Genomic DNA, 57,080 nt, shown 5'->3' with positions numbered 1-57,080 from the left:
GGCTACTTAATTCTTGGACTTCTCTCGCCCGGAAGCATCGGAATGGGCGATGTAAAGCTCGCCGCGCCCCTGGGACTGTACTTGGGGTACTTGGGTTGGCAGCAAGTACTCATCGGGGGGCTACTGGGATTCGTGGTGGGCGGGGTGCTGACGGTGCTGATGTTGCGCTTGCGACGCGCGGAAAAGCCTAAGGAAACAGCCCACGGACCGGCAATGATCATCGCGGCCATCAGCGTTGCCCTGATCATGAACTGACCTGACTGGGTACGCACTTATCTCCGGGCCTGCCACTCCCCGAATTAATAAGGCAGCTTTCGAAACCAAGTAGTTTCGACCCCTTTTTACTCCAGAACTGAGTACTGGCCACCTTCTTTGAGTGGCCGCGGGTAGCGAGCCCTGCTGCAAGTCGAGTACGGCTACGCATTGTCCCAGCAGCCGGCCAGGGTGAATTCTTATCTCATCGAATTCCGGACCGCTAAAGGCAACATGGGGGTAGTTCGGAAGTCGAAGCAAATTCCGATAATTTGCTGGACCTATAACCTGTTTCGCAAATCATTTTTCTGGGAAGGATTTTCCAATGTCTGCTTTTATGCTTTCTGTTACCTCGTACATTGCCGGCGTCAAGGCCCGCCTCACCTCCGAAGAGAAGGGCGCGACGATGGTTGAATACGGCATCATGGTCGCCTCCATTGCAGTCGTTGTGGCGGTTGCAGCCCTCGCACTCGGCGGGCGGGTTTCGACCCTGTTCGCCGGCATCATCCCATAGCTCTGGCCCTGTGATGCGGTTGGTCGAGGCTGTCGCTTGGCGACCCCGGCCAACCCGTCGCTTTTAAGAGCAAGTTTCTGTTGGAATCTGGGACCGGGAGACGGATGTGAAAACCAAAACGAATGAGCGTGGCGCCGCGGCCGTGGAACTGGCCATCATTCTGCCACTTTTGCTGCTAATCCTGTTCGGAATCATGGAGTTTGGGCGCGCCTACAATGTCCAGGTTTCCCTGACTCAGGCTGCACGGGAAGGAGCCCGTCATGCTGCGGTGCACTACCAGGACGGCAGTCTCGACGTCTCGGGCGCGGCTTTGGCCGCCGCGCCCGCGCTGGACGGACTGGGGGTCACTGTCGCAGACAATGCTTCCAGCTGTGCACCTGGAGCAAATGTGGAAGTCACCACCAGTGTTTCTCTGTCCTCGATGACTGGATTCCTGGACGCCGGCTTCTTCGGCGGGGCAGGCATCTTCCCCCTCAACCTGTCAGGAGTGGGGGTGATGAGATGCGGTGGTTAGTCAGAGCACCTCGGGACATTCGGTCACCTGAAGATGCGGTCGATTCCGAACGTGGCGCAAGCACCGTCATCGTCGCAGTCCTCATGGTCGTCCTCCTTGGATTCGCCGCCTTGGCCGTCGATGTCGGGGCTATCTACGCCGAGAAAGCTCAACTGCAGAATGGCGCTGATGCTGCAGCGCTGGCTATCGCCACCGACTGCGCCGGGGGCAATTGTGGGAGCAGCACATCTACGGGAAATCAGTTCGCCAATGCCAACGCCAATGACAACACCAGCGGCGCCGTCGTCACGTTTCCGGCTGCCACCACCGTGCGGGTGGCAACGAATGCACGGGACACAGCTGGGCAAAACAGCCTCTCGCTGTTTTTCGCACAAACCATGGGCTTCGACACCGCAAACGTTACTGCCTCGGCCGAAGCGTCGTGGGGAGCTCCTTCTTCTGCGACTACCCTTCCATGGACCGTGAGCGAGTGTGTTTTCAAGAAGTATCTTTCACCAGCCCAACTCGCTTCGCTGAACTCAACCGGAAGCTTCTCCGGCGACCCAATCCCCACACACCTTCTCCTGCGCTACGACACCAATGCGCCCACCGTTCCGGGCTGTGCCGCACAAAACGGTTATCAGCCTGGTGGCTTTGGTTGGCTGGTGACAACATCTGGATGTTCAACAAATATCGACATTGATATGGCTGTACAAGGCCAGCCGGGCAATAGCTTCCCTAATGGGTGCACTGCGGCCTTGTCCAAAATCATGGATGAACCAGTGCTCATCCCGCTATTCAAAACGGCTGCAGGCAACGGCAGCAATGCAAAGTACACCCTGGTCGGTTTCGCCGCATTCCAGGTAACCGGGTATAAGTTCAGCGGCTCTGGGGCCGTACTGGACTCACTTGCACCAAGCTGCACGGGAAACTGCCGCGGACTCCAGGGATTCTTCTCACGCTTTGTGTCCCTCGAAGAGGGCATGCAGGTTACCGGAGGTATCCCCAATTACGGGGCTTCGGTTGTCGTGCTCACCGAGTAGTCACTCATAGAGTCCCTGCTCTCGAACTCATGAAACTCAAAGGAGTAGAAAGTGAAAACACGCCTACTGGGAGGCATTGCAGCACTGCTTTTGGCAGTCATTGGCACCGTCTTGCTGGTCACCTATGTTCAGGGGGCCGACAAGCGGGCGCAGCAAGGGCTCGATCCCGTCACCGTACTTGTCGTCAAGGAACGCATTCCCGCCGGCACCAAGGCAGAGGAACTTCAATCCAAGGTCAAAACTGAAACTCTGCCTCAATCAGCGGTGGCGCCAGGGACCATTAACGCCTTGACTGATCAAAAGGGCAAGGTTACCTCCTCCGACCTGCAGCCAGGTGAACAACTTCTGGGAGTAAAGCTGGTCAGCCCCAAAGAACTGGTCCCGGGAACCGTCCCAGTTCCCGAGGGATTGCAGGAAGCAACGTTTGTTCTTGCCCCGGAGCGGATGCTGGGGGGCCGGGTTGAAGCCGGGGATACTGTCACTGTCTTCGCCTCCTTCAAACTCGACGAAGCTGTGCCATCGGGAGCCAATCTGCCGGCTGGATTGACTGGGTGGAAGGACTTCACTGAGCTCCTTTATCACGATGTTCTGGTCACCGCGGTCCAGCAAGCAGCCCCTGACGCCGAGAAGTCAGCTGGGTCGGAAAAGGCCGTCGCACTTCCCAATGGCTCGGCATATGTCACCGTTGCCCTTAGTGACGTCAATGCAGCCAAGATGGTCTACGGGGCAGAGTTCGGCACCTTGTGGCTCTCCAAACAGACAGACAAGACCGTCAAGGGCGACCCGCCAACAACCACGTTCGGAGGGCTGGTCCAATGAGCCGCTTCGTAGCCATCACCGCGGTCCGGGACTTTGAAGCCCGGATCCGACAGGCCATAACCGGAGCCCTGCACGGTGAGCTTCAAACCTTGTCGCCCGCCGTGCTCCAAGGCGGCACTGATGAGATCTTCAAGCAGCTGACAGGTGCCCCTCCCGAGGTCATGATCCTCGGCCCAGGCGTCAATCCCGACGATGCTTTCAAACTGGCCACAGTGATTGACCTTCAATATCCGGAAATCAGTTTGCTAATGGTAGCTGAGCCCTCTGCGGATGTCGTGTTGAAGGCCATGCATGCCGGAGTCAGGGATGTGGTGGCACCTGATGCCGAGATCAACGAGCTTCGCATCCTCCTGGAGCGCGCATGCTTGTCAGCCGCCAGCCGGCGACGTGGAATGCAGCCGGCTGCCGAGTCCGGGCAGGAGCGGGGCCGGGTCATTGCCGTCATGTCGCCCAAAGGTGGAGTTGGCAAGACAACCGTGGCAACCAACCTGGCTATAGGGTTGGGCGCAGTGGCACCCATGAGCGTAGTGATTGTGGACCTGGATTTGCAGTTCGGGGATGTTGCCTCAGGTCTCTTGCTGGAGCCGGAACATTCCATAACCGAGGCGGTTCACGGTGCTGCTGCCCAGGATTCCATGGTCCTCAAAGCTTTTCTCACGGTCCATCCCGCTGGCATTTACGCACTTTGCGCGCCACAGAAACCGTCCGATTCGGACTACATTACGGCCGACCACGTCACCCGGCTCCTCAATCAGCTGGCGACGGAGTTTAAGTACGTCGTGGTGGACACAGCACCAGGTTTGGGCGAACACTGCCTGGCGACCTTGGAGTTGGCCACTGACGGGGTCTGGGTCTGTGGGATGGATGTCCCCAGTATCAGGGGTCTCCGGAAATGCTTCAGCGTGCTGAAGGAGCTGCAGCTTCTACCTCAAGGCCGTCACACTGTCTTGAACTTCGCGGACAGGAAGAGCGGTCTTTCCGTACAGGATGTCGAGGCCACCATTGGGGTTCCCGTTGACACAGTGATCCCTCGTTCCAAGACCCTTCCTTATTCCACGAATCGTGGTGTTCCCGTGCTGCAAGGAACCGCCCGGGATGCATCGATCAAGGGGCTGCGAAGGCTCGTTCAACGATTCGATCCTCGGTTGGAATCAACGCCCCAGAACAAATTGCACCGGAGGGTGGTGGTGTCGTGAAGCTGTCAGAGAGATTGACCAAAAACAACCCTCTTCACCCAGGTGCTTCCACAGATCCGGAGGCGGGAAACTTCGTTGCGGCCGAGGAGAACAATGGATTGTCCTCGGTGTCACCGCCGATCCTAGGTGGTTTACCTACCGCTCCGGCGGTGGATGCACTGGCTGGTCTCAAGCAACGAGCAGCATCTTCTCTTTTTGCACGCATAGGAAACCGCATGGGGGATACCTCCTCGTCCGAGGAGGACCTTCGGTCCTTCGCAGTGGAGGAACTCTCAGCCGTTATCGACGAAGAACAGGTACCCCTATCACCAGAGGAAAGGCGCCGGCTGATCCGCGAGATTTCCGATGAAGTCATGGGCTACGGTCCGTTGCAGCGATTGCTGGAAGACCCGTCGGTGACAGAAGTCATGGTGAATCGATTCGACCAGATCTACGTGGAGCGTCACGGTCACCTGGCATTAACGGAGCTGCAGTTCAGCTCGGATGACCACCTTCGGAAGGTCATCGAACGGATCGTGTCCAAGGTGGGACGTCGCATCGACGAATCGTCTCCGTTGGTGGACGCACGACTGGAAGACGGCTCCCGCGTCAACGCAATCATCCCGCCCCTGGCTGTCAACGGCCCATCCCTGACCATCAGGAAATTCAGCCACGTTCCCCTCACGGTGAGGAACCTCATCGAATGGGGTTCCATGAGCCAGGAGATGGCCGAGCTGCTGAGTGCGTGCGTCCGGGCGCGGTTGAATGTGATCGTCTCCGGCGGTACGGGTACAGGAAAGACGACGTTGCTCAACGTCCTTTCGTCCTTCATTCCTGAGTCCGACCGCATCGTCACCATCGAAGACGCCGTTGAACTGCAGCTGCAGCAGCGCCACGTGGTCCGTTTGGAGAGCAGGCCACCCAATATCGAAGGCAAGGGTGAAATCACCATCCGGGACCTCGTGCGGAACTCTCTCCGTATGCGTCCCGACCGCATCATAGTGGGAGAGGTTCGTGGAGGTGAGTCTTTGGACATGCTCCAGGCGATGAACACGGGGCACGACGGCTCACTATCAACTGTCCATGCCAACTCTCCCCGCGACGCAATTGCGCGCTTGGAGACGCTGGTACTCATGGCCGGAATGGACCTTCCGCTGCGGGCCATCCGGGAGCAAGTGTCATCTGCCGTCGACCTCATTGTTCAGGTCACCCGCCTACGTGATGGTAGCCGGCGGGTAACCCACGTTACCGAGGTGCAAGGCATGGAAGGAGATGTTGTCACCCTCCAGGACGCGTTTCTTTTCGATTACTCGGCCGGGTTGGATGCCCAGGGCCGTTTCCTGGGCAAAGCCGTACCCACTGGTATTCGGCCCCGTTTCCTCGATCGTTTCGCGGAGCTCGGCATTCAGGTCTCCCCCGCGACCTTCGGTGCGCTTCCCGTTACAGTGGGGAGGCGATAACGATGGATTCTCCAGCATTCTTCGTCATCGCCGTCTCACTCTGCGTGGCCGCCCTCATTGTCGTAGTAGCCGTTGTCCTGAAACCTCAGAACGGCCCTATCCCTGTCGAGCGTCGCCGGGTAAACCTGCCTCAAGATAATTCTGCAGTGGGGCGTGTTTCGGAGTCCGCCGTTCGCTTCGTTGACGTCGCCCTTGGCAAGTCAGGCGGGCCTTTCAACCGCGAGGTTCTCTACAACGCCGGCGTCAAACAGGCGCCCGCCGACGTGACCGTCGTGGTTGTCATCGCAGCCGTACTTCTTGGCGGCTTCGGCTGGCTTCTGATCAACCCTTTCATTGGCATTCTGCTCGCTATTGCTGCTCCCTTTGGGGCGAAGCTGATCCTTGGTGTGAAGACAGGTAGACGCCGCGGGATGTTTGAGATGCAGCTAACGGACACCATCCAGATGTTGATCGGCGGCCTTCGCGTGGGGCACAGCATCATGAGGTCGTTGGATGCCGCGGCCCAGGAATCGCAAGCCCCGACGTCGGAAGAACTGGCCCGGATTGTCAATGAAGTGCGAATCGGCAAGGACCCACGGCAAGCGCTGGAAGATTGTGCCAGCCGCATGGACAGCGAAGACTTCCAGTGGATTGCGCAGGCAATCCAAATCAACCGCGAGGTGGGTGGGGATTTGGCCGAGGTCTTGGAGCAAGTGGCAGGAACAATCCGGGAGCGAAGCGAGATCAAGGGGCACGTACGCGCCCTGAGCGCTGAAGGCAAGATGTCTGCCATGGTCCTGATGATTCTTCCTGTAGCGGTGGGGCTTTTCATGTCCGCGTTGAACCCCAGCTATATGAGACTCTTCGCCGAACACCCCATTGGGATTGCCCTGATGGTGGTCAGCGCACTCCTGTTCGTTATCGGAGGCTTCTGGATGAGCCGCACTGTAAAGATCAAGTTTTAGGAGACAACGCTCATGACTCCCATTGCATGGCTCATTATTGGCATCATCGTCCTTCCGCTCGGCTACTTCGCTTGGTCACTGCTCAGCATTGACCGCAAGGGCGTTGTTGCCATTCAAAGCAATCTCGGCTCGGGCTTCGCTCAAGGTAGTGGGGTGAACCTTAGACGACCGCCCCTCCTGCTGGGCGTTGCCAGGAAACTAACCCCCGGCAGCTATGAAGCCAGATTGGATCATTGGCTCGCGCTTGCCGGCCGCCCTATGTCGATGCCGTTGTCTAGGCTCATCGCCTTGAAACCGGCACTCGCATTAGTGGGAACACTCGGCGGAGTATTCCTGTTTCTTCTCAGTCCCGGACCTGGAATGGTAGGACTGGGCCTCTTCCTGACTGTGTTTCTCTACTTCCTTCCAGATCTCCTGGTCTACAACACCGGGATCAAGCGGCAGGAAGCCATCAAACTCGAGTTTCCGAACACCCTTGATCAAATGCTGATTTCAGTCGAAGCCGGTCTTGGGTTCGAATCGGCGATGGAACGGGCATCGGCGCAGGGGTCTGGTCCCCTGCCCCATGAGCTGATGCGCACCCTGCAAGACATCCAGGTGGGACGTCCCCGGCAGGAGTCCTACGAAGCCTTGGCCGAACGGTGCGCTGTTCCAGACGTTCGTAGTTTCGTCCTCGCGGTCATACAAGCCGACAAGTATGGCATCGGCATCGCGAATGTCCTCCGGGCCCAAGCCAAGCAAGCACGCGTCAAACGGCGTCAAAGCGCCGAAGAGCGTGCCATGAAGTTGCCCGTCAAGGTGCTTTTTCCGCTCCTGTTCTGCATCTTCCCGGTGCTCTTCATAGTCCTTCTGGGTCCGGCAGTGATCAAGATCATGCAGGCCTTCAGCTGATCTTCCCCCGCTGGAAATAGACCGGCACTTCGCGGATCCCAGACCACGGAGTGCCACAACGGCCCCCTTCCGGTACCCAGAGCCGGGAGGGGGTCCTCCAATGCCCGGACCCCACCGGAAAGAACTACTGTCGTCGCGCCCGCGTCAGCTCAGCCCGGGCCAACAGCTCGGCGTCCGTTGGATAGGCAACTTCTTCCAGCACCAGCGGGTGGGGTGCGGCCAGAACGGACTTGGCATCCCGCTTGCGTTCCAGCAGCCGCGAGTGCAACCAGCCAGGGGACTCCAAGCCCTCCCCCACACGCAGCGCAGACCCCACCAAGGAGCGCACCATGTTGTGGCAGAAAGCATCAGCCTGAACGATGGCAACAATGACACCATCGCCGGCACGGTCAAAGGTGAACTTCTGCAGCTCACGAATAGTAGTGGCACCTTCCCGTGGCTTGCAGTAGGAACGGAAATCCTGAAGTCCAAGCAAAGCCGCAGCGCCTTGGTTCATCAGCGAAACATCCAGCCCAGTCTTGTGCCACAGGGTAATCCCCCGCAGGACAGGGTCCCACCGCTCCGGGCCATCGGCGATGCGGTAGCTGTACCTTCGCCACAAGGCAGAAAAGCGAGCGTCAAAGCCCTCGGGCGCCAGACCGGCGTCGTGCACTTCAACGGCCCCCGTAAGGTCACCGAGAATCCGGCTCAAGGCGCCACGGAGCCGCCGCAAGAGCGCGACGCCGGGATCGAGTTCGTGCCCGCGCGGCAGAGACAGCCACTCGGCTTCGGTCAGGTCCAGGTGAACCACCTGCCCGCGGGCGTGGACGCCGGCATCAGTTCTGCCGGCAACCGTCACACGGACCGGCCGTTGCAGCAAGAGAGCCAGTGCTTCTTCCAAAGAGCCCTGAACAGTCCGGAGACCTGGCTGCAATGCCCACCCGTTGAAAGGACCGCCGTCGTACGAAAGATCAAGCCGGACACGCAAAAACCCGCCGCCCCCCAAAACGGGGGCAGCGGGTTTTCGTTCGTTCATAGACTCAAGTCTACTGTGAAGAATTCAGTGAATTACTTCTTGTCCTCAGCGGCCGGAGCCTCTTCGGTTTCAGCAGCTTCAGCTTCAGCAACCTCTGCCTCAGCGGCCGGAGCCTCTTCGGTTTCAGCAGCTTCGGTCTCTACGACCTCTTCTTCAGCAGCCGGAGCTTCGGCAGCCGGAGCAGCCTTGGCAGCGGCAGCCGTTGCTTCAGCAACAACGGCCTGCTTCGGGGAAACCGGCTCGAGGACGAGCTCGATGACAGCCATGGGAGCGTTGTCGCCCTTGCGGTTGCCGATCTTGGTGATGCGGGTGTAGCCACCATCGCGGTTGGCAACGGCGCCGGCGATGTCGGTGAACAGCTCGTGGACAACGCCCTTGTCGCTGATCAGGCCGAGAACGCGGCGGCGGGAAGCGAGGTCGCCACGCTTGGCGAAGGTGACCAGACGCTCTGCGTACGGCTTAAGGCGCTTGGCCTTGGTGACCGTGGTGGTGATGCGCTTGTGCTCAAACAGAGCAGCTGCCAGGTTCGCGAGCATCAGGCGCTCGTGAGCCGGGCCGCCTCCGAGGCGCGGACCCTTAGTGGGGGTAGGCATAGTTATTTCTCCTGTTATGTAAGCCGGTCAGGTCCATCGCTGGACCCGGCGGCCAAGATCTGCTGTTTAGAGCTCGTCGTCGCTGAACGCGGCGTCGTCCTCTTCGATGGCTGCGGCGCGGGCTGCGAGATCGAAACCGGGAGGGGAGTCCTTGAGGGACAGACCCAGTTCGACGAGCTTTGCCTTGACCTCGTCAATGGACTTCGCACCGAAGTTACGAATGTCCATCAGGTCAGCCTCGGAGCGGGCAACGAGTTCACCCACGGTGTGGATGCCCTCACGCTTGAGGCAGTTGTAGGAACGGACGGTGAGGTCCAGATCCTCGATCGGCAGAGCCATGTCAGCTGCCAGGGCAGCGTCCGTCGGCGACGGGCCAATCTCGATACCTTCAGCTGCGGTGTTCAGCTCACGAGCCAGACCGAACAGTTCCACCAGGGTGGTGCCTGCGGAAGCAACAGCATCGCGCGGAGCGATTGCCTGCTTGGTCTCGACGTCGACAATGAGCTTGTCGAAGTCGGTGCGCTGCTCAACACGGGTAGCTTCCACGCGGAAAGTTACCTTCATGACCGGCGAGTAGATCGAGTCGACCGGAATACGGCCGATCTCGGAGTCGCCGGACTTGTTCTGAGCTGCCGAAACGTAGCCACGGCCGCGCTCGATGGTCAGTTCGAGTTCGAACTTGCCCTTCGAGTTCAGTGTGGCAATGTGCAGATCCGGGTTGTGGAATTCGACGCCGGCCGGCGGAGCGATGTCCGCGGCGGTGACGACTCCGGGGCCCTGCTTGCGCAGGTACGCAACAACCGGCTCATCGTGCTCGGAGGAAACCGAAAGGTTCTTGATGTTCAGGATGATCTCGGTGACATCTTCCTTGACACCCGGAACCGTGGTGAACTCGTGCAGCACGCCATCGATCCGGATGCTGGTTACAGCGGCACCGGGGATGGAGGAGAGCAGGGTACGGCGGAGGGAGTTTCCGAGGGTGTAGCCGAAGCCCGGCTCCAGCGGTTCAATGATGAAACGGGAGCGGTTCTCGGATACAACTTCTTCAGACAGGGTGGGGCGCTGTGCAATGAGCACTTAGGTTTCCTTTCGGCGAGCATCCGCTATATGACGCAACACAGGTGGTGGAAATCGGCTTCGGTTTCCAGCCTGACCAGCCGGGCCATGCTGATGGATGATCGAAACCATCCATAGCAGGCCCGGCCGGTCAGGCAGGGAAGACCTAATTAGACGCGGCGGCGCTTCGGCGGGCGGCAACCGTTGTGGGCGCTGGGGGTGACGTCCTGGATGGAGCCAACCTCGAGGCCAGCGGCCTGAAGTGAACGGATTGCGGTTTCGCGTCCGGAACCCGGGCCCTTGACGAATACGTCAACCTTGCGCAGACCGTGCTCCTGAGCGCGCTTTGCAGCAGCTTCGGCAGCCATCTGGGCAGCGAACGGGGTGGACTTACGGGAGCCCTTGAAGCCAACCTCACCGGCGGAAGCCCATGAGATGACAGCACCGTTCGGGTCCGTGATGGACACGATGGTGTTGTTAAAGGTGCTCTTGATGTGCGCCTGGCCAAGCGCAATATTCTTCTTATCCTTGCGACGCGGCTTACGAACCGCTCCACGAGTCTTCGGGGGCATTGTTTCTCCTACAGAAAGTTATCGGGGGAAAACCAGGTCAATCCCGAGGGATTAACGTCCGGCCTTCTTCTTGCCGGCGACGGTGCGCTTCGGACCCTTGCGGGTACGTGCGTTGGTCTTCGTACGCTGTCCGCGTACGGGCAGGCCCTTGCGGTGGCGCAGGCCTTCGTAGCTGCCGATCTCTACCTTGCGGCGGATGTCAGCGGCTACCTCGCGGCGAAGGTCACCCTCAACCTTGTAGTTGCCTTCAATGTAGTCACGCAGCTGGACCAGTTCGGCGTCAGTCAGGTCCTTGACGCGAACGTCAGCGCTGATGCCGGTGGCAGCCAGGGTTTCGTGTGCACGGGTCTTGCCCACGCCGTAGATGTAAGTAAGCGCAATTTCCAACCGCTTTTCGCGGGGAATGTCTACGCCAGCGAGACGAGCCATAGTGGCGGTACTCCTTGAATAAACCGGAGGTCGTAGGCAGTACACCCACACGTTCCGTGTGGCCCCAGCCTCCGACCGGGGGTTCGCTGACCAGGCTCTGAAATGCAGTCCTGGCACAGCTTGTGCTGCCTTTATTTACTTGCGTGGGCTAGCAACCCAGGTTTGCCCTTGCGGGCGCTGATTCCCGGAAGGGGAATTAGCCCTGGCGCTGCTTGTGGCGCGGGTTCTCGCAGATCACCATGACCCGGCCGTTACGGCGGATCACTTTGCACTTGTCGCAGATCTGCTTGACGCTCGGCTTGACCTTCATGGCGTTCCTTTGCGTGTTTTGCAGTTGATCTGCTGGAGCGGCTTAGGCACTGTTGCCTGGCCGCCCAGCAATTTACTTGTAGCGGTAGACGATACGACCACGTGTGAGGTCGTATGGGCTCAGCTCAACCACTACCCGGTCCTCGGGGAGGATTCGAATGTAGTGCTGTCGCATCTTCCCAGAGATGTGTGCGAGAACGACGTGCTTATTGGTGAGCTCAACACGAAACATCGCATTGGGCAGCGCCTCAGTCACAACGCCCTCGATCTCAATGACCCCGTCCTTCTTGGCCATATCCTCCGCTAACTGTTGTTTGCCGCCGTCCTTCAGTAGGCACCGAAGATCCAGCGGACGTTTTTTGTTTGCTTGGCCACCTTGGAGCCACGACACCAAAAAGGGCGTGGCTGCACAGACAACCAACAAATAACTCTACGCCAATCACGCCGGAAAGTTAAATCCGTCCATGGTAGCGCAAGGGTCGGCCGCCGTCACTCCCCCGCAGGCCTGAAAGCCGGGAATTCGCCCGCCGCCGTCGAGACACTTTCCGCAGCCCGGACGCCGTCGAGTATCGCCAGCCTAACGGCTTCCGCCGCGGCGCTTTGGAGTGTTATCAGCGAAACCTGCCGCGCCTGTTCGGTACTGCGGTCAATCCCGACGGCGCCGGTCGCCAGGGCGAATACGGTGTCACCGTCCGCCAAAGTATGGGACGGGTCCAACGCCCGCGCCAGCCCCGCATGCCCGGCACTGGCAGTCCGCTTGCACTCAGCCGCGTCCAGCACGGCATTGGTAGCGATCACCACAAGCGTGGTGTTGAGTCCCTGCGGCGGGGCCGTCAATGGCGCTTCCCGCTGGCCCTCCGGGCCTGGAGCCCGGCGGCGCGCGTTTAAGGGAGGAACGACCGAGCGCGCAGAGGACTTCAGGTCCGGAGGGCCAAACAACGGCGAGCCGAGCGCGTTCACCACTGCAATAGCCCCAATGACCACTCCGCCATCAAGAGTGATCGACGACGTTCCAATCCCGCCCTTGTACTGGCCGCGCGCAACCACCGCCCCCGTCCCGGCACCCACGTTTCCACGTTCGACGGCGGCATGGTCACCTGAGGCGAACGCTGCGGCGGCCGCTTGGTAACCCATGTCCGCGTCGGGTCGCGCCTTCACGTCACCACCCCGACCGAGATCAAAGATGGCCGCGGCAGGCACAATCGGCACTACAGTCCCCGGAACAGCAAACCCCCTGCCCTGCTCCTCACACCACAACTGCGCCCCGCCAGCAGAGGCCAACCCAAAAGCACTGCCTCCGGTCAACACCACGGCATCCACAGTGGAAACCAGGGTGGTCGGATCCAGCGCGTCGGTCTCATGAGTCCCCGGACCCCCACCACGAACATCCACGGAGCCAACAGTCCCCACGGGAGGCAGCACCACGGTCACCCCTGACAACCACCCCTTCCCCACCCTCTGCACATGCCCAACCCGTATGCCCGCAACATCGGTGATCGAATTCATGGCTCCATTCTCCCCCTGCGGACCCAAACAAACTGCGGTAGGGCTGGCACCCGGCAGCGCGCGTCCAAGGTGGGCCCACGACGGCCGGGTTCCCTGGCCGAGCTTGCGAGGTTAGGGCGCCGTTGGGGAGGCACGACCGAGCGCGCCGAGGGGTTCGGCCCGACCGCAGGTTGGGCACAGGAGCAAAGTGGGAGCCCGGCCTCGAATACGAACCAGCGAGTAACGCCGGGTAAACGGGTTGGGAAGTGTAAGACAACTATCGCTACGGGGCACCAATTTGGCCCAAACCCCTGCTGTGCGTGTGGTGAGCTAAGCCTGTCTTCGCCGCCCCGGTCCGGGAGCTGGCGCCCCTGTTCGCCCGAAAACGTAAGTGACCCATGACTACCCGACAGATCCACAGCAGCACTGCGCCTGCCGGCAGGCCAGAGACAAAACCGCCGGCCCCGCCGCTTGAGGCGGCCAAGGACCTCCCGGCCAGGAGTCGCTGGTCAGGCCGCAGCCGGAAGGACTTCCTGGTCTTCCTTGCCATGGCTTTGCCGAACCTCGTGCTGATCGGCACCTTCACGTACTGGCCCCTGATCAACAACATCTATTACTCCACGCTGGATTGGACGCTGGGTTCTGCGTCAGCCACGGTGGTGGGGCTGCAGAACTATGTCACGTTCTTCACCAGCGAGGATGCAGGCAAGGTCCTTGGCACTACGGCGATTTTTACGTTGGTGACGGTCGGTGGCTCCATGGTGCTGGGCTTGCTGGTTGCCCTTGCCTTGAACTCCAGAGTCCGCGGAACCACCTTCGCGAGGTCCGCGGTGTTTGCTCCTTATGTACTGTCCGGGGTGGGCGTCGGGCTGGTGTGGCTGTTCATTTTCGATCCCGGCTATGGCGTGCTGGCCTGGATTCTTCGGGCGTTTGGCCAGCAGAGCCCGCAGTGGATCAACGATCCCCAGTTGTCCTTGGTGATGGTGATCATCGTTTACGTGTGGAAGAACCTGGGCTATTGCGCCGTGGTGTACCTCGCCGGGCTCCAGTCCCTTCCCCAAGATGTCATGGAAGCTGCAGCGCTTGACGGGGCAAACAGCGTGCGGCGCTTCTTCAATATCTCCCTGCCGCTGCTCTCTCCCACCACGTTCTTCCTGCTGATCACCACCATGCTCAGTTCCTTGCAGGCATTCGACCTCATCCGCATCATGACGCCGCTGGGCAATGGCACCAGCACGTTGATCTACGAGGCCTACCTGCAAGCATTCGGCGCCTATAACCGTGCCGGCTATTCGGCCGCCGTCTCAGTGGTCCTCTTCGCCATCCTGCTGATCATCACGGTCCTCCAACTGCGGTTCGTTGAGCGAAAGGTCCACTACTCATGAGCGCAACCTCACCCACCGCCGTCGTGCCTTCACCGGACCCCGTGCCTTCACCGGACCCACAGCAGGAAGAGAGCCAGGAGCCGCAGCAGCGGCCGCGTCCCTTCTCCAGAGCGAACCTGCTCCAGACTGTGGCAACCGGCTACCTTCCGTTGATCATCGCCACATTGGTGGTCTTTTTGCCCCTGCTGTGGATGCTGTTGAGCTCTTTCAAGCAGCCGGGCGAGATCGTCACCATGGACCTGAAGCTGCTGCCGGAGTCGCTCAACCTGGAAAACTACGCGACGGCAATGACCACTGTCCCGTTTGCGCAGTTCTTCGCCAACAGCCTGATCGTGACCCTGATCGGTTCATCCATCAAAGTCATCCTGGCCATACTGACCGCCTATGCGTTGGTGTTCGTGCGCTTCCCGTTCAAGAACGTGATCTTCGTGCTGATCCTGGTGGCCCTCATGGTCCCGGCCCAAGTCTCCATCCTGCCCAACTACATCCTCATCGCAGGCATGGGTGGCAAGAACACTTTATGGGGCATCATCCTCCCCGGCCTCGGTACGGCATTTGGCACCTTCCTGCTGCGCCAACACTTCCTGACGCTGCCGCCGTCGATCCTGGAAGCCGCGGAAATTGATGGGGCCGGCCACTGGCGGCGGCTGTGGCAGATCATTGTGCCGGTCTCGGTGCCATCGATCGCCACCGTGGCATTGGTAACAGTGGTCAGCGAATGGAACGACTACATTTGGCCGCTCATCATCACCGACCGCCCCGAAACCATGACGTTGCCTGTGGGCCTGACGCTGCTGCAGAACTCCGAAAGCAATGGCGCCGGGTGGGGAATCCTCATGGCCGGAGCCGTACTGGTGATCGTCCCCATCCTCCTGGTGTTCGCAGCACTCCAGCGCTACATCGTGGCCGGCCTGACCCAAGGCAGCGTCACCGGCTGATTTCTCCCTTCCGCACCATTCGCATCGAAACACCAGTAATGAGTTATTGAGAGGAAGCACCATGCGTACCAACCTTGACCGCCGACATTTCCTGGGCCTGGCCGGACTCGGCGCCGGAGCAGCAGCACTCGCCGCTTGCGGTGGGCCTTCGACGGCGGGCCCGGCAGGCGTCGTCGACACTGCAGGGATCGATTTCAGTGGCGTGAAGCCGGCCGCCTCCATTGACTTCTGGACCAACCACCCCGGCAAGTCGCAGGACGTGGAGAAGGCAATCATTGAGAAGTTCCACGCCAAGTTTCCGGAGATCAAGGTCAACCTGGTCACGGCCGGCGCGAACTACGAGGAAATTGCACAAAAGTTCCAGACGTCGCAGGCCGCGAAGACCGGTCTCCCGGCCCTGGTGGTGCTCTCGGACGTGTGGTGGTTCCGCTACTTCTCCAACGGCAGCATCATCCCCTTGGACGGACTGGTGAAGCAGCTGGACATCAAGATCGATGACTTCCAGAAGTCGCTGGTGGACGACTACAAGTACGACGACAAGCAGTGGGCCCTCCCCTATGGCAGGTCCACCCCGCTGTTCTACTACAACAAGGACCATTTCAAGGCCGCGGGCATCCCGGACCGTGCACCGGCCACATGGCAGGAATTCGCAGAATGGGCTCCGAAGCTCAAGGCCACCTCCGGCGCGCAGTACGCCTACATCTATCCCGCGCTTGCCGGATACGCGGGATGGACCCTGCAGAACAACCTGTGGGGCTGGGGCGGCAGTTGGTCCAAGGACTGGGACATCACCTGTGACTCGGCTGAGTCCGTCGCGGCACTGCAATGGGCCCAGGATTCGATCTATAAGGGTGCGTGGGCCGGTGTTTCCTCCAAGGAAGCCGCGGACGACTTCGCCGCAGGTATCACCTCATCCACCATTTCCTCCACCGGTTCCCTGTTGGGTGTACTGAAGGCAGCCAAGTTCAATGTGGGCGTCGGCTTCCTTCCAGGCGGTCCCGAGGTAGCCAGCGGAGTGTGCCCGACCGGTGGTGCCGGTCTCGGTATCCCAAGCGGCGTCACCAAGGAGGAACAGCTCGCTGCAGCCACGTTCCTGAAGTTCATGACCGAGCCTGAGAACACGGCCGCCTTCTCCGCCGCAACCGGCTACATGCCCACGCGCCTTTCAGCCGACATGTCCGCTGTTCTCGCAGCGACCCCGCAGATCAAGACCGCAATGGACCAACTCTCTGTAACCAAGGTCCAGGACAACGCCCGGGTATTCCTTCCGGGCGCGGACCAGGAGATGGCCAAGGCAGCGGCCAAGATCCTCACGCAGCAGGGCGACGTCAAGGCAACCATGACGGAGCTGAAGAAAACGCTCGAGGGCATTTACACCAAGGACGTGCAGCCCAAGTTGAAGGGCTGAATCCTCCTTCAGGCATGACAAGAGCCGGGCTGCTTCAGCAGTCCGGCTCTTGTGTCTCGGGTTGTACGGCTCCAGGTTTACGGGAGCGGTAGAGGTATTACGGCATAGGTACAGGCGTTACGGGATCGGTACAGGCACGACGCCGAGCGGCGCCAACTGCGCGGCGCCTCCGTCCGGGGCGGACAGGACCCAAATGCCTTTTTCGTGCACGGCTACGGAGTGCTCCCACTGGCAGGAACGCTTGCCGTCTGTGGTGACCACGGTCCAGTCGTCCTCGAGGGTGGCGGTCTCGATGCCGCCACGGACCAGCATGGGCTCGATGGCCAGGCACAGACCGGGGCGGATCTTCGGCCCGCGGTGGCCGGTACGGTAGTTCAGCACATCCGGTGCCATGTGCATTTCCGAACCAATGCCGTGCCCTACATAGTCTTCAAGGATGCCTAACGGCTTGCCTTGGACCGAGGACACGTAATCATCAATGGCGTTGCCGATATCGCCGACAAACCTTCCCTTGGCGAGGGCGGCAATACCCCGCCACATGGCAGCCTCGGTAACGTCGGAGAGCCGCTGGTCTTCGGGATCGGGTGCACCAACAATGAGCGTCCGGGCCGAGTCGGAATGCCAGCCGTCCACAATGCAGCCACCGTCGATGGAGATGATGTCACCGTCGTTGAGGACCTTGTTTCCAGGGATCCCGTGGACCACTTCCTCGTTGACGGAGGTGCAGATGGTTGCGGGGAAGCCGTGATAGCCGAGGAAGTTGGACTTGGCTCCTGCATCATTGAGGACCTCGGCAAAAACACCGTCCAGGTCCTTGGTGGTGACGCCCGGCTTGGCCGCCGCAACTGCAGCGTCAAGTGCTCGGCTCAGGACAAGCCCGGCCTCCTGCATCTTGCGCATTTGCTCGTTGGTCTTATATTCAATGCGGGGCTGACCGAACGCCATGTTCTCCTCTGGAAGATTTGCTGATGGAGCCAATCATGCTCCGTGCTTGAACCATTTTCCCGCATCGGCCACTGTGGTCGAAATTGGCTCGACTCCCAGCTCCTGTCGGAGTCGATTCAAGGAGTAAGTCCGCTCACGCCCGAGTTGGCTGACCGCGTACCGGGTGAGCCGCGGATTCCGGCCGCCCAGCCGGGCAATCGCCTCCGAAACTCCGGCAATGGCCATGGCCGCAGGTTCCGGGAGATACCTGATATTCACTCCCTCCAGTCCGGAGGCATCGAGGACCTGCCGCATCACTGCGCCCAGTTCAACCGGCTCAGCATCGGCCACGTTCACTGCACCCCGGACTTCGGACCGACAGGAGGCCAGGACGGCTTCAGTCAGATTCTCCACGTGGGTCAGTTGGTGCTTGACCCTGGCATGTCCGACGCTGAGCAAAGTACTGCGCCTGATGTTGGCGATCAGGCGCGGCAACAGCGTCCGGTCACCTGGCCCGTAGACACCGTGCGGGCGCAGTGCCACGGCATTGCCGTGACGACGGGCTTCGACGTCGGCGAGCGCCTTGCTGCGTCCGTAAGCGTTCAGGTGGTGCGTCGCTACTTCGTCCTCGGCCCTGTTGATGCATGCTTCCCACCATGGGTAGACGCTGGAGCTTGAGATGTGGACCAGGCGGGTTCCTGCGAAAGCCTCTGCAACGGCCCGCGTACCCAGGACGTTGGCCCGGTGGAAGACCGGAGGAGCACCCCAGTCTGCAACATGTGCTGCGGCATGCACCACCGCGTCAACACGGGGAAGCCGCGCAGGCGGAAGACCCGTAAGGTCCCAGTAGTCCAGTCCGGCCGTGCGCTGCCTGGCGAAGCGAACCACTTCCCACCCCCGCGCCTCCGCTGCGCCGGCTACGGCTCCTCCGATGAATCCTGTGGCGCCGGTGACCGCGATCCTCATCGTGCGGCCTTTGGCCGGGAGCGTGTTGCGAACTCCTGCCGTAATGCTGCACGGTCGGGTTTCCTGTGCCGGCCGCCCGATGGGATGGAATCCAAAACTTCAATATGGTCGGGGAGGGCGGATTCATCGATAAGCCTTGGCAGTTCACTGGCAAGTCTCGACAACAGCGTGCCCGGATTTTCGCCGCTTGATCCCACCACGGCCAACCACACTGCCTCATCTCCGACCTCATCGGCGACGCCCACCATCACTGCCTGCCGGACCCCGGGGACGCCGGCGATGACGGGCTCATAAAGCGCCGGGTAAATGTTGGTCTTCCCCCGGATGATCATGTCCTTCTTCCGTCCGATCATCACCAACCTCGGCGCGCTGCCGTTGCCATTGCCGCTGCCGTGGTCAAGCCGGACCAGGTCCCCCGTGGCGTGCTCCACCATCGGCTCCTCACCCAGATAGCCGTGGCACACGTTGGGACCTCGAACAAACAGTTCATGGTCTTCAGCCACCCGGATTCCGACGGCGGGAAGCGGCTCCCCGAGGAAGTCACCTTCACCGCTTCCGTCGGGGGCTGTTATTTCCGCGTCTGTTCCTGAGGCGAAGGCCAGTTTCTCGTGTCCGTCGGCTATGGAGATGGGGAGCGCTTCGGTCATGCCGTAGATCAATTTGAAGTCGATGCCGGGGAGCAAGTGAACGGCGCGCTTCAGGAATGGTGCCAGAACCGGCGCCGCCCCAAGCATGACCGTCCTGAGGGAAGCTGGCAGACTGACCGTACCGGCCTCGATCGAATCCAGGATGGGCGCCAACTGTGACGGCACCAGGAAAAGGTGGGTGGCGCCGTCGTATGCTGTCTTTTGGCCAGCCACAGGCCCAAGCTCGGCGGCAAGCCGAAGAGGGTCGATGTGGGCGGAAAACCCGTACGCCGGCATGGTCCAGTGCGCACCCGCGATGAGGGCCGGCAGCCCCATCATGAGCTGCTCGGAGTGGACCCTGTCACCTTCATTGAAGGTGCAGCGCGTGGTGAGTTGTTCAAACCCCGCGGCAAGCGATCCACGGGTGTGGACCACTCCTTTGGGAGCGCCCGTCGTCCCCGAGGTGAAGATAATCACTGCCTCCTGAGCCGATGCGCCCTGCCCGTGGCTGGAAACGCCGGCGGCCCATACTTCCTCTACCCCGTCCCTTGTTGCCAGCGTCCTGACAGGGGTTGCGCCCCTGGGCACACCCGGCAGCCACGGACCTGAGTAATAGTGGCGCACATCCATGGCACCGTAATCCGGAAGGAGGAGACCCCTGCTCCGGGCCAACGGACGCAGAGGGCTTTTAGTGCTCAGTGCATACAGCAATGACTCAGCAGCTGCCCAGCGCGGCGATGCAAGGCCGGCACGGTCCCGGAAGAGCGCAGGACCTATCCCCGGGTCGATAAACACCACCGAGCCACCCGCGCGCACGGCACCCAAGGCGAGGGTAAAGGCTGCGGGGCTGGGCCGCACGGAGAACAGCATGCGTTCCCCGGGGCCGAACCCATCTTCCCTCAGACTGCGTGCCGTAGCCTCGATCCCATCCACGAGTTCGCGGTAAGTGATGGTGTGTCCGGGCTTCACGCGATCGGCGCCCCGCCTGACCCTGATGCGGCGGACTTTGCCCGGGGCTGTGATGGCAGGGTGTTCCGGAAACCGCTCCGCCGCCGAAAACACGGCAGCGATCAAGTCGGCAGCGGGTGCCGGTTCAACAGTCGCCTCAGGCATTCGCCAACTCCAAACTCTTGTATCCCGGGATGAGAACGCCCCTGCTGATGCGTCGGGTGGAGATGGTCCAAGGGTGCTGAAGGTACCGGTTCAGCAGCACGTCCAAGGCGGCATTGATCTCGGCCATGGCCAAGGGCATGCCAATACAGAAGTGCGCACCGGCACCGAACCACAGCTGGCGCGCTTCCGGGGGCACGGCCGCGTCGGGATCGAAACCGCGCAGGCTTTTGGCTGCGTGGATGGTGGACAAGAGAATGCGGTCTCCCGCGCGTACCTTGGTATGCCCGATGAATCCCGGCGCAACCGCATCCCTGAGCATCATCGGTGAAGGCACCGTGAAGCGCAGCGCCTCATTGACTGCGGCAGGAAGCAGTACTCGGTCCCGGGCCAGTTCCTCAACCCGACCACTGTCGTTGAGGAGGGCCACCATCCGCGGAAGAAAGGAGACCAAAGTTTCGGTGCCCACCATGACAAAAGCACTGATGATGCCCATGGCCTCGTCCTCGGACATTCCCAGTTCCCGGAGCCTTCCGGGAAACGTCCCTGGATCACTCTCCCGGTATGCCGTTCTGGCCGGTCCGGCCAGGACTCCGACGGCGGAACGGCCCTTGGCGATCTGCCGCACCGTCAGGGTAGGGCGGCCCAGGCGGACAAGGGAGGAGATCGAAGAGCCAAGATTGAAAAGCTCCTTGTTGGGAAGCCTGCCAGGAGCGTCGTCCGGCACGCCCAGCATCCGGGAGATCACTCCCCCGGCGAGATCCTTGACGCAGTCCACCACATCAACTGAACGCCCCGCGTCCAGTGCCTTGCAGAAGTGTGAGTCGAAGGCTGACGCTGCGGGTTCCACTATCCCGGCTACCGATCGCGGTGTGAACAGATCGCCGAGGCGTTGCCTCAACCGCCGGTGCTCTTCGCCATCCATGTTCACCAGGGCTTTGGGGCCAACAACAGGGGTCCAGAGGGCACCCGAGCCGGAGGGTCCGTCCTTGATAAACCTCTCTTGGTCCAGGAGAACCTCACGGACCAAAGCTGCCTCGCTGACCAACACCCCCACACCCGGAAGCCTCACCACCGGCTTCAGGCTCCCCAAGCCCCGGATCGTGGGATAAAGCAGCGGATGGGCGCCCCGGTGAATGCGCCGCTCCCATTGCCCGGCAGTGGATCGGTCCACCGTCAACGGATATCCACATGTTCGGGCCGGTACCGGTGGTCTGCGTACCACGCCAGGGTGTTCTTCAAGCCCCAGGCCTTGACGCGGCGCGACGAGCCGAAAACGACAACATCGCGCCGCAGGGCGTAGTTCCGTGTCAGCTTCCTTACCTGGTTGGACAAGGCCCTGTCCTCATGGAGGTCCTCGATACTGGACCGGGGGAATCCGCCGCTGCGGTGATACATGTCCGAAGTGATGGCCATGTTGCAGCCCGGGAGCATCTGGTAGGGCCCCAAGTAGCCCTCGCCCTTGTTCCCGGGACGGATGCGACCAAAGAACGAAGCGACCTCCACCGCAAGCAACATCATTCGACGTTCGCCTGCGCTGATCCCCTCATCTAGCCTCGGATTCAATTGGCCGGCGATCAGTTCCAGCCCGTCCTCGAACGCAGCCATGATCCTTGCAGTCCAGTCAGGGGCGGCGAGGCAATCGGAATCGGTGCGGGCCAACCAAATGGCGCCGTGCTCCACACCGAACCGCATGCCGGTGTCCGCTGCCGCGCCGGTACCCTTCTGCTCCTCAACCAGGAGGCGGATATCCATCTCTGGATGATCCGAGGCGAACTCTGCCACGATGCTGCGGCTGCTGTCAGTGGAACCGTTGTCCACAACCACCACAGTGAAGTCCTTGAACTCCTGTGCCGCCAGGGACACCAGGGTCTGACGTACCAATTTTTCCTCGTTCAGCATCGGAACAGCGATGCACAGCGGCCTGGTGGGATCCGTGCCCGCCGACGCCATGTTCACCGTTCCCGGCTGCGGGTTCACGGCCGTCACAGCCGCACCACAGCCATGCCCAGGCTCACGCCGCCGGCCAGGCCCACCAAGGCCACGAGATCTCCCGGTCCACACCGCCCACTGTCCATTGCCAGTTTCAGTTGCAGGGGAAGGCTGACCGAGGCAAGGTTGCCGAAGTCCTCCACGGAAGGGACCAGCAATTCCATGGGGACACCCGCGCGCTTGGCAAAGATATCGCGGTACGGAGCACTGACCTGGTGGACGCACACCACGGCGAAATCCGTCCATGACAACCCAAGCCGGTCAAGGGTTTCGTCGAGGAGCCCGGACCCCAGATCGAGGAATGCGTCCTTCAGCTTCTCGCCATCCATGCTGAAATAGCTGGCCTCCGGGTCGCGGGGAAAAGCCGATCCGCCTGCCGAGAGCGTTCCCACGGACCAGTGGCTGCTTCGGGCAGTGAATGCCATGGACAGGATTCCGGCCGCTCCTTCGGGTCCTTGTGGCTCCGGGTCTGCCGCCTCCAGCATCACTGCGGCACCGCCGTCGCTCATGGTGTAACCCGGAAAGCCGGACGCAAAAGTCTCGAAGTCCGGAACTGTCCATCGGACCGCCCTCGACGGGGATTCGCCAGTGGCCACCACAACTCGGCGGTAGCGTCCGGTGGCGATCAGGGAGTCCGCTACCTCCACACCGTTGAGGAAACTGTTGCAGGCGTTCTTCACGTCCATTACGGGGCAGGCGAGCCCCAGCTTTGCCGCAACCATGTGCCCTGTAGCCGGCTCCACCATGTCCTGGCTGGCTGAAGCGAAAATCAGGAGGTCCACGTCCGGAGCCTGAAGTCCGCACCCGGCCATAACCTTGGCAGCAGCGTTTGCCGCGAGGTCGGAGGCTTGTTCGGTATCAGCCATGACGCTCCGGAATCGGATGCCCGTAACGCGTCCTATCAGCCCCTTCGGGACCCGAAACCCTGGACTGCACTCACCAATACGGCGCTCGACAGTGGCCGTGTCCAACCGTCCGGACGGCAGGTAAACCTCGAGCCCCGAAATCCGGCTGTGCCTGGATAAAGCAGTGTGCATGCGGTCCCCCAATAGTCAGCCGCGAAACGAAAAGGGTGTGCCCCGCACCAATGGTACGGGACACACCCTTAGCTCCAGAGCCGGGTAATCCGGCTATGTGGAAAACAAGCTAGACGGCCTTGGCCGACTCGATCGCCGTGAGGACACGATCGGTAACTTCATCGATACCGCCAATGCCATCAACCTGCGTGAGGATGCCACGCTCGGCGTACTTGGCCACAACGGCTTCGGTCTGCTCGTGGTACAGATCGAGGCGGTGGCGGATCACGGTCTCGTTGTCGTCCGAGCGGCCCGTTTCCTTGGCACGGCCAAGGAGACGGGTAACCAGTTCTTCGTCGTCGGCGGTCAGCTGGAGCACGACGTCGAGCTCCTGCTGTCCTTCGGCGAGGATCTGGTCCAGGTAATCAACCTGGGCAGTGGTGCGCGGGTAGCCGTCCAGGAGGAAGCCGTTCTCCACATCGCTCTGGCTCAGGCGGTCGCGAACCATGTCGTTCGTAACGCTGTCCGGAACGAAGTCGCCTGCGTCCATGTACTTCTTGGCTTCGATGCCCAAGGGGGTTTCGCCCTTGACGTTGGCACGGAAGATGTCGCCGGTGGAGATGGCGACTACGCCGAGGCGCTCGGAAATCCGCTCAGCCTGTGTACCCTTGCCCGAACCGGGAGGTCCAATGATCAGCATTCTCGTCATCGCAAAAGCCCTTCGTAGTGACGTTGTTGTAGCTGCGCATCAATCTGCTTGACGGTTTCCAGGCCGACACCCACCATGATCAGGATTGACGTGCCACCGAACGGGAAGTTCTGGTTGGCATTGATCAGGACGAGTGCAACCAACGGAATCAACGCCACGAAGCCCAGGTAGAGGGCTCCCGGCAAGGTGATCCTGGAAAGCACGTACTGCAGGTAGTCCGCGGTCGGTTTACCCGCCCGGATGCCCGGAATGAACCCGCCGTACTTCTTCATGTTGTCCGACACTTCTTCAGGGTTGAAGGTGATGGCCACGTAGAAGTAGGTGAAGAACACGATCATGGCAAAGTAAAGCGCCATGTAGATGGGGTGGTCGCCACGGGTGAGGTTGTTGTTGATCCACTCAACCCATGGAGCCATCTGCTCCCCTGCTGCCGGCTGGTTGAACTGCGCAATCAGTCCGGGCAGGTAAAGCATGGAGGAAGCGAAGATGACGGGCACGACGCCGGCCATGTTCACCTTGATGGGAATGTAGGTGCTGGTTCCACCCACCGTGCGGCGGCCAATCATGCGCTTGGCATACTGGACCGGAACCCGGCGCTGGGACTGTTCCACGAACACAACCAATGCCACAGTCAGCAAACCAACCGCCAGGACGGTAAAGAATGTGCCCGGGCCCTTGGTCTCCCAAATGGATCCGAGAGAGCCGGGGAAGCTGGCTGCAATGGAAGTGAAGATGAGCAGCGACATACCGTTGCCCACGCCCTTTTCCGTGACGAGCTCGCCCATCCACATGATGAGGCCGGTACCGGCCGTCAACGTGATGATGATCAGGATGGTCGCGATGATGCTCTCATCAGGAATGATGGGCAGGTTGCAGCCCGGGAGCAGTTGACCCGAGCGGGCCAGCGACACCAGCGTGGTGGCGTTCAGCAGACCCAAGGCGATGGTGAGGTAACGGGTGTACTGGGTCAACTTTGACTGTCCCGATGAACCCTCTTCGTAGAGCTGCTGGAACCGGGGAATGACCACCCGAAGCAACTGAACGATGATGCTCGCCGTGATGTAGGGCATGATGCCCAAGGCAAAGACTGAGACCTGCAGCAACGCGCCGCCGCTGAACAAGTTCACCAGCTGGTAGATGCCCTGCGAGGTTTCACCGTTGTTCAAGCATTGCTGGACATTCTGGTAGTTCACACCAGGCGAGGGGATGAAAGCTCCCAAGCGGAAGATTGTGATGATTCCCAGCGTGAACAACAACTTGCGTCGCAAATCAGGCGTCCGAAACGCCCGGCCGAATGCGCTTAGCAAGCGTCCTCCTGAGTAGAAAGTACAAGGATGTGATGGGGCTCAATGAAACCCAACAACCGAGTCTAACTGCTTGTGACGCCGTCGTAATAATCGAGAGTCCACAACCACGAAAAAAATCCCGGTACACAGGGCCGAAGCCCCGCGTACCGGGATCCTTTTTTGCTACGGGCATCAGCCCCGCTGACTCTTAGAGAGCAGTGGTGCTTCCGCCTGCTGCGGCAATCTTTTCCGAGGCGCTGGCGGAGAATGCGTGGGCCGTAACATCAACCTTGACGGTGATGTCGCCGGTGCCAAGCACCTTCACGGGCTGGTTCTTGCGAACGGCACCCTTCTCAACCAGGGACTCAACGGTGACAGCGCCACCTTCCGGGAACAGCTCGTTGAGCTTCTCCAGGTTTACAACCTGGAACTCAACCCGGAACGGGTTCTTGAAGCCGCGCAGCTTCGGCAGGCGCATGTGCAGCGGCAGCTGGCCGCCGGCAAAGCCAGCCTTTACCTGGTAGCGGGCCTTCGTACCCTTGGTACCGCGACCAGCGGTCTTACCCTTGGAGCCTTCACCACGACCAACACGGGTCTTGGCGGTCTTGGCACCCGGGGCGGGACGCAGGTGGTGGACCTTCAGAGCGTTCTGCTTCTCAGCAGTCTCTGCGGCGGTCTTGTTCTCTGCCATTACTTCGCCTCCTCTACATTCACGAGGTGCGGAACCGTGTTCAGCATTCCAACGGTCACGGCGTCAGCGGTGCGGACAACAGTGTGTCCGATGCGCTTGAGTCCGAGGGACCGAAGGGTGGCGATCTGGTTCTGCTTGGCGCCAATGACGCCCTTGATCTGGGTGATCTCCAACTGGGCGTCGGAGGGAGTCAGGTTCTTAGCCATGACTAAACACCTGCCTTCTGGTTCTGGAGCGCGCGCACCAGAGCAGCAGGAGCAACCTCGTCCAGCGGCAGGCCACGGCGGGCAGCCACGGAAGCGGGCTCTTCGAGCTGCTTCAGAGCGGCAACGGTCGCGTGAACGATGTTGATCGCGTTGGAAGAACCGAGCGACTTGGAGAGGATGTCGTGGATACCCACGCACTCCAATACCGCGCGGACCGGACCACCGGCGATAACACCGGTACCGGCGGAAGCCGGACGCAGCAGGACTACGCCTGCAGCAGCCTCACCCTGCACACGGTGCGGGATGGTGTTGCCAACGCGGGGAACGCGGAAGAAGGACTTCTTGGCCTCTTCAACGCCCTTGGCGATAGCAGCGGGAACTTCCTTGGCCTTGCCGTAGCCCACGCCGACCATACCGTTGCCGTCACCGACGACGACGAGAGCGGTGAAGCTGAAGCGACGACCACCCTTGACGACCTTGGCAACGCGGTTGATGGTGACAACGCGCTCTACGAACTGGCTCTTCTCAGCCTCACGACCGCCGTCGCGGCCACCACGGCCACCACGGTCGCCGCGGCCCTGGCCACGGTCGCCGCGTTCGCCACGACGTCCGCCTCGGCGGTCATCGGCAGCGGGTGCGGTCTCAGTTGCTTCAGCAGCTACAGCTTCAGTCACCTGAATGTCCTTTTCGTTATTTTCAACGGTCACAGTGCCAGCCCACCTTCGCGAGCACCGTCAGCGACGGCGGCGATGCGGCCGTGGTACTTGTTACCGCCACGGTCGAAGACAACAGCCTCGACGCCTGCAGCCTTGGCGCGCTCTGCAACGAGCTCGCCGACGCGCTTGGCCTTGGCAGTCTTGTCTCCGTCGAATGCGCGAAGGTCAGCTTCCAGGGTGGAAGCGTAGGCCACGGTTACACCCTTGCTGTCATCGACAACCTGGACGAATACGTGACGTGCCGAACGGTTGACGACCAAACGAGGACGTACAGCCGTACCGGTGATGCGCTTGCGGATACGAAGCTGGCGACGGCTGCGTGCAGCAGACTTGCTCTTGTTCGAACGCTTCTTGTTAATTGCGATGGCCATGGTTTACTTACCAGCCTTTCCGACCTTGCGGCGGATGACTTCGCCGGCGTAACGGACACCCTTGCCCTTGTAGGGGTCAGGCTTGCGCAGCTTGCGAATGTTGGCAGCAACCTCGCCGACCTGCTGCTTGTTGATACCCGAAACAGAGAGCTTGGTCGGACCCTCTACTACGAAGGTGATGCCTTCGGGTGCAGAGACGTTAACCGGGTGGCTGTAGCCCAGAGCGAACTCCAGGTCAGAACCCTTGGCCTGAACGCGGTAACCAGTACCAACGATTTCAAGCTTCTTCTCGTAGCCCTCGGTAACGCCCTGGATCATGTTGGCGATCAGGGTGCGGGTCAGGCCGTGCAGCGAACGCGAGTTGCGCTCGTCGTTCGGGCGGGTGACCGTCAGGGTGTTCTCTTCCTGGGTAACCTCGATCGGGCTGGCCACAGTGTGGCTCAGCTCGCCTTTGGCACCTTTGACGCTGATGACGGAGCCATCGAGCTTGACCTCAACTCCGGCAGGAACGGTGATGGGGAGACGTCCAATACGTGACATTATTCTCTTCCTTTCCCGTTACCAGACGTACGCGAGGACTTCGCCGCCCACGCCCTTCTTGCCGGCCTGCTTGTCAGTCAGGAGGCCGGAAGAGGTGGACAGGATTGCGATACCCAGGCCACCCAGCACGTGCGGCAGGTTGGTGGACTTCGCGTAAACGCGGAGACCCGGCTTGGAGATGCGGCGGACGCCAGCGATGGAACGCTCGCGGTTCGGACCGAACTTCAGGTCGATGGTCAGCTTCTTGCCAACCTCGGCGTCTTCTTCCTTCCAGCCGGCAATGTAGCCTTCTGCCTTCAGGATGTCGGCAACGCGTGCCTTCAGTTTGCTGTACGGCATGGACACGGTGTCGTGGTATGCCGAGTTTGCATTGCGCAGACGCGTGAGCATGTCTGCGACAGGATCTGTCATAGTCATTTGGGCTATAGCCCTTCCTCGTACCGGTTTCCGCTGCGCCGGCTCTCAAGAGCCTGCGAAGACGGACCTGTCACGTAGTTAGTTTTCGGTCTTGAACGGGAAACCAAGCGCCTTGAGCAGCGCGCGGCCTTCGTCATCGGTCTTGGCGGTGGTGACGACCGTGATGTCCATACCGCGAACGCGGTCGATGGAGTCCTGGTCGATCTCGTGGAACATAACCTGCTCGGTCAGACCGAAGGTGTAGTTGCCGTTGCCATCGAACTGCTTGCCGTTGAGGCCGCGGAAGTCACGGATACGCGGCAAAGCCAGCGAAACCAGACGGTCCACGAATTCCCACATGCGGTCCCCACGCAGAGTTGCGTGTGCACCGATCGGCATGCCTTCGCGCAGCTTGAACTGTGCGATCGACTTGCGGGCCTTGGTTACCTGCGGCTTCTGGCCGGTGATCAGGGTGAGGTCGCGGACAGCGCCGTCGATCAGCTTGGAGTCCTTGGCGGCATCTCCAACACCCATGTTCACTACAACCTTGACCAGGCGGGGAACCTGGTTGACGTTCGCGTAGCTGAATTCCTCCTGCAGGGACTTCTTGATGGTCTCTGCATACTTGGTCTTCAGACGCGGAACGATCTTGTTTGCGACGGTAGTCTCAGACAGTGTTTCACTCATCAGATGTCCTTCCCGGTGGCCTTGGACACGCGGATACGGACGGTCTTGGTAGCGCCGTCCCTCTCAACGGTGTCGAGACGGAAACCAACACGGGTCGGCTTCTTGGTCGACGGGTCAACCAGAGCAACGTTGGAAACGTGGATCGGGGCTTCAACAACCTCGATGCCACCGGTCTTGGTGCCGCGCTGCGACTGACCGACCTTGGTGTGCTTGGTGACGCGGTTGATTCCCTCTACCAGCACGCGGTTGGTGTCCGGGAATACGCGCAGAACCTTGCCCTGCTTGCCGCGGTCTCCGCCGCGTTCCTGCTTGGCACCGGTGATGACCTGAACGAGGTCACCCTTCTTGATCTTAGCCATGGACTAAAGCACCTCCGGGGCCAGCGAAACGATCTTCATGAACTTCTTGTCGCGAAGTTCACGACCAACCGGGCCGAAGATACGGGTACCGCGGGGGTCACCGTCGTTCTTCAGGATCACAGCTGCGTTTTCGTCAAACTTGATGTAGGAACCATCCGCACGGCGGCGTTCCTTCTTGGTACGAACGATGACAGCCTTGACGACGTCACCCTTCTTTACGTTTCCGCCAGGGATAGCGTCCTTGACGGTAGCGACGATCACGTCGCCAATGCCTGCGTAGCGACGACCGGATCCACCGAGAACGCGAATGGTAAGGATTTCCTTAGCACCCGTGTTGTCGGCGACCTTGAGTCGCGACTCCTGCTGAATCAATTTTTACTCCTTGCGTCGCGCCGGTTCTCAGACCGAAATCATGCATACGGAATGAGCCTTGCGGAACGGTTGATCGGGGTGTCTCTTGACCTGCCTGGATTTTGCCAGTACAGGCCTAAACGCCCGTGCCACAAGCATCAGCTTCCCTTGCAGAAAACTCTGCGCGGGGCAGTATGCAGCGGCACGATTGTTTACGAGGTAGTTGATGACGCACAAGTGGCGCCATACAAACTCAATATCCTAGCACGTTTTCAGGCCTGGACCGAAACGGCCGGGCAAGCGGAAAGGTCCGCATTCCCGAAGGAACACGGACCTTTCCGAAAATCACTGCCAGGCGTACCTGACGTTGGATTTACTTGGCCTTTTCGAGGATCTCCACCAGACGCCACCGCTTGGTAGCGGAGAGCGGGCGGGTCTCAGAGATGAGAACGAGGTCGCCGATGCCGGCGGTGTTCTCTTCGTCGTGAGCCTTGATCTTCGAGGTGCGGCGAATAACCTTGCCGTACAGAGCGTGCTTCACGCGGTCTTCAACCTGAACAACGATGGTCTTTTCCATCTTGTCAGAGACAACGTAGCCGCGACGCGTCTTACGGTAACCGCGCTGTTCAGCGCTGGCTGCTGCTTCCGTCACAGTTTCCTTCTCGCTCACTTGGCGTCCTCTCCAGCTTCAACCTCGGCCTTTTCAGCCTTGGCAGCCTTCTTGGACTTCTTTTCTTCCTTGGCTTCCACAACCGGTGCGGCAACCTCGGCACGAATGCCCAGCTCGCGCTCACGCAGAACGGTGTAGATGCGTGCGATGTCCTTCTTTACCGCGCGCAGGCGACCGTGGTTCTCCAGCTGTCCGGTGGCGGACTGGAAACGCAGGTTGAACAGCTCTTCCTTGGACTTGCGGAGTTCTTCAACGAGACGCTCGTTGTCGAAACCGTCCAGCTGTGCGGGTGCGAGATCCTTCGACCCTACTGCCATTTCTATTCACCACCTTCGCGACGCACAATGCGTGCCTTCAACGGGAGCTTGTGGATTGCCAGGCGCAGGGCCTCGCGAGCTACCTCTTCATTGACACCGGAGAGTTCGAAGAGAACCCGGCCCGGCTTGACGTTTGCGACCCACCATTCCGGAGAACCCTTACCGGAACCCATGCGGGTTTCAGCAGGCTTCTTCGTCAGCGGACGGTCCGGGTAGATGTTGATCCAGACCTTGCCGCCACGCTTGATGTGGCGGGTCATCGCGATACGAGCGGACTCGATCTGACGGTTGGTTACGTATGCCGGGCTAAGAGCCTGGATACCGTACTCACCGAAGCTGACCTTGGTGCCGCCCGTAGCAGCGCCGGAACGACCCGGGTGGTGCTGCTTACGGTGCTTGACTCGACGTGGGATAAGCATTTAAGCCTGTCCTCCTTCTGCTGCAGGAGCAGCAGCTTCAGCGGCCGGTGCTTCAACGGCAGCAGGTGCTGCCTCAGCTGCCGGACGGTCGTTACGACGACGGCGGTCGCCACCCGGGCGGCCCGGACGGTCTCCTGCACGGCCACGGGACGGAGCAGCAGCTGCCTGCTGAGCCAGTTCCTTGGCAGTTACGTCACCCTTGTAGATCCAAACCTTCACACCGATACGGCCGAAGGTGGTCTTGGCTTCGTAGAAGCCGTAGTCGATGTTCGCGCGGAGGGTGTGCAGGGGCACACGGCCTTCGCGGTAGAACTCCGAGCGGGACATTTCTGCGCCACCCAGACGACCCGAGCAAGCAACACGGATGCCCTTGGCACCCGCACGCTGTGCGGACTGCATTGCCTTCTTCATCGCACGGCGGAAAGCCACGCGGGAAGTCAGCTGCTCAGCGATGCCCTGGGCAACAAGCTGTGCTTCCATCTCGGGGTTCTTGACCTCGAGGATGTTCAGCTGAACCTGCTTGCCGGTGAGCTTTTCGAGCTCGCCGCGGATGCGGTCTGCTTCTGCGCCGCGGCGGCCGATGACGATGCCCGGGCGTGCCGTGTGGATGTCCACGCGGACACGGTCACGGGTGCGCTCGATTTCGACCTTGGCGATGCCGGCGCGCTCCATGCCGGTGGACATGAGCTGACGGATCTTGATGTCCTCGCGGACGAAGTCCTTGTAGCGCTGTCCGGGCTTGGTGCTGTCAGCGAACCAGTGCGAAACGTGGTCGGTGGTGATGCCGAGTCGGAACCCGTGCGGGTTTACTTTCTGTCCCACTTAGCGAGCCTCCTCTTTCTCCGGGGTTGCGACAACCAGCGTGATGTGGCTGGTCCGCTTCCTAATGCGGTAGGCGCGGCCCTGGGCACGCGGCTGGAACCGCTTCATGGTCGGGCCTTCATCAACAAATGCTTCGGTGATGAAGAGGTCGCTGTCGTCGAATGCAACGCCGTCACGGTCCGCGAGGACACGTGCGTTGGCCATTGCCGACTGAAGTACCTTGAATACCGGCTCCGAAGCTGCCTGGGGGGCAAACTTCAGAATTGCCAGAGCCTCATTCGCTTGCTTACCACGAACAAGGTTGACGACGCGCCGGGCCTTCATAGGCGTTACGCGGATGTGACGCGCAATAGCCTTGGCTTCCATTGCTTTCCTTCTCTCGTCTAAGACGTAAAGTCAGGCGCCTAGCGGCGCTTGCCCTTACGGTCGTCCTTAACATGGCCGCGGAATGTCCGCGTGGGAGCGAATTCGCCGAGCTTGTGCCCGACCATCGACTCTGTGACAAACACCGGGATGTGCTTGCGTCCGTCGTGTACGGCGATCGTGTGCCCGAGCATGTCGGGGATGATCATCGAACGGCGGGACCAGGTCTTGATGACGTTCTTGGTGCCCTTATCGTTTTCCCGTGCGACCTTCACAAAGAGGTGCTGGTCAACGAAAGGACCTTTTTTCAGGCTGCGTGGCATGTGTCCAGGCTCCTATCGCTTGTTCTTGCCAGTACGGCGGCGACGAACAATAAGCTTGTCGCTCTCTTTGTTCGGACGGCGGGTACGGCCCTCGGGCTTGCCGTTCGGGTTAACCGGGTGACGTCCACCGGAAGTCTTACCTTCACCACCACCGTGCGGGTGGTCAACCGGGTTCATGGCTACACCACGGACGGTCGGGCGAACGCCCTTCCAGCGCATGCGGCCGGCCTTGCCCCAGTTGATGTTCGACTGCTCGGCGTTGCCGACCTCGCCGACGGTTGCGCGGCAGCGCACGTCAACGTTGCGGATTTCACCGGAGGGCAGACGCAGCTGGGCGAAACGGCCTTCCTTGGCAACGAGCTGTACCGAAGCACCTGCGGAACGTGCCATCTTGGCACCGCCACCCGGACGCAGTTCAACTGCGTGGATTACGGTACCAACCGGGATGTTGCGCAGCGGCAGGTTGTTGCCCGGCTTGATGTCAGCGTCGGGACCAGCCTCGACGAAGTCACCCTGGGACAGCTTGTTAGGGGCGATGATGTAACGCTTGGTGCCATCAACGTAGTGCAGGAGTGCGATGCGAGCCGTGCGGTTCGGGTCGTACTCGATTTCGGCAACGCGGGCGTTGATGCCGTCCTTGTCGTGACGACGGAAGTCGATCAGACGGTACTGGCGCTTGTGCCCACCACCCTTGTGACGGGTGGTGATCTTACCGGAGTTGTTACGGCCGCCTGTTTTGTGCAGCGGACGCAGCAACGACTTTTCCGGAGTCGATCGCGTGATTTCAGCAAAGTCGGCTACGCTCGAGCCACGACGGCCCGGGGTAGTCGGCTTGTATTTACGGATTCCCATAATTTATTTCCTCGTTAAAGTGGTCTCCGCTACGCGAGCGGACCGCCGAAGATGTCGATTGTGCCTTCTTTGAGGGTGACAATTGCACGCTTGGTGCTCTTGCGCTGTCCCCAGCCGAATTTGGTGCGCTTGCGCTTACCGGCACGGTTGATGGTGTTGATCGAGTCAACCTTGACCGAGAAGATCTTCTCAACGGCCAATTTGATCTCGGTCTTGTTCGAGCGAGGGTCCACCAGGAAGGTGTACTTGCCTTCGTCGATCAGACCGTAGCTCTTTTCCGAAACGACGGGTGCAAGCACGACGTCGCGCGGGTCCTTGATGGTGGTTACGCTCACTTGGAGGCCTCCTCGTTCTTTGCCTTGTCAGCGACGAACGCCTCGAAAGCAGCCTTGGTGAAGACCACGTCGTCGGAGACAAGCACGTCGTAGGTGTTCAGCTGATCTGCGTACAGAACGTGAACATCCTGGAGGTTGCGCACGGACAGTGCAGCAACATCGTTGGCGCGCTCGATAACAACGAGCAGGTTCTTGCGCTCAGTAACGGAGCGCAGCGAAGCCAGTGCTTCCTTGGCGGACGGCTTGGTGCCGGCTACCAGTTCAGCGATGACGTGGATGCGGCCGTTGCGGGCGCGGTCAGACAGGGCGCCGCGGAGTGCAGCAGCCTTCATCTTCTTGGGGGTGCGCTGGCTGTAGTCACGAGGGGTCGGACCGTGGACAACGCCACCGCCGGTCATGTGAGGAGCACGGATGGAACCCTGACGGGCGCGGCCGGTACCCTTCTGCTTGAACGGCTTGCGACCTGCACCGGAAACCTCGGCGCGGGTCTTCGTCTTGTGGGTACCCTGGCGTGCAGCAGCGAGCTGTGCGACGACGACCTGGTGCAGCAGCGGCACGTTGGTCTGGACGTCGAAGATCTCTGCAGGCAGGTCTACCTTGACAGTGCTAGTCATTGAACTAGGCTCCCTTCACGGCGGTGCGTACGAGTACGACCTGGCCGCGGGCGCCGGGAACGGCACCCTTGATAAGGAGCAGCGACTTCTCAACGTCAACAGCGTGAACCGTGAGGTTCAGCGTGGTGTGACGTTCGGCGCCCATGCGGCCGGCCATTTTCAGGCCCTTGAAGACGCGGCTCGGGGTGGATGCGCCACCGATGGAGCCAGGCTTACGGTGGTTCTTGTGGGCACCGTGGGAAGCGCCAACGCCGTGGAAGCCGTGACGCTTCATAACACCGGCGAAGCCCTTACCCTTTGAGGTGCCGACGACGTCGATCTTCTGGCCGGCTTCGAAGATCTCAACAGAGAGCTCCTGGCCCAGCTCGTAGGATGCGGCGTCTGCGGTACGCAGTTCGACGACATGGCGGCGAGGGGTGACGCCGGCCTTTTCAAAGTGACCAGCCAGCGGCTTGGTGACCTTGCGGGGGTCGATCTGGCCGTAGCCGATCTGTACGGCGACGTAGCCATCCACCTCTGCGTTGCGCAGCTGGGTGATGACGTTGGAGTCAGCCTGGACAACAGTTACCGGGATGAGCTTGTTGTTCTCGTCCCAGACCTGGGTCATGCCGAGCTTCGTGCCCAGCAGGCCCTTTACGTTACGGGTTGCGGTCATAGTCTCTCAGCACCTCCCTAGAGCTTGATTTCGATGTTCACGTCTGCAGGCAGATCGAGACGCATAAGCGAGTCGACGGCCTTCGGCGTGGGGTCGATGATGTCGATCAGACGCTTGTGAGTACGCATTTCGAAGTGCTCACGGCTGTCCTTGTACTTGTGAGGAGAGCGAATAACGCAGTAAACGTTCTTCTCCGTGGGCAGCGGCACCGGGCCGACTACCGTTGCGCCTGCGCGCGTGACCGTCTCAACGATCTTCCGCGCTGAAACATCAATGACCTCGTGGTCATATGACTTCAGCCGGATGCGGATTTTTTGTCCCGCCATGTCGCCTGACTCTCTTTCAGCTAGTGCTGCTCTAGTTAGGGCTGCTCTGTTTACTTACCTGTTGATGTGGCCGCCGAAGCGTTTGAGGTTTTACCACCACACGCCGCACAAGCTGAATCCGGATATTCCGGGTTCCTCAACCTGCCGGCGCACCGACCCCCGCGGTCGGGCGTGTCGCGATTTCCACGCAGACTCGACCGCATTCCATGGGGTTCAGGGTTATGTTTGGGCTTCAACCTGGACCCTGACACCCGGCATTATCCGGATCGGGACACGAAGAAGCGCTTGAACAACTCATCCAGTATGGCGGAAATATGGGGTAAAGGCCAATCGGAGGCGGAAGAGCCCCCTGCAGGGCCATTGCCCGGCAGCCTGCGCCTGAGGAAGATGGGTGCATGACGGTCCAGGATTCAGGCTCCGTGGAAGATCTGGCGGCGCGGCTGCGTCCCGGCTTCACGCTGGGTGTGGCCTCGGCTGCTTTCCAGATTGAAGGATCACTGACGGCCGATGGCCGTGGCCCTTCGGGTTGGGATGCGTTTGCGGAAAAGCCAGGAGCAATAGTCGACGGCGGCTCCCCCAGCGTAGCGTGCGACCATTACAACCGCGCTGATGAAGACATCGCCTTGATGCAGGAACTCGGCGTGGACTCCTACCGTTTCTCGCTGTCCTGGCCGAGGATCCAGCCTGGCGGCAAAGGTTCAGTCAACCAGCGCGGGTTGGATTTCTACGACCGGCTGATAGACAAGCTCCTGGCCGCAGGCATCTCCCCCATGGCTACCCTGTACCACTGGGATACCCCGTTGGAACTGGAGCACGCCGGCGGGTGGATGAACCGGGATACTGCCGAGCGCTTTGCGGTTTACTGCGCCGCCGCTGCACAACGGTTCGGGGACCGCGTGGATCATTGGGTCACCATGAACGAGCCCGTGTCAGTCACGGTGCAGGGGTACTCCCTGGGGGTGCACGCTCCGGGCCGGCAACTCCTGTTTGATTCCCTGCCGGCGGCACACCACCAATTGCTGGGCCACGGAATGGCGGTACGCGCCCTCCGTGATGCGGGCGTCAAAGGACAGATCGGAGTATCCAACATGCACTGCCCCGTGGAGCCCGCCGGCACCAGCCTCGGCGACCGGCTGATGGCGCAGGCGCTGGACCTGATCCTCAACCGCATCTATGCCGATGCCATACTCCTTGGCCAGTACCCCAGGCCACCCCTACCTATGAAACCTTGGTTCCGCTCGCTAGGCACTGTCCACGACGGCGATCTCGAGCTGATCAGCCAGCCGTTGGATTTCTACGGACTCAACTACTACTACCCCGTCAAGGTCGCAGCGGGTCCGGGCCCGGCGGAGATCCCCACGGGAACCTCTCCCGAGATGACCAAGGTCCCGTTCCACCTGGCGGCGTACCAGGAGTACGACACCACCGGATTCGGCTGGCCTGTTGCACCGCAGTATCTGGCGTTGTTGCTGAGGGAGATGAAGGACAGGTACGGAGAGGCCCTTCCCCCGCTTTACATCACCGAAGGCGGTGCCAGTTTTCCGGAACCGCCCCACGTTGATGGCCCGGTCCAGGACACCAACCGCATCTCCTACCTCGCCGAGCACCTTGGCCACGCCCTGACCGCAACCGGCCCGGGCGGGATTGCCGAGGATGTGGATCTGCGCGGCTATTACGTCTGGACACTTCTGGACAACTTTGAGTGGGCCGCAGGCTATTCACAGCGCTTCGGGCTGGTCCATGTCGACTTCCACACCTTGGAACGGACTCCCAAAGAATCCTTTTACTGGCTGCGCGCGTTGGAGAGGGCCCGAAGCCGTGAACCGTGAGCCCTCACCACCCAACCAGGTTAAAACGACGGGCTAATTGTTCTTGTTGGCACGCCGGATTCGCTTGGCGCGCTCAATTTCGCTCCGAAAGTTCTTGCGGCCCCACAGCACACCACCACCAACGGCGGCAATGACTGCCAGGAAGATCAGGAATTCCATACTGCGCTCCTCTTCGTAGACTGCCAGATTATCGGATTCCGTCCTTCTCCTGTCCCCACGGGGTGGGGCCAGGCATGGCATTGTTCGGTGGACCGTCCTGCGCCGATGCACTGTCCGGGCTGGCACCATCCGGCCGTCCGCCCTGCTGCGGCACACCACCAGGCACGCCACCCGACCAACCGCCCTGCGGCGGCACACCACCAGGCACACCGCCCGACCAACCACCCTGCGGCGGCACACCACCAGGCACACCGCCCGACCAACCACCCTGCGGCGGCACACCACCCGACCATCCGCCCTGCGGAGCCACCCCACCAGGCACGCCACCCGGCCATCCACCCTGCGGCGGCACACCGCCCGGAGCACCACCCGGAGCACCACCCGGCCCACCGCCCGGCACTTGACCACCTGCAGGTGCCTGAGGCTTCCTGTTCAGGCGCCAAACGGCCAGGACAATCAGTGCCAGGGCGACCAACGCAAGCATGGCGAACGCGTACGAACGCAGCGCCCACATAACGCTGAGCGCTACGCCTGCAGCACCCCACCACACCATGGCCCTCTCAGCCAGCAGCAACCCGGCAACAAGAAGCACCGCGTGCCCTACCAGGACATACAGCTGCTGGGGGGCGGTCCCGCCGAAGATGGTTCCCAAAGACGTCGTCGACAGCAGACCCGCGGCAATGCAGAGCCGGAGCAGGCCTTCGCTGCGCTGCCCCTTGATGTAGCGCATCCCTGCTAAAACAGCCGCGGCCAGGACGTACCACTGCACTGCCCAGAACCAGTCCGGTGCGGCGTCGCCAACGAAGAGCACAGCCCGCTGAAGGGCTGCCAGGGAGACCAGCGCCGCCACTTCACCCGTCAACCATTTATTGAAGGGCGTCTCAACAACAATCAACACACCGGTAGCGACCACCAGGACAAATCCCACCCAGGACGTCTGATCACGAATCATCCCAGCAGTGGCCGATGAAGCCAGGGCTACGGCCGCTGTTGCCGCGAGGGCATTTCGCCGCAACGGCTGCAGGAGAACCGCAGCCCCGCCCAGCCACTTCATCGCGTAAAGAAGCACGGCCGTACCAACACCACCTACCAGCCAAGGTGCGTAATCGCTCCACACTCCAAGTGCAGCACCCGGGAGCAAACCGTCGACGGCGGGAACGGCACCTACCAGCACGGACGGGGCGGCACCGAGGTACATCGCCGGCAACTGCTCAACATGCGAGGCAGCGAACAGCACTGCTGCGAGGACCAGCACCGCCAGCCCGGTCAGGGCGTTTGAGACGTCAAGGGCCAATAGGCCCCCGGTCATGACGAAGGCAAGCGATGCAATGAACCAGAACCAGCGTTCGGCCACGTGGGCTGGGGTTTGTCCGGCGCGGATGACGGCATACACAACCCGGGCAACCACAATCACGACGGCAAGCCCCAAAAGCACCACCGGCACTTGCGCCCTGTCCAGGAGTGGCTGGAACAACCATGTGCCCGCCGGGAACGCCAGGGACGGTCCGGCAGCAATCACGCCCCCTGCCATGGCTGCGGCACTGAAGTATTGGGATCCCCGGACGCCCAGGAGACGCCAAACGATCGCGGCGGAGGCTGCGGAGAGCGCCAACTGGACGATAACCACCCAACGGCCACCGCCGTCGTGGGATCCCGCGAGCAGGTACACCGCGGGCAACAGGAGCTGGGCCGCCAAAGCAGCCCAGACCGCCGACTGCTGGAAGGCAATGTCCAGGCCTCGGCTGCGTTGGATCCACGTGATTGCGTGCTGCAGCACGAGGACCACGGCCATGGTCATGGAAACCGTGGTGGTCGACTCTGAGAGATCGCCCACCAGGACTCCGATGAAAGCCAAGGACAAAACACGCAGGCCCAGCATGTAGGCGCCACGAACGTAACGTCCCTTTTCCACTGCCACCATGAAGCCGCTGTAGGCTGCGAAAACTCCCAGGAGAATCTCCACATCCCGGACACTTCCGAAGCGCAGGGCAAGGAGCAGCACGAGGGTCACGGGCCCGAAGAGCCAGGCCGCCGGGTGCCGTCTCAGGACTACGCCGCAGAGAACTGCCGCGAGGCCAGTCGCAATTGCCACCAACCCGGGTTGCCAACCCCCACGCAGGACCTGCTCTCCGGAGCCGGGGGAAACCGTCAGGATGGTCGCCGCTCCGGCCATCACCGCTACCACCACGGCGGCATCCACCATGGAAGCGTGCGGGAAGCGTCGGCGGATGTCTTGCTGCAGGGGCAGGACCAGTTGCAGAGCCGCCACTCCAGCTACCACCAGCGCCACAGTAGGAAGTTCGCCGGCGACGCCAACGCTCCAACCACGCCGCAGCGCCTCCAGGTAGGCCGAACCGGCCAGGACGGTACCTGCCACCCGTGCCAGCCACCAGTACGACTGGCGGTGGAAGGAAGCGGGAATTCGGAGGGCGGTGGCGGCAAAGTATGCCACCGCTGCCAGGAGCACCACGTTTGCCAACGCCACTGAGACGGCGGCCCACGCAACCCCTCCAGCAACCATGACCGATGCCGGGGCGACGACTTCGCCGAGGGTAGGGCGCCAACTCCCCGCCGCAGCGCTGTCCTGCCGTGACGGCGGAAACAACAATGCGCCAGAGGCGACACCGGCAAACAACACCAGGAGCACGGCCGTGACAATGAAGGGATGACCGTCAGTACGGTCCACCAATGGCAGAACCAGCAAGCCTGCTGCAGCGAGCCCCCAGAACCCGGAAAGTGTAGCCTGCGGAGCAAGCAGTTCCACCCCCGCACGCTTCAGGCACGCACTGACCAGTTGTTGCGCAGCTGCTGCTGCAACGAGGGCAACCAAGGAAACGGCAATCCTGTCCGGACTGTCCGGGAAGATACCGGCAACTGCGGTGGGCACCGCCGCCGTTGCCGCTGTTCGTGCTGCAAGGACCAGCACAGGCCTGAAGGAGACCGGATGCACGGCCGCCCTCACAGCCCAATACAGGGCGGCGGATGCCAGCAATACCGACACCGGCCACGCGCCCAGCAGGCCCATGAACGGCAGGGCCACCGTGAGGACAACTGCGGGCGCAAACTCGGTTCCGGCGCCCAGCTTCCAGCCCACCAGCATTGCCGTCACCATCGTGGCAGCGAGCGGAAGATACGTTGGCAGTTCATAGGTCCCGAGGCCCAACACCACTGTGAGGACGGCAGCGGTGGCCAACTGCAGGCCCAAGCAGGACACGGCGTCGTTCCACCAGTGCCGCAGCTTCAGGGCCCCTCCCCCAAGAGCAATTCCCAAGGATTGAACGCCGAAGCAAATGACTGCCGCAAACAGCACCGTACTCACATCCGAAGTGGTGTCCCACACCAGTCCCAACAACGCCAACGTCAGGGCCATGCGCGCCGCGTAGACGTGCTGCAGCCTGTACCGGGCCTTCGGAATGAAGGCCATCACGGCAAAGTAGGTGCCGCACATCAACATGACCAGCGGGTATTCGCCCCGGGCAAGGAGTTGTGGGGTGACCGTCACAGCCAGCGCCACCAAGGGAACCACATAGGGATGGAGCATCATCAGCGGACGGACATAGAGCGGCGGCAACCACCTGGGTCGAACCAACGCTCCCAACGTGAGCACAATGGCGATTCCAATCAACGCCGTGAAATACCAGACCAGAGCCCCGCCGAGCACGGAAACTCCGGACCAGGCTGTCGAGACAACGAAACTGAGGGAAAGGAAGGCCAGGACCTTGTTGTCAAGCCGTACTGCTGTGTAGGCATATACGGCGGTCCCCAAAATTGAGGTCACCAGCCATGCCGCCGGACCGTTGGGCAGTACGAAGTTGTACATGGCGAGCCCTGTTACGGGGATAAGGGCCAATCCCGTTCCAACGAACGCAATTGCGGCAGGACGCAGGCGCGGCATCTTGGCGTGAATGATCAACCCGGCAACGTAAAACAGGGTGGTAATGAAGCAGATGCCTGCGAAACGAAACAGTTCCGGCAGGCTTGTCCCGACGAACAAGGCACCGGCTGCCACCAGTAGGAGACTGGCGACGTAAAGCGTGATGTTGATGTTCTGCTGGTCACGCTTGGCCTTGCGCGCGGCTGCCGCCTCGGGAGTTTCCCGCGCAATGGGAACCTGCTGGCGCACTGCCGGTTGCGGCTGTACCGTCGCGGGACGCTGCGGCACCGAGGGAGGTTGGGAACCCGACGCCGGACTGGGGACCTTGGCCGCAAAGGGCGCACCGACGTGTGCTGCTGGAAACGTGGGAGGCAGGAGAGGTGACTGATTGGACGTCGGCCTGAAGGCAGGCGCGTCGAAGGGCGCACCCACGTGTGTTGGAGGATGCAATGGTGGCGAGGGAGGCGCGGCGGGGCCGCCTGCCGGCGAGACTGTTGGCCCCGTAGGAGCAGTTGCACGGGACCCCGGAAGAGCTCCCTGCATCTTGGCTTCGGCGTCGCGCCAACCCGCCATATGGCCGGCCAGGTAGCCCGCCTGGTAGGCACGTTGTTCAACCACGGCTGCGGTGGCGGTGGCTTCTTTCCGGCCTCGACCCCGCCCTATGGCATTACCCACCGCCCACGACACAGCAAGGAGTATCAGTACTAGCAGGACTTCCATGGCCACTCCTTGACGTCACGGGCAGTCGACATACTCCCCGCGTTTATCCAATCGATAGAGTAACAGTACCAAAAAGAACCCCACCGCCGAAACGGTGGGGTTCTTCCTGAATGACTACCGGCTGGGCCGGAAGGTCACAGCTCTACAAGTAGTGACTACTTGATGATGCTGGTGACACGTCCTGAACCAACGGTGCGGCCGCCTTCGCGGATAGCGAAGCCGAGGCCCTCTTCCATAGCGATCGGCTGGATGAGCGCAACGGTCATCTCAGTGTTGTCGCCAGGCATAACCATTTCCGTGCCTTCCGGCAGGGTGATAACGCCGGTTACGTCCGTGGTACGGAAGTAGAACTGCGGGCGGTAGTTGGAGTAGAACGGGTTGTGACGTCCGCCTTCGTCCTTGGAAAGGATGTAGACGTTGGCCTCGAAGTCGGTGTGCGGGGTGATGGAACCCGGCTTGACGACAACCTGGCCACGCTCGACATCGTCGCGCTTCAGACCGCGGAGCAGGAGGCCACAGTTCTCGCCGGCCCATGCTTCGTCGAGCTGCTTGTGGAACATCTCGATACCGGTAACCGTGGTCTTCTGGATCGGGCGGATGCCGACGATCTCAACCTCGGAGTTGATGGCGAGGGTTCCACGCTCGGCGCGGCCCGTAACAACGGTGCCACGACCGGTGATCGTGAAGACGTCTTCGATCGGCATCAGGAACGGCTTGTCGCGGTCACGTACGGGGTCCGGAACGGACTCGTCGACAGCTGCCATCAGGTCCTGGACGGACTTGACCCAAACCGGGTCGCCTTCCAGAGCCTTGAGGCCGGAAACGCGAACAACCGGAGCCTCATCGCCATCGAAGCCCTGCGAGCTCAGGAGCTCACGAACTTCCATTTCGACGAGGTCGAGGAGTTCTTCGTCATCAACCATGTCGGACTTGTTCAGTGCGACCAGCAGGTAGGGAACACCAACCTGGCGTGCGAGCAGAACGTGCTCACGGGTCTGAGCCATCGGACCATCGGTTGCAGCAACCACGAGGATTGCGCCGTCCATCTGGGCAGCACCGGTGATCATGTTCTTGATGTAGTCAGCGTGACCCGGGGCGTCTACGTGTGCGTAGTGGCGCTTCTCGGTCTGGTACTCCACGTGGGAGATGTTGATGGTAATACCGCGCTGGCGCTCTTCCGGAGCAGAGTCAATCGACGCGAAGTCGCGCTGCTCGTTGAGATCCGGGTACTGGTCGTACAGCACCTTGGAAATGGCGGCAGTCAGCGTCGTCTTACCGTGGTCAACGTGACCAATGGTGCCGATGTTGACGTGCGGCTTAGTCCGCTCGAACTTTGCCTTTGCCACAGGTTCCTCCTAGAACGATTTCAAGTGAAGTGCTCCTCGGCCGCGCTTTTCGCGGCAGAAACTTTAGCAAGTCTACTTGGGGGCTTGGTTTTGGTGAAATTGCAGATTCAGGAACCAATAATAGTTCCTCGAGCCTGTTTGCGCAGGGGCCGGGCTGCGGCTCTCGCCGCAGCCCCGCCTCACGCGCTTAGATGCCTTCCCGATTCCGGAATTGCATCCGTTACCGGGAGATTACTCGCCGCGGGTTTTCTGGATGATCTCGTCGGCTACTGCCTTCGGGACCTCCGCGTAGCTGTTGAACGTCATGGAGTACACAGCGCGACCCTGGGTCTTGGACCGGAGGTCACCGATGTAGCCGAACATGCCGGACAGCGGAACGTGTGCACGGATAACCTTCACACCTGCTGCGTCTTCCATGGACTGCATCTGGCCACGGCGGGCGTTCAGGTCACCAATAACATCACCCATGTATTCCTCAGGTGTGCGGACCTCAACATCCATCAGCGGTTCAAGCAGAACAGGGTTCGCCTTGCGTGCAGCTTCCTTGAAAGCCATACGGCCGGCGATCTTGAACGCCATTTCCGAGGAGTCAACATCGTGGGACGCGCCATCGATCAGCGTGGCCTTGATGCCGACAACCGGGTAACCGGCCAGGACGCCGTCGTTCAGTGCATCCTGGATACCGGCGTCAACGGACGGGATGTATTCACGCGGAACGCGGCCACCAGTGACCTTGTTCTCGAATGCGTACAGCTCGCCGGAGGCGGTGTCCATGGGCTCGATCGCGATCTGGATCTTTGCGAACTGACCCGAACCACCGGTCTGCTTCTTGTGCGTGTAGTCATGACGCTCGACTGCGCGCTTGATGGTTTCGCGGTAAGCAACCTGCGGCTTGCCGACGTTTGCCTCGACCTTGAATTCGCGGCGCATGCGGTCCACCAGGATGTCCAGGTGAAGCTCGCCCATGCCGGCGATGATGGTCTGGCCCGTGTCTTCGTTGAGGGAGACCTGGAAGGTCGGGTCCTCAGCGGAGAGCTTCTGGATGGCCGTGGAGAGCTTCTCCTGGTCACCCTTGGTGTTGGGCTCGATGGCAACCGAGATCACGGGCTCCGGGAAGCTCATGGACTCGAGGACGATCTGGTTGTTGGCATCACACAGGGTGTCACCCGTGGTGGTGTCCTTCAGACCGATCGCTGCGTAGATGTGGCCGGCGGTAGCGCCCTCAACGGGCATTTCCTTGTTGGCGTGCATCTGGAACAGCTTGCCGATACGTTCCTTCTTGCCCTTGGTGGAGTTAACCACCTGGGCGCCGGCCTCAACGTGACCGGAGTACACGCGGACGAAGGTCAGCTGACCGAAGAACGGGTGCGCAGCGATCTTGAAGGCGAGGGCCGAGAACGGCTCGTCAGCAGAAGGCTTACGCGTCAGTTCCTTCTCTTCGTCGCGGGGATCGTGACCGATCATCGGCGGGACGTCGAGCGGGTTCGGCAGGAAGTCAACAACAGCGTCAAGCATCGGCTGGACACCGCGGTTCTTGAAGGCAGAACCACAGAACACCGGGTAGAGCTCGGAGTTGATGGTCATCTTGCGGATGCCGGCCTTCAGTTCCTCAAGGGTGAGTTCTTCACCTTCGAGGTACTTCTCCATGAGCTCTTCGGAAGCCTCGGCCACAGTCTCAACGAGCTGTGCACGGTACTCTTCGGCCTTGGCCTGGAGGTCCGCCGGGATTTCCTGCACTTCGTAGGAAGCGCCCATGGTGACGTCACCCTTAGCGTCGCCAGGCCAAACCAGGGCGCGCATTTCGAGGAGGTCAACAACACCGATGAAGTCGTTCTCAGCGCCGATGGGCAGCTGCATGACCAGCGGCTTGGCACCAAGGCGGGAGATGATGGTGTCTACGGTGAAGTAGAAGTCAGCGCCCAGCTTGTCCATCTTGTTGACGAAGCAGATACGCGGAACGTTGTACTTGTCAGCCTGGCGCCAAACAGTCTCGGACTGCGGCTCCACGCCTTCCTTGCCGTCGAACACTGCAACTGCACCGTCGAGGACGCGCAGGGAGCGCTCAACCTCAACCGTGAAGTCAACGTGGCCCGGGGTGTCGATGATGTTGATCTGGTTCTTGTCCCAGAAGCAAGTCACGGCGGCAGACGTGATGGTGATGCCGCGTTCCTTTTCCTGTTCCATCCAGTCGGTCGTCGAAGCGCCGTCGTGCGTCTCGCCGATCTTGTGGTTCACACCCGTGTAGAACAGGATGCGCTCGGTAGTGGTGGTCTTGCCGGCATCGATGTGGGCCATGATGCCGATATTGCGGACCTTATTAAGGTCGGTAAGCACGTCCTGTGCCACGGGGTCTCCCTTTCGGATGGACTACACGTTCGCCGCCGGCTCAGTGAGCCGGCGGCGTCCGGAAAGTTTTTACCAGCGGTAGTGTGCGAAGGCCTTGTTGGACTCGGCCATCTTGTGGGTGTCTTCGCGACGCTTCACAGCGGCACCAAGACCATTGGAGGCATCCAGGATTTCGTTCTGGAGACGCTCGGTCATGGTCTTCTCGCGGCGGGCCTTGGAGTAGCCCACGAGCCAACGCAGAGCGAGAGCGGTGGAGCGACCCGGCTTGACCTCAACCGGAACCTGGTAGGTAGCGCCACCAACACGGCGTGAACGCACCTCGAGGGAAGGCTTGACGTTGTCCATGGCCTTCTTGAGAGCGGCAACGGGGTCGCCGCCGGACTTGGCACGTGCACCTTCGAGTGCGCCGTAAACGATGCGCTCTGCGGTGGACTTCTTGCCGTCGACAAGAACCTTGTTGATCAGCTGAGTGACCAACGGGGAGCCGTAAACGGGATCGGAAACTAGCGGCCGCTTCGGGGCCGGACCCTTGCGAGGCATATTACTTCTTCTCCATCTTTGCGCCGTAACGGCTGCGGGCCTGCTTGCGGTTCTTGACACCCTGGGTGTCGAGTGCGCCGCGGACGATCTTGTAGCGGACACCCGGAAGGTCCTTCACACGACCACCACGGACGAGCACGATGGAGTGCTCCTGGAGGTTGTGGCCAACACCGGGGATGTAAGCGGTTACTTCCACGCCACCGTTGAGACGCACACGTGCCACCTTACGGAGAGCCGAGTTCGGCTTCTTGGGGGTGGTGGTGTAAACGCGGGTGCAAACACCGCGGCGCATCGGGCTGCCCTTCAGCGCGGGAGCCTTGGTCTTGGAGACCTTCGGCGTGCGGCCCTTGCGGACCAGCTGGTTAATCGTAGGCACTTTCGTGTTCTCCGTTGTTTGATCTCTGCCCCCACACACAGGCGCCAGCCTGGGTAAACGTGGGAACTTTGGCGTTGCTCGTGCAGCCGGCCGAAACTCCGGTAGGCGTGCAAAAGTGCGGCATTCGTTGCGCATGTTGCCCGCAACCCGGAAACAGGCTCCACCCAGCACCATGAGAACAAAACCAAAATGATGCTGCGGCGGCCTTCATCCACTGCCACACAGAACAATTACCAAAAGTCTAGCACGGCTTGATCTGAGGCCTTAATCGGGTGTATGGAGGCCGACGGCGGAACCGGGCTGCCGCCGTCGTCCGCCACTCCCCCGGGTCATCGAGCGAAAGGCGCACGCGTTAACGGGCCGGACCCCGCACTCAAGAGTGCGGGGTCCGGCCTTTACAGCTTCAACTTACCGGTTTAGCGGAAGTCGTTGCCGAGATCGTAGTCATCCAACGGGATGGCGTGGAACTCGGGAGCGCCGTCGCCACCCAGGGCGTCATAGGAGAAGTCGGTGAAAGCGCTGGGGCCCGTGAACAGGCTTGCCTTTGCTTCTTCCGTCGGCTCCACAGTGACCTCTGTGTAGCGGGGCAAACCCGTACCAGCCGGGATGAGCTTACCGATGATGACGTTTTCCTTCAGGCCGAGCAGGGGATCGCTCTTGCCTTCCATGGCCGCCTGCGTCAGGACGCGGGTGGTTTCCTGGAAGGAAGCTGCCGACAGCCAGGACTCGGTAGCCAAGGAAGCCTTGGTGATACCCATGAGTTCCGGACGACCCGAAGCCGGGGACTTGCCCTCGGACACGACGCGGCGGTTCTCGTCCTCGAAGCGGGCGCGCTCTGCAAGCTCACCGGGGAGCAGGTCGGAGTCGCCGGATTCGATGACGGTCACGCGGCGCAGCATCTGGCGGACGATAACCTCGACGTGCTTGTCGTGGATACCAATACCCTGGCTGCGGTAAACGCCCTGGACTTCGTCCACGAGGAACTTCTGTGCAGCACGCGGACCCATGATGCGCAGAACCTGCTTCGGGTCCACCGGACCGTTGATCAGCTTCTGGCCGACGCTGACGTGATCGCCATCTTCGATGAGGAGACGTGAACGGCGCAGTACCGGGTAGGCAATCTCTTCGGAACCATCGTCCGGAGTGATGACCAGGCGCATCTGGCGCTCGGACTCTTCGATGGTGATGCGGCCGGCTGCTTCAGCAATCGGTGCGACACCCTTCGGAGTACGGGCTTCGAAGAGCTCCTGGATACGGGGCAGCCCCTGGGTGATGTCGTCGCCACCACCGGCGGAAACAGCTCCACCGGTGTGGAACGTACGCATGGTCAGCTGCGTACCGGGCTCACCGATGGACTGTGCGGCAATAATGCCCACGGCCTCGCCGATATCCACGGTCTTGCCGGTGGCCAGCGAACGGCCGTAGCAGAGCGCGCAGGTGCCGACCTTGGACTCACAGGTGAGTACGGAGCGGACCTTGACCTCGGTGATGCCTGCAGCCAGCAACTGGTCGATAACGACGTCGCCGCAGTCGGTGCCGCCGGCAGCCAGGACATTGCCCTGGGCATCGACGACGTCGACAGCCAGCGTACGTGCGTAGGCGCTGTTCTCGACGTTCTCGTCCAGGACGAGCTCACCGTTGGAATCCGGCACGGCGATCGGCGTGAGCAGACCGCGCTCGGTACCGCAGTCCTCTTCGCGGACGATGACGTCCTGCGAAACGTCCACCAGACGACGGGTCAGGTAACCCGAGTTGGCGGTACGGAGAGCGGTATCGGCCAGACCCTTACGGGCACCGTGCGTGGCGATGAAGTATTCCAGCACCGACAGGCCCTCGCGGTAGGAGGACTTGATCGGGCGCGGAATGATCTCGCCCTTCGGGTTGGCCACAAGACCACGGATACCCGCGATCTGGCGGACCTGCATCCAGTTACCACGTGCACCGGAGGAGACCATGCGGTTGATGGTGTTCATCGGGGACAGGCTGTCACGCATCGCCTGGGCGATCTCGTTGGTTGCCTTGTTCCAGATTTCGATCAGTTCCTGGCGACGCTCGTCGTCGTCGATCAGGCCCTTGTCGTACTGGCCCTGGATCTTGGCAGCCATGGCTTCGTAACCGGCCAGGATGGCAGGCTTGGAAGTAGGCACCTCGATGTCGGAGATGGCAACCGTGACACCCGAACGGGTGGCCCAGTAGAAGCCTGCGTCCTTGAGGTTGTCCAGCGTTGCCGCCGTAACAACCTTCGGGTAGCGCTCGGCGAGGTCGTTGACGATCCGGGACAGTTCGCCCTTGTCGGCAACAGCCTCTACCCAGGGGTAATCCTCAGGCAGTGTCTGGTTGAAGATGACCTGTCCCAGGGAGGTCTCAACGAGAGCCGGCTGACCGGGCTCCCAACCTTCCGGAGCTTCCCATCCTGCGTAAGGCACGAAGTCATCCAAACGGATCTTGACCTGGGAGTTCAGGTGCAGATCGCGGGCGTCGTAAGCCATGATGGCTTCCGAAACCGAGGAGAAGATACGGCCTTCGCCGGCAGAACCGACGCGCTTGGTGGTCAGGTGGTACAGGCCGATGATCATATCCTGCGAAGGCAGGGTCACCGGACGGCCATCGGACGGCTTCAGGATGTTGTTCGAGGACAGCATCAGGATGCGTGCTTCGGCCTGGGCCTCCGGGCTCAGCGGCAGGTGGACTGCCATCTGGTCGCCGTCGAAGTCAGCGTTGAAGGCGCCACAAACCAGCGGGTGAAGCTGGATTGCCTTGCCTTCCACAAGCTGCGGTTCGAAGGCCTGGATGCCAAGGCGGTGCAGGGTAGGTGCACGGTTGAGCAGCACCGGGTGTTCGGTGATGATCTCTTCCAGAACGTCCCAGACCTGCGGACGGTAACGCTCGACCATGCGCTTTGCCGACTTGATGTTCTGTGCGTGGTTGAGGTCAACCAGGCGCTTCATCACGAACGGCTTGAAGAGCTCCAGGGCCATCTGCTTGGGCAGACCACACTGGTGCAGCTTCAGCTGCGGGCCAACCACGATGACCGAACGGCCGGAGTAGTCAACGCGCTTGCCGAGGAGGTTCTGGCGGAAACGACCCTGCTTGCCCTTGAGCATGTCGCTCAGGGACTTCAGGGGACGGTTGCCAGGACCGGTGACGGGACGGCCACGACGACCGTTGTCGAAGAGGCTGTCAACAGCTTCCTGAAGCATGCGCTTCTCGTTGTTGACGATGATCTCCGGAGCACCGAGGTCAAGCAGGCGCTTGAGTCGGTTGTTGCGGTTGATCACACGGCGGTAGAGGTCGTTGAGGTCGGAGGTCGCGAAGCGGCCACCGTCAAGCTGGACCATCGGGCGCAGTTCCGGCGGGATCACCGGAACGGCGTCAAGAACCATGCCGAGCGGGCTGTTGTTGGTGGTCAGGAACGCGTTGACAACCTTCAGGCGCTTCAGGGCACGCGTCTTACGCTGGCCCTTGCCGTTCTGGATGGTGTCGCGCAACGACTCAGCCTCAGCCTGCATGTCGAAGGTCTCAAGACGCTTCTTGATGGCTTCGGCACCCATGGAGCCTTCGAAGTACAGACCGTAGCGGTCGCGCAGTTCGCGGTAGAGGCCTTCATCACCTTCAAGGTCAGCGACCTTGAGGTTCTTGAAGCGGTCCCAGACCTGCTCGAGGCGCTCGATGTCGGCGTCGGCACGCTTGCGGACGTTCGCCATCTGGCGGTCAGCAGAGTCGCGGGCCTTCTTCTTGTCGGCAGCCTTGGCGCCTTCGCCCTCGAGACGGGCAAGCTCGTCTTCAAGGTCGCGGGCGATTGTGGCGATGTCGCTGTCGCGGTTGTCCACCATCTGCTTCTTCTCGAGGTCGTGCTCGACCTGGAGGTTCGGCAGTTCGGCGTGACGGGATTCGGTGTCAACGCTGGTGATCATGTAGGCAGCAAAGTAGATGACCTTTTCAAGGTCCTTCGGTGCCAGGTCCAAAAGGTAGCCCAAGCGCGAAGGAACGCCCTTGAAGTACCAGATGTGGGTTACAGGCGCAGCCAGTTCAATGTGGCCCATGCGCTCACGGCGCACCTTGGCGCGGGTGACTTCAACGCCACAACGCTCGCAAATGATGCCCTTGAAGCGGACGCGCTTGTACTTGCCGCAGTAGCATTCCCAGTCGCGGGACGGGCCGAAGATCTTCTCGCAGAAGAGGCCGTCCTTCTCGGGCTTGAGCGTGCGGTAGTTGATGGTTTCCGGCTTCTTGACCTCACCGTAAGACCATCCGCGGATGTCTTCCGCGGTGGCGAGGCCGATCTGCATGAGGCCGAAGGAGGATTCGCTGGACATATGGTCCCTGTTCTCTCTTGTTCTCTAAATTCTGAAGTCTTGGTTACGGGAAGAGGGAGTTGTTCCGACGGACAGTGGTTGAGGCTGCCCGCCGGAACAGCTGCTAGACCTCTTCTACGGAACTGGGCTCTGCACGAGACAGATCGATGCCCAGTTCTTCCGCAGCCGTGAAGACTGCGTCATCAGAGTCACGCATTTCGATCGTGGTTCCGTCGGTGGAAAGAACTTCCACGTTCAGGCACAACGACTGCATTTCCTTGATCAAGACCTTGAAGGACTCGGGAACGCCAGGCTCAGGGATGTTCTCGCCCTTGACGATGGCTTCGTAGACCTTCACACGACCATGGATGTCATCAGACTTGATCGTGAGGAGTTCCTGAAGCGTGTAGGCGGCACCGTAAGCTTCGAGCGCCCACACTTCCATTTCACCGAAGCGCTGGCCACCGAACTGGGCCTTACCACCCAGCGGCTGCTGGGTGATCATGGAGTACGGGCCGGTGGAGCGCGCGTGGATCTTGTCGTCCACCAAGTGGTGGAGCTTCAGGATGTACATGTAACCGACGGAGATCGGGTCCGGGAACGGCTCGCCGGAGCGGCCGTCGAACAGACGGGTCTTGCCGGAGGAATCGATCAGGCGGTCGCCGTCGCGGGTCACGTTGGTGGAGTCAAGCAGGCCAGTGATTTCTTCTTCACGGGCGCCATCGAACACCGGGGTGGCAACGGTGGTCTGGCCGGTTTCACGGGGCAGGTTGGGCAGGTTCTTGACCCACTCAGGCTCGCCTTCGATCTTCCAACCGGTCTTGGCAACCCAACCGAGGTGGGTTTCCAGGACCTGTCCAACGTTCATTCGACCCGGAACACCAAGCGGGTTCAGGACGATGTCCACCGGGGTACCGTCTGCAAGGAAGGGCATGTCCTCGATCGGGAGGATCTTGGAGATAACACCCTTGTTGCCGTGACGGCCGGCGAGCTTGTCGCCGTCGGTGATCTTACGCTTGGCTGCAACGTAGACGCGGACCAGCTGGTTCACGCCCGGGGGCAGTTCGTCGTCGTTGTCGCGGTCGAAGACGCGCACGCCGATGACCGTACCGGACTCGCCGTGGGGCACCTTCAGCGAGGTGTCGCGGACTTCGCGGGACTTCTCACCGAAGATGGCGCGCAGGAGGCGCTCTTCCGGGGTCAGTTCTGTTTCACCCTTAGGGGTGACCTTTCCGACCAGGATGTCGCCGGCTTCAACCTCGGCACCGATGTGGATGATGCCGCGCTCGTCCAGGCCTGCAAGGACTTCCTCGGACACGTTGGGGATGTCACGGGTGATTTCCTCGGCACCAAGCTTGGTGTCGCGGGCATCAATTTCGTGCTCCTCGATGTGGATGGAGGAAAGAACGTCCTCAGCAACAATGCGCTGCGACAGGATGATGGCGTCCTCGAAGTTGTGGCCTTCCCATGACATGAATGCCACGAGGAGGTTCTTACCGAGGGCCAGTTCACCCTGGTCCGTTGCGGGACCGTCAGCGATGATGCCGCCAACTTCCAGGCGCTGGCCTTCGTTGACCAGTACGCGGTGGTTGTAGCAGTTGCCCTGGTTGGAACGGGCGAACTTGTTGATGCGGTAGTTGGTCTCGGTGCCGTCGTCGTTGATCATGACAACCAGCTCGGCGGAAACCTCGGTGACCACACCTGCCTTCTTCGCGATGACAACGTCACCGGCGTCGACGGCTGCTGCGCGCTCCATGCCGGTGCCCACGAAAGGAGCCTCGGAACGGACCAGCGGCACGGCCTGGCGCTGCATGTTGGCACCCATGAGTGCGCGGTTTGCATCGTCATGCTCGAGGAACGGGATCAGGGCGGTTGCCACGGACACCATCTGGCGCGGGGAAACGTCCATGAACTGGACTTCGCCGGCCGGAACCAGAACGGGCTCGCCTCCACCACCGCGGGCACGGACAAGGACGGTCTCTTCGGAGAACTTCTTGTCAGCATCCAGCGGAGCGTTGGCCTGTGCGATCAGGACCTCAGCTTCGTCGTCGGCGGTCAGGTACTGGACCTCGTCGGAAACGACGCCTTCGGAAACCAGGCGGTACGGCGTCTCGATGAAGCCGAACGGGTTGATGCGGCCGTAGGAGGCCAGCGAACCGATCAGACCAATGTTCGGGCCTTCAGGAGTTTCGATGGGGCACATACGTCCGTAGTGGGACGGGTGAACGTCTCGAACTTCCATGCCTGCACGGTCGCGGGACAGACCACCCGGGCCAAGTGCCGACAGGCGGCGCTTGTGGGTCAAACCCGAGAGCGGGTTGTTCTGGTCCATGAACTGCGACAGCTGGGAGGTTCCGAAGAACTCCTTGATGGCTGCAACAACGGGACGGATGTTGATCAGCGTCTGCGGCGTGATGGCCTCGACGTCCTGCGTGGTCATGCGTTCGCGGACGACGCGTTCCATGCGGGAAAGACCGGTGCGGACCTGGTTCTCGATCAGTTCGCCCACGGCGCGGATGCGACGGTTGCCGAAGTGGTCGATGTCGTCGACGTCAACACGGAGCTCGTGGTCTTCGCCATCGCGCTTGCCCATGAGGGACTTCTCGCCGGCGTGAAGCGCAACGAGGTACTTGATCATGGCGACGATGTCTTCAACGTGCAGGACCGACGCTTCCTTGTCACCAAGGGAGCGGTCAATGCCGAGCTTGCGGTTGATCTTGTAACGGCCAACCTTGGCAAGATCGTAGCGCTTTGCGTTGAAGTACAGGTTGTCCAGCAGCGACTGGGCAGCCTCGACTGTGGGCGGCTCGCCCGGACGCAGCTTGCGGTAGATGTCCAGAAGCGCGTCTTCGCGGGTCTCGGTGGCGTCCTTCTCCAGCGTTGCACGCATGGAGTCGTACTGGCCGAACTCTTCCAGGATCTGGCCTTCGGTCCAGCCGAGGGCCTTCAGGAGAACCGTGACCGACTGCTTGCGCTTGCGGTCGAGGCGAACGCCGACCTGGTCACGTTTGTCGATTTCGAGTTCGAACCATGCACCACGGGACGGGATGATCTTCGCAGTGAAGATGTCCTTGTCACTGGTCTTGTCTGCAGTGCGCTCGAAGTAGGCGCCCGGCGAACGGACCAACTGGGAGACAACAACACGCTCGGTGCCGTTGACGACGAACGTTCCCTTTTCAGTCATGAGGGGGAAGTCGCCCATGAACACGGTCTGCTGCTTGATTTCGCCCGTGTTGTTGTTCATGAACTCGGCCTTGACATACAGCGGTGCCGAGTAAGTGGCGTCACGGTCTTTGCATTCGGCCATGGTGTACTTCGGGTCAGCGAACTCCGGCTCGGAGAAGCTCAGGGACATGGTGCCCTGGAAGTCCTCGATGGGGGAGATCTCTTCGAAGATGTCGGCAAGTCCGGAGGTGGTGGCGACGCTGAGGTCGCCCTCCTCGACAGCCTTCGCTACCCGCGCCTGCCAGCGTTCGTTTCCGACGAGCCAGTCAAAGCTGTCCGTCTGCAGGGCGAGAAGATTCGGAACGTCAAGCGGTTCGTGAATCTTTGCGAATGAGAGGCGGCGGGTGGCACCATCGGTGCTTGCCGTGTTAGCGGTTTCGTTATTAGAGGTGCTCGAGGCGACCAAGAGGGATCCTTCCACAGACCTTCAGGCGTTTTCAGATCTCCCCCGTTTGCATCCCGCAGAGTGCTCCGCAGGATACTTATTCCGGTTCCGCTATATGACCCGGACCCAGTCCACTCATTGGCTATGCACGTTAAGGAACGGCACGTCAATGGCGCAGCTGAGAGGTAAAGCCCACCGCTATATGAAGGCTGAAGGTTAACAGGGAAGACGCAAATATCTACAATACGGCAAAGCAGCCTTCCTGTCTACCCCAGATCGTCCGTGATTGCAAGCACCGTTGCTGCAGGCACCTAAGCCGGCCGACCCTGCAGCGTCTGCAGGCAGTCCAGCTGTCGGTACAGAAGGCCGTCCCCTCTCGACGACGGATCCCTCACCGTTCCCGCCTGCCGGCCACGGAATGCAGCAGCGGGCACAGCCGTTGAAAGGGTAGGCTGGCGCACGCCCCGCGACAGCCTTGCAACACCACTCCCGGATCGGAAGAGAGACCATGACCAACTCCGCTGACGACAATGACGTTGTCATCCTTGCCGCTGCCCGCACCCCACAGGGCCGGCTCAACGGGCAACTGGCGGGATTCACCGCCGTCGACCTTGGCGCGCATGCCATCACCGCGGCCCTCGCGGCCAGCGGCGTGAAAGCAGAACAAGTGGACGCCGTGATCATGGGGCAGGTCCTCCAGGCAGGAGCCGGCCAGAACCCGGCCCGCCAGAGTGCCATTGCCGCGGGGGTGGGCTGGAACATCCCCGCAGTAACCATCAATAAGGTGTGCCTCTCGGGGCTCACTGCAGTCATCGATGCCGCACGAATGATCCGCAGCGGAGATGCCACAGTGGTGGTTGCAGGCGGTCAGGAATCAATGACCCGCGCGCCCCACCTCCTGCCGGGTTCGCGCCAAGGCTGGACATACGGTGCCGTCCAGGCCTTGGATGTTGCCGCGCACGACGGCCTCACGGACGCTTTCGACGGGCAGTCGATGGGGTTGTCCACGGAAACCAAGAACGTGACACTTGGCATTGACCGCAAATCCCAGGACGAAGTGGCCGCTGCCTCCCACCAGCGTGCCGCTGCCGCAATCGCCGACGGAACGTTCGACGTCGAAATTGCTCCGGTGAGCGTCAAGCAGCGCAAGGGCGATCCCCTGGTACTCAGCACCGACGAAGGCGTCCGGCCCAACACCACGCTGGAGACCCTGGCCCCGCTCAAGGCCGCGTTCGCCACGGACGGCACCATCACGGCCGGCAACTCCTCTCCCCTGTCCGACGGAGCCTCCGCGCTGGTTCTGACCAGCCGACGCTTCGCCGAGGACAACGGCCTGGACTACCTGGCTGTGGTCGGCAAGCCCGGCCAGGTTGCCGGGCCGGACAACTCGCTGCACTCCCAGCCATCCAATGCCATTGCCCAGGCACTGAAAAGGGCCGGCTGGGAAGCGGAAGACCTTGACTTCATTGAAATCAATGAAGCTTTCGGCTCTGTGGCAGTCCAGTCCCTCAAGGACCTGCGCTACCCGCTGGAGAAATGCAACATCCATGGCGGCGCCATCGCATTGGGCCACCCCATTGGAGCATCCGGAGCGCGGCTCGCGTTGCATGCCGCCCACGAACTCAAGCGCAGGGGAACAGGCAAGGCCGCTGTTTCGCTGTGCGGCGGCGGCGGTCAAGGTGAAGCCCTGCTCCTGTACCGCGACTGACGATCGAACCGGGGCTGAGTCCCAAACCGCCGACGAGGAGAAACGACGTGAATGATCCTGTGACGGACGGGGCCGAACGGTTCCTGTCCGATGCTGCCGCCCGCGGACTGGACGTGGACGTCGTCGAGCGTCCAGCAGCCCGCAGCCTGGAAGAAGCCGCCGGGATCCTGGGCATCAGCCCGGCAGACATCGTGAAGTCGCTGGTGGTCAAGCACCGCGATGGCAGCTTCCTGTTCGCCCTGGTTCCAGGGGACCGCCAGATCTCCTGGCCGAAGCTGCGTGCACTGGTGGGGGTCAACAAGCTCTCACTTCCCCATGCTGACGTTGCGCTGGCCGCTACCGGCTACGAACGGGGAACCATCACACCGCTCGGCAGCACGACGCCGTGGCCCGTGTACGCGGACGCCAGTATCACGGGCCGGCGCATCTCCATGGGAGCCGGCGCCCACGGACGCAGTGCCTTCGTGGATGCAGACGCACTCACAGCCGCGCTCGGCGCGGTGGTGGCGGACATCAGCGAACCCCTCCAATAGCCACGCGGGGTCACTTATGGCCCCCTCAAGGGGGGTTTATCGGGTAATAAGTGACCCTGCGTTGCAGTTAAAAGCAGGAAGCCCCGCCTTCTCCTTCGCAGGAGAGGACGGGGCGTCCACAAGCAGGAACGAGTTACTTGAGGGTAACCGTTGCACCGGCTTCTTCGAGCTGAGCCTTTGCCTTCTCGGCAGCTTCCTTGGTGGCGCCTTCGAGAACAGCCTTCGGTGCGCTGTCAACCAGGTCCTTGGCTTCCTTGAGGCCGAGGGAGGTGATGGCGCGAACTTCCTTGATCACTGCGATCTTCTTGTCGCCAGCAGCTT

Annotated in this window: 60 protein-coding genes (2 of these 60 running past the window's edge); 15 read left to right on the top strand and 45 right to left on the bottom strand. The window is 61.3% G+C overall.

Going from position 1 to position 57,080, the window contains the following annotated elements:
* The 9 genes from BLQ01_RS02290 to BLQ01_RS02250 all read left to right on the top strand — a co-directional run.
* Positions 1-255: the 3' portion of a prepilin peptidase gene (locus BLQ01_RS02290; RefSeq protein WP_091549951.1), read on the top strand. It extends 390 nt beyond the left edge of the window; only the last 255 of its 645 coding nucleotides appear in the window; its start codon lies off the left edge, out of view; it ends in the stop codon at positions 253-255.
* Positions 256-577: 322 nt separating this feature from the next.
* Positions 578-766 (top strand): Flp family type IVb pilin, encoded by a 189-nt coding sequence (locus tag BLQ01_RS02285; protein ID WP_254779162.1) that lies wholly within the window; start codon positions 578-580, stop codon positions 764-766.
* A 106-nt stretch (positions 767-872) separates the two neighbouring features.
* On the top strand, positions 873-1,280 hold the full coding sequence (locus BLQ01_RS02280) for a TadE/TadG family type IV pilus assembly protein (RefSeq protein ID WP_091549950.1): 408 nt from the start codon (positions 873-875) through the stop codon (positions 1,278-1,280).
* The gene (locus BLQ01_RS02275) at positions 1,268-2,302 is read left to right on the top strand and encodes a TadE/TadG family type IV pilus assembly protein (RefSeq protein ID WP_091549948.1); all 1,035 of its coding nucleotides are present in this window, start codon (positions 1,268-1,270) and stop codon (positions 2,300-2,302) included. The genes BLQ01_RS02280 and BLQ01_RS02275 overlap by 13 nt, the downstream gene beginning before the upstream one ends.
* 51 nt (positions 2,303-2,353) lie before the next feature.
* On the top strand, positions 2,354-3,121 hold the full coding sequence (locus BLQ01_RS02270; RefSeq protein WP_091549946.1) for a Flp pilus assembly protein CpaB: 768 nt from the start codon (positions 2,354-2,356) through the stop codon (positions 3,119-3,121).
* A complete protein-coding gene (locus BLQ01_RS02265; RefSeq protein WP_091549944.1) occupies positions 3,118-4,317 on the top strand; it encodes a CpaE/TadZ family protein in 1,200 nt (399 codons plus the stop codon). The genes BLQ01_RS02270 and BLQ01_RS02265 overlap by 4 nt, the downstream gene beginning before the upstream one ends.
* Before the next feature lie 98 nt (positions 4,318-4,415).
* Positions 4,416-5,756, top strand: a complete 1,341-nt coding sequence (locus tag BLQ01_RS02260) for a TadA family conjugal transfer-associated ATPase (protein WP_254779216.1) — start codon at positions 4,416-4,418, stop codon at positions 5,754-5,756.
* 2 nt (positions 5,757-5,758) lie between these two features.
* Positions 5,759-6,700, top strand: a complete 942-nt coding sequence (locus tag BLQ01_RS02255; RefSeq protein ID WP_091549939.1) for a type II secretion system F family protein — start codon at positions 5,759-5,761, stop codon at positions 6,698-6,700.
* A 12-nt stretch (positions 6,701-6,712) separates the two neighbouring features.
* Positions 6,713-7,591 (top strand): type II secretion system F family protein, encoded by an 879-nt coding sequence (locus tag BLQ01_RS02250; protein ID WP_091549936.1) that lies wholly within the window; start codon positions 6,713-6,715, stop codon positions 7,589-7,591.
* A gap of 124 nt (positions 7,592-7,715) precedes the next feature.
* Here the strand turns inward: BLQ01_RS02250 and BLQ01_RS02245 are convergent, their stop codons facing one another.
* The 8 genes from BLQ01_RS02245 to BLQ01_RS02210 all read right to left on the bottom strand — a co-directional run bounded on the left by BLQ01_RS02245 (position 7,716) and on the right by BLQ01_RS02210 (position 13,071).
* Entirely contained in the window at positions 7,716-8,606 is an 891-nt protein-coding gene (locus tag BLQ01_RS02245) for a tRNA pseudouridine synthase A (protein WP_175493321.1), read from the bottom strand.
* Between the two features lie 32 nt (positions 8,607-8,638).
* Positions 8,639-9,199 (bottom strand): 50S ribosomal protein L17, encoded by a 561-nt coding sequence (gene rplQ / locus BLQ01_RS02240; RefSeq protein ID WP_091549933.1) that lies wholly within the window; start codon positions 9,197-9,199, stop codon positions 8,639-8,641.
* Positions 9,200-9,265: 66 nt separating this feature from the next.
* Entirely contained in the window at positions 9,266-10,276 is a 1,011-nt protein-coding gene (locus tag BLQ01_RS02235) for a DNA-directed RNA polymerase subunit alpha (protein ID WP_011775567.1), read from the bottom strand.
* A 149-nt stretch (positions 10,277-10,425) separates the two neighbouring features.
* The gene (rpsK, locus tag BLQ01_RS02230; RefSeq protein ID WP_014922380.1) at positions 10,426-10,827 is read right to left on the bottom strand and encodes a 30S ribosomal protein S11; all 402 of its coding nucleotides are present in this window, start codon (positions 10,825-10,827) and stop codon (positions 10,426-10,428) included.
* 51 nt (positions 10,828-10,878) lie between these two features.
* A complete protein-coding gene (gene rpsM / locus BLQ01_RS02225) occupies positions 10,879-11,256 on the bottom strand; it encodes a 30S ribosomal protein S13 (protein WP_011775569.1) in 378 nt (125 codons plus the stop codon).
* Between the two features lie 196 nt (positions 11,257-11,452).
* Positions 11,453-11,566 carry a 50S ribosomal protein L36 gene (gene rpmJ / locus BLQ01_RS02220; protein ID WP_011775570.1) on the bottom strand — a complete coding sequence of 38 codons (114 nt, stop codon included), beginning with the start codon at positions 11,564-11,566 and terminating at the stop codon, positions 11,453-11,455.
* A 72-nt stretch (positions 11,567-11,638) separates the two neighbouring features.
* A complete protein-coding gene (infA, locus tag BLQ01_RS02215; RefSeq protein ID WP_011775571.1) occupies positions 11,639-11,860 on the bottom strand; it encodes a translation initiation factor IF-1 in 222 nt (73 codons plus the stop codon).
* A gap of 194 nt (positions 11,861-12,054) precedes the next feature.
* Positions 12,055-13,071 carry a P1 family peptidase gene (locus tag BLQ01_RS02210; protein ID WP_091549931.1) on the bottom strand — a complete coding sequence of 339 codons (1,017 nt, stop codon included), beginning with the start codon at positions 13,069-13,071 and terminating at the stop codon, positions 12,055-12,057.
* Between the two features lie 377 nt (positions 13,072-13,448).
* Between BLQ01_RS02210 and BLQ01_RS02205 the strand changes: the two genes are divergently transcribed.
* The 3 genes from BLQ01_RS02205 to BLQ01_RS02195 all read left to right on the top strand — a co-directional run bounded on the left by BLQ01_RS02205 (position 13,449) and on the right by BLQ01_RS02195 (position 16,781).
* Positions 13,449-14,435, top strand: a complete 987-nt coding sequence (locus tag BLQ01_RS02205) for a carbohydrate ABC transporter permease (RefSeq protein WP_175493320.1) — start codon at positions 13,449-13,451, stop codon at positions 14,433-14,435.
* On the top strand, positions 14,432-15,373 hold the full coding sequence (locus BLQ01_RS02200) for a carbohydrate ABC transporter permease (protein ID WP_091549929.1): 942 nt from the start codon (positions 14,432-14,434) through the stop codon (positions 15,371-15,373). Before BLQ01_RS02205 ends, BLQ01_RS02200 begins: the two co-directional genes overlap by 4 nt.
* Before the next feature lie 61 nt (positions 15,374-15,434).
* Entirely contained in the window at positions 15,435-16,781 is a 1,347-nt protein-coding gene (locus BLQ01_RS02195; RefSeq protein WP_091549927.1) for an ABC transporter substrate-binding protein, read from the top strand.
* A 117-nt stretch (positions 16,782-16,898) separates the two neighbouring features.
* On the opposite strand, the gene map is transcribed toward BLQ01_RS02195, so the two are convergent.
* From map to rpsJ, 28 genes are all read right to left on the bottom strand, one after another.
* On the bottom strand, positions 16,899-17,726 hold the full coding sequence (gene map / locus BLQ01_RS02190) for a type I methionyl aminopeptidase (RefSeq protein WP_091549924.1): 828 nt from the start codon (positions 17,724-17,726) through the stop codon (positions 16,899-16,901).
* A gap of 33 nt (positions 17,727-17,759) precedes the next feature.
* Positions 17,760-18,671 (bottom strand): NAD-dependent epimerase/dehydratase family protein, encoded by a 912-nt coding sequence (locus BLQ01_RS02185; RefSeq protein ID WP_091549923.1) that lies wholly within the window; start codon positions 18,669-18,671, stop codon positions 17,760-17,762.
* Positions 18,668-20,410 carry a class I adenylate-forming enzyme family protein gene (locus BLQ01_RS02180; RefSeq protein ID WP_091549920.1) on the bottom strand — a complete coding sequence of 581 codons (1,743 nt, stop codon included), beginning with the start codon at positions 20,408-20,410 and terminating at the stop codon, positions 18,668-18,670. The genes BLQ01_RS02185 and BLQ01_RS02180 overlap by 4 nt, the downstream gene beginning before the upstream one ends.
* Positions 20,403-21,581 carry a cytochrome P450 gene (locus tag BLQ01_RS02175; protein WP_254779155.1) on the bottom strand — a complete coding sequence of 393 codons (1,179 nt, stop codon included), beginning with the start codon at positions 21,579-21,581 and terminating at the stop codon, positions 20,403-20,405. The genes BLQ01_RS02180 and BLQ01_RS02175 overlap by 8 nt, the downstream gene beginning before the upstream one ends.
* A gap of 2 nt (positions 21,582-21,583) precedes the next feature.
* Positions 21,584-22,396 carry a glycosyltransferase family 2 protein gene (locus tag BLQ01_RS02170; protein WP_254779152.1) on the bottom strand — a complete coding sequence of 271 codons (813 nt, stop codon included), beginning with the start codon at positions 22,394-22,396 and terminating at the stop codon, positions 21,584-21,586.
* On the bottom strand, positions 22,393-23,265 hold the full coding sequence (locus BLQ01_RS02165; protein ID WP_254779151.1) for a 3-oxoacyl-ACP synthase III family protein: 873 nt from the start codon (positions 23,263-23,265) through the stop codon (positions 22,393-22,395). Before BLQ01_RS02165 ends, BLQ01_RS02170 begins: the two co-directional genes overlap by 4 nt.
* A gap of 280 nt (positions 23,266-23,545) precedes the next feature.
* Positions 23,546-24,115 (bottom strand): adenylate kinase, encoded by a 570-nt coding sequence (locus BLQ01_RS02160; RefSeq protein WP_172324492.1) that lies wholly within the window; start codon positions 24,113-24,115, stop codon positions 23,546-23,548.
* 5 nt (positions 24,116-24,120) lie between these two features.
* Entirely contained in the window at positions 24,121-25,431 is a 1,311-nt protein-coding gene (gene secY / locus BLQ01_RS02155; protein ID WP_026539816.1) for a preprotein translocase subunit SecY, read from the bottom strand.
* 187 nt (positions 25,432-25,618) lie between these two features.
* Complete coding sequence (gene rplO, locus BLQ01_RS02150; protein WP_035760461.1) at positions 25,619-26,101, bottom strand: 50S ribosomal protein L15; 483 nt, start codon at positions 26,099-26,101, stop codon at positions 25,619-25,621.
* Entirely contained in the window at positions 26,101-26,307 is a 207-nt protein-coding gene (gene rpmD, locus BLQ01_RS02145; RefSeq protein ID WP_026539814.1) for a 50S ribosomal protein L30, read from the bottom strand. Before rpmD ends, rplO begins: the two co-directional genes overlap by 1 nt.
* Before the next feature lie 2 nt (positions 26,308-26,309).
* Positions 26,310-26,981, bottom strand: a complete 672-nt coding sequence (rpsE, locus tag BLQ01_RS02140; protein WP_026539813.1) for a 30S ribosomal protein S5 — start codon at positions 26,979-26,981, stop codon at positions 26,310-26,312.
* Positions 26,982-27,010: 29 nt separating this feature from the next.
* Positions 27,011-27,394 carry a 50S ribosomal protein L18 gene (gene rplR, locus BLQ01_RS02135; RefSeq protein WP_011775582.1) on the bottom strand — a complete coding sequence of 128 codons (384 nt, stop codon included), beginning with the start codon at positions 27,392-27,394 and terminating at the stop codon, positions 27,011-27,013.
* 3 nt (positions 27,395-27,397) lie between these two features.
* Positions 27,398-27,934 carry a 50S ribosomal protein L6 gene (gene rplF / locus BLQ01_RS02130; protein ID WP_026539812.1) on the bottom strand — a complete coding sequence of 179 codons (537 nt, stop codon included), beginning with the start codon at positions 27,932-27,934 and terminating at the stop codon, positions 27,398-27,400.
* Between the two features lie 18 nt (positions 27,935-27,952).
* Positions 27,953-28,351 (bottom strand): 30S ribosomal protein S8, encoded by a 399-nt coding sequence (gene rpsH, locus BLQ01_RS02125; RefSeq protein WP_011775584.1) that lies wholly within the window; start codon positions 28,349-28,351, stop codon positions 27,953-27,955.
* A 78-nt stretch (positions 28,352-28,429) separates the two neighbouring features.
* Complete coding sequence (gene rplE, locus BLQ01_RS02120) at positions 28,430-29,017, bottom strand: 50S ribosomal protein L5 (protein ID WP_035760459.1); 588 nt, start codon at positions 29,015-29,017, stop codon at positions 28,430-28,432.
* Positions 29,017-29,376, bottom strand: a complete 360-nt coding sequence (rplX, locus tag BLQ01_RS02115) for a 50S ribosomal protein L24 (protein ID WP_026539810.1) — start codon at positions 29,374-29,376, stop codon at positions 29,017-29,019. Before rplX ends, rplE begins: the two co-directional genes overlap by 1 nt.
* A gap of 3 nt (positions 29,377-29,379) precedes the next feature.
* Entirely contained in the window at positions 29,380-29,748 is a 369-nt protein-coding gene (gene rplN, locus BLQ01_RS02110) for a 50S ribosomal protein L14 (protein ID WP_003803789.1), read from the bottom strand.
* Positions 29,749-30,100: 352 nt separating this feature from the next.
* On the bottom strand, positions 30,101-30,397 hold the full coding sequence (rpsQ, locus tag BLQ01_RS02105) for a 30S ribosomal protein S17 (RefSeq protein WP_011775587.1): 297 nt from the start codon (positions 30,395-30,397) through the stop codon (positions 30,101-30,103).
* A complete protein-coding gene (gene rpmC / locus BLQ01_RS22775; RefSeq protein WP_014922387.1) occupies positions 30,394-30,714 on the bottom strand; it encodes a 50S ribosomal protein L29 in 321 nt (106 codons plus the stop codon). The genes rpsQ and rpmC overlap by 4 nt, the downstream gene beginning before the upstream one ends.
* A 2-nt stretch (positions 30,715-30,716) precedes the next feature.
* Complete coding sequence (rplP, locus tag BLQ01_RS02095) at positions 30,717-31,133, bottom strand: 50S ribosomal protein L16 (RefSeq protein WP_003803795.1); 417 nt, start codon at positions 31,131-31,133, stop codon at positions 30,717-30,719.
* A complete protein-coding gene (gene rpsC, locus BLQ01_RS02090; protein ID WP_011775589.1) occupies positions 31,134-31,955 on the bottom strand; it encodes a 30S ribosomal protein S3 in 822 nt (273 codons plus the stop codon).
* Positions 31,956-32,321 (bottom strand): 50S ribosomal protein L22, encoded by a 366-nt coding sequence (rplV, locus tag BLQ01_RS02085; protein ID WP_011775590.1) that lies wholly within the window; start codon positions 32,319-32,321, stop codon positions 31,956-31,958.
* A gap of 38 nt (positions 32,322-32,359) precedes the next feature.
* Positions 32,360-32,641: a 30S ribosomal protein S19 gene (rpsS, locus tag BLQ01_RS02080; RefSeq protein ID WP_011775591.1), complete on the bottom strand. Its 282-nt coding sequence runs from the start codon at positions 32,639-32,641 to the stop codon at positions 32,360-32,362.
* A 12-nt stretch (positions 32,642-32,653) separates the two neighbouring features.
* On the bottom strand, positions 32,654-33,493 hold the full coding sequence (gene rplB, locus BLQ01_RS02075; protein WP_011775592.1) for a 50S ribosomal protein L2: 840 nt from the start codon (positions 33,491-33,493) through the stop codon (positions 32,654-32,656).
* A 29-nt stretch (positions 33,494-33,522) separates the two neighbouring features.
* Positions 33,523-33,828, bottom strand: a complete 306-nt coding sequence (gene rplW, locus BLQ01_RS02070) for a 50S ribosomal protein L23 (RefSeq protein WP_011775593.1) — start codon at positions 33,826-33,828, stop codon at positions 33,523-33,525.
* On the bottom strand, positions 33,825-34,442 hold the full coding sequence (rplD, locus tag BLQ01_RS02065; RefSeq protein WP_026539808.1) for a 50S ribosomal protein L4: 618 nt from the start codon (positions 34,440-34,442) through the stop codon (positions 33,825-33,827). The genes rplW and rplD overlap by 4 nt, the downstream gene beginning before the upstream one ends.
* 4 nt (positions 34,443-34,446) lie before the next feature.
* The gene (gene rplC, locus BLQ01_RS02060; protein ID WP_026539807.1) at positions 34,447-35,097 is read right to left on the bottom strand and encodes a 50S ribosomal protein L3; all 651 of its coding nucleotides are present in this window, start codon (positions 35,095-35,097) and stop codon (positions 34,447-34,449) included.
* A gap of 17 nt (positions 35,098-35,114) precedes the next feature.
* Positions 35,115-35,423 (bottom strand): 30S ribosomal protein S10, encoded by a 309-nt coding sequence (rpsJ, locus tag BLQ01_RS02055; RefSeq protein ID WP_003803825.1) that lies wholly within the window; start codon positions 35,421-35,423, stop codon positions 35,115-35,117.
* A 395-nt stretch (positions 35,424-35,818) separates the two neighbouring features.
* Here rpsJ and BLQ01_RS02050 point away from each other — a divergent pair, with 395 nt between their 5' ends.
* The gene (locus BLQ01_RS02050) at positions 35,819-37,252 is read left to right on the top strand and encodes a GH1 family beta-glucosidase (protein ID WP_091549914.1); all 1,434 of its coding nucleotides are present in this window, start codon (positions 35,819-35,821) and stop codon (positions 37,250-37,252) included.
* Between the two features lie 33 nt (positions 37,253-37,285).
* Here BLQ01_RS02050 and BLQ01_RS22770 read toward each other — a convergent pair whose 3' ends face one another.
* The 8 genes from BLQ01_RS22770 to rpoB form a co-directional block, all read right to left on the bottom strand.
* Entirely contained in the window at positions 37,286-37,411 is a 126-nt protein-coding gene (locus BLQ01_RS22770; protein ID WP_256378464.1) for a hypothetical protein, read from the bottom strand.
* Between the two features lie 28 nt (positions 37,412-37,439).
* On the bottom strand, positions 37,440-42,005 hold the full coding sequence (locus BLQ01_RS02045) for a hypothetical protein (protein WP_091549912.1): 4,566 nt from the start codon (positions 42,003-42,005) through the stop codon (positions 37,440-37,442).
* A 155-nt stretch (positions 42,006-42,160) separates the two neighbouring features.
* Positions 42,161-43,351, bottom strand: a complete 1,191-nt coding sequence (gene tuf, locus BLQ01_RS02040) for an elongation factor Tu (protein WP_011775598.1) — start codon at positions 43,349-43,351, stop codon at positions 42,161-42,163.
* 231 nt (positions 43,352-43,582) lie between these two features.
* Entirely contained in the window at positions 43,583-45,697 is a 2,115-nt protein-coding gene (gene fusA, locus BLQ01_RS02035) for an elongation factor G (RefSeq protein WP_026539805.1), read from the bottom strand.
* A gap of 69 nt (positions 45,698-45,766) precedes the next feature.
* Positions 45,767-46,237: a 30S ribosomal protein S7 gene (rpsG, locus tag BLQ01_RS02030; RefSeq protein WP_003803829.1), complete on the bottom strand. Its 471-nt coding sequence runs from the start codon at positions 46,235-46,237 to the stop codon at positions 45,767-45,769.
* A gap of 1 nt (position 46,238) precedes the next feature.
* Positions 46,239-46,613, bottom strand: a complete 375-nt coding sequence (rpsL, locus tag BLQ01_RS02025) for a 30S ribosomal protein S12 (RefSeq protein ID WP_009358312.1) — start codon at positions 46,611-46,613, stop codon at positions 46,239-46,241.
* Positions 46,614-47,029: 416 nt separating this feature from the next.
* Positions 47,030-50,929, bottom strand: a complete 3,900-nt coding sequence (locus BLQ01_RS02020; protein WP_026539804.1) for a DNA-directed RNA polymerase subunit beta' — start codon at positions 50,927-50,929, stop codon at positions 47,030-47,032.
* A gap of 103 nt (positions 50,930-51,032) precedes the next feature.
* Positions 51,033-54,539, bottom strand: a complete 3,507-nt coding sequence (rpoB, locus tag BLQ01_RS02015) for a DNA-directed RNA polymerase subunit beta (RefSeq protein WP_026539803.1) — start codon at positions 54,537-54,539, stop codon at positions 51,033-51,035.
* 487 nt (positions 54,540-55,026) lie between these two features.
* On the opposite strand from rpoB, the gene BLQ01_RS02010 reads away from it, so the two are divergent.
* The gene (locus BLQ01_RS02010) at positions 55,027-56,226 is read left to right on the top strand and encodes an acetyl-CoA C-acetyltransferase (protein ID WP_026539802.1); all 1,200 of its coding nucleotides are present in this window, start codon (positions 55,027-55,029) and stop codon (positions 56,224-56,226) included.
* Between the two features lie 47 nt (positions 56,227-56,273).
* Positions 56,274-56,759, top strand: a complete 486-nt coding sequence (locus BLQ01_RS02005; RefSeq protein WP_026539801.1) for an aminoacyl-tRNA deacylase — start codon at positions 56,274-56,276, stop codon at positions 56,757-56,759.
* A 133-nt stretch (positions 56,760-56,892) separates the two neighbouring features.
* On the opposite strand, the gene rplL is transcribed toward BLQ01_RS02005, so the two are convergent.
* Positions 56,893-57,080, bottom strand: the final stretch of a protein-coding gene (gene rplL / locus BLQ01_RS02000; RefSeq protein WP_011775604.1) for a 50S ribosomal protein L7/L12. It continues 190 nt past the right edge of the window; 188 of the gene's 378 nt are visible here — the last part of the coding sequence; the start codon falls outside the window, past its right edge; the stop codon is at positions 56,893-56,895.

The sequence above is a fragment of the Arthrobacter sp. UNCCL28 genome (assembly GCF_900102805.1).
In the GTDB taxonomy this organism is placed as follows: domain Bacteria; phylum Actinomycetota; class Actinomycetes; order Actinomycetales; family Micrococcaceae; genus Arthrobacter; species Arthrobacter nicotinovorans_A.
Note: the sequence above shows the minus strand (reverse complement) of the source record. Positions and strands in the feature narration are given on the sequence as shown.

Coding starts and splice junctions, on each gene's coding strand:
- BLQ01_RS22770 (WP_256378464.1), bottom strand. CDS start 37,411: ATGGAATTCCTGATCTTCCTGGCAGTCATTGCCGCCGTTGGTGGTGGT.
- BLQ01_RS02195 (WP_091549927.1), top strand. CDS start 15,435: ATGCGTACCAACCTTGACCGCCGACATTTCCTGGGCCTGGCCGGACTC.
- rplX (WP_026539810.1), bottom strand. CDS start 29,376: ATGGCTAAGATCAAGAAGGGTGACCTCGTTCAGGTCATCACCGGTGCC.
- rpsM (WP_011775569.1), bottom strand. CDS start 11,256: ATGGCTCGTCTCGCTGGCGTAGACATTCCCCGCGAAAAGCGGTTGGAA.
- rplR (WP_011775582.1), bottom strand. CDS start 27,394: ATGGCCATCGCAATTAACAAGAAGCGTTCGAACAAGAGCAAGTCTGCT.
- BLQ01_RS02265 (WP_091549944.1), top strand. CDS start 3,118: ATGAGCCGCTTCGTAGCCATCACCGCGGTCCGGGACTTTGAAGCCCGG.
- rplD (WP_026539808.1), bottom strand. CDS start 34,442: ATGACTAGCACTGTCAAGGTAGACCTGCCTGCAGAGATCTTCGACGTC.
- BLQ01_RS02205 (WP_175493320.1), top strand. CDS start 13,449: ATGACTACCCGACAGATCCACAGCAGCACTGCGCCTGCCGGCAGGCCA.
- rpsH (WP_011775584.1), bottom strand. CDS start 28,351: ATGACTATGACAGATCCTGTCGCAGACATGCTCACGCGTCTGCGCAAT.
- BLQ01_RS02200 (WP_091549929.1), top strand. CDS start 14,432: ATGAGCGCAACCTCACCCACCGCCGTCGTGCCTTCACCGGACCCCGTG.
- BLQ01_RS02275 (WP_091549948.1), top strand. CDS start 1,268: ATGCGGTGGTTAGTCAGAGCACCTCGGGACATTCGGTCACCTGAAGAT.
- rplF (WP_026539812.1), bottom strand. CDS start 27,934: ATGTCACGTATTGGACGTCTCCCCATCACCGTTCCTGCCGGAGTTGAG.
- rpsG (WP_003803829.1), bottom strand. CDS start 46,237: ATGCCTCGCAAGGGTCCGGCCCCGAAGCGGCCGCTAGTTTCCGATCCC.
- BLQ01_RS02165 (WP_254779151.1), bottom strand. CDS start 23,265: ATGGCTGATACCGAACAAGCCTCCGACCTCGCGGCAAACGCTGCTGCC.
- rplB (WP_011775592.1), bottom strand. CDS start 33,493: ATGGGAATCCGTAAATACAAGCCGACTACCCCGGGCCGTCGTGGCTCG.
- BLQ01_RS02020 (WP_026539804.1), bottom strand. CDS start 50,929: ATGTCCAGCGAATCCTCCTTCGGCCTCATGCAGATCGGCCTCGCCACC.
- BLQ01_RS02180 (WP_091549920.1), bottom strand. CDS start 20,410: ATGCCTGAGGCGACTGTTGAACCGGCACCCGCTGCCGACTTGATCGCT.
- rpmC (WP_014922387.1), bottom strand. CDS start 30,714: ATGGCAGTAGGGTCGAAGGATCTCGCACCCGCACAGCTGGACGGTTTC.
- rpsK (WP_014922380.1), bottom strand. CDS start 10,827: ATGCCCCCGAAGACTCGTGGAGCGGTTCGTAAGCCGCGTCGCAAGGAT.
- rpmD (WP_026539814.1), bottom strand. CDS start 26,307: ATGGCTAAGAACCTGACTCCCTCCGACGCCCAGTTGGAGATCACCCAG.
- BLQ01_RS02185 (WP_091549923.1), bottom strand. CDS start 18,671: ATGAGGATCGCGGTCACCGGCGCCACAGGATTCATCGGAGGAGCCGTA.
- BLQ01_RS02050 (WP_091549914.1), top strand. CDS start 35,819: ATGACGGTCCAGGATTCAGGCTCCGTGGAAGATCTGGCGGCGCGGCTG.
- BLQ01_RS02160 (WP_172324492.1), bottom strand. CDS start 24,115: ATGCTGATCATTGGACCTCCCGGTTCGGGCAAGGGTACACAGGCTGAG.
- rpsS (WP_011775591.1), bottom strand. CDS start 32,641: ATGCCACGCAGCCTGAAAAAAGGTCCTTTCGTTGACCAGCACCTCTTT.
- rpsJ (WP_003803825.1), bottom strand. CDS start 35,423: ATGGCGGGACAAAAAATCCGCATCCGGCTGAAGTCATATGACCACGAG.
- rplE (WP_035760459.1), bottom strand. CDS start 29,017: ATGAGTGAAACACTGTCTGAGACTACCGTCGCAAACAAGATCGTTCCG.
- BLQ01_RS02210 (WP_091549931.1), bottom strand. CDS start 13,071: ATGAATTCGATCACCGATGTTGCGGGCATACGGGTTGGGCATGTGCAG.
- BLQ01_RS02045 (WP_091549912.1), bottom strand. CDS start 42,005: ATGGAAGTCCTGCTAGTACTGATACTCCTTGCTGTGTCGTGGGCGGTG.
- BLQ01_RS02285 (WP_254779162.1), top strand. CDS start 578: ATGTCTGCTTTTATGCTTTCTGTTACCTCGTACATTGCCGGCGTCAAG.
- map (WP_091549924.1), bottom strand. CDS start 17,726: ATGGCGTTCGGTCAGCCCCGCATTGAATATAAGACCAACGAGCAAATG.
- BLQ01_RS02010 (WP_026539802.1), top strand. CDS start 55,027: ATGACCAACTCCGCTGACGACAATGACGTTGTCATCCTTGCCGCTGCC.
- infA (WP_011775571.1), bottom strand. CDS start 11,860: ATGGCCAAGAAGGACGGGGTCATTGAGATCGAGGGCGTTGTGACTGAG.
- rplQ (WP_091549933.1), bottom strand. CDS start 9,199: ATGCCTACCCCCACTAAGGGTCCGCGCCTCGGAGGCGGCCCGGCTCAC.
- rplV (WP_011775590.1), bottom strand. CDS start 32,321: ATGGAAGCCAAGGCTATTGCGCGTCACATCCGCGTAACGCCTATGAAG.
- rpmJ (WP_011775570.1), bottom strand. CDS start 11,566: ATGAAGGTCAAGCCGAGCGTCAAGCAGATCTGCGACAAGTGCAAAGTG.
- rplP (WP_003803795.1), bottom strand. CDS start 31,133: ATGCTTATCCCACGTCGAGTCAAGCACCGTAAGCAGCACCACCCGGGT.
- BLQ01_RS02255 (WP_091549939.1), top strand. CDS start 5,759: ATGGATTCTCCAGCATTCTTCGTCATCGCCGTCTCACTCTGCGTGGCC.
- BLQ01_RS02250 (WP_091549936.1), top strand. CDS start 6,713: ATGACTCCCATTGCATGGCTCATTATTGGCATCATCGTCCTTCCGCTC.
- rplC (WP_026539807.1), bottom strand. CDS start 35,097: ATGACCGCAACCCGTAACGTAAAGGGCCTGCTGGGCACGAAGCTCGGC.
- BLQ01_RS02245 (WP_175493321.1), bottom strand. CDS start 8,606: ATGAACGAACGAAAACCCGCTGCCCCCGTTTTGGGGGGCGGCGGGTTT.
- rplO (WP_035760461.1), bottom strand. CDS start 26,101: ATGGCAGAGAACAAGACCGCCGCAGAGACTGCTGAGAAGCAGAACGCT.